The sequence below is a fragment of the Kitasatospora sp. NPDC023120 genome, assembly GCF_055560835.1.
In genome coordinates this window covers 1-54,543 of record NZ_JBVHHY010000039.1, presented here as the reverse complement: position 1 = coordinate 54,543, position 54,543 = coordinate 1, and the positions used below count along the sequence as shown (strand labels likewise).

General features: G+C 72.7%; 56 protein-coding genes and 2 pseudogenes (1 of these 58 only partly in view). 31 read left to right on the top strand and 27 right to left on the bottom strand.

What is annotated here, in order from left to right:
• Together ACZ3TI_RS36775 and ACZ3TI_RS36770 are read left to right on the top strand one after the other, a co-directional pair.
• Positions 1-371: part of a tyrosinase family protein coding region (locus ACZ3TI_RS36775; RefSeq protein ID WP_465734196.1), annotated on the top strand (this coding region is incomplete at its 5' end). The annotated region extends 389 nt beyond the left edge of the window; the window shows 371 of its 760 annotated nt.
• Between the two features lie 157 nt (positions 372-528).
• Positions 529-1,035 (top strand): allene oxide cyclase barrel-like domain-containing protein, encoded by a 507-nt coding sequence (locus tag ACZ3TI_RS36770; RefSeq protein ID WP_465734194.1) that lies wholly within the window; start codon positions 529-531, stop codon positions 1,033-1,035.
• Between the two features lie 151 nt (positions 1,036-1,186).
• Here ACZ3TI_RS36770 and ACZ3TI_RS36765 read toward each other — a convergent pair whose 3' ends face one another.
• Positions 1,187-1,606, bottom strand: coding sequence for a hypothetical protein (locus ACZ3TI_RS36765; RefSeq protein ID WP_465734192.1), 420 nt, complete (start codon positions 1,604-1,606; stop codon positions 1,187-1,189).
• 110 nt (positions 1,607-1,716) lie between these two features.
• Positions 1,717-2,577 carry a LysR family transcriptional regulator gene (locus ACZ3TI_RS36760; RefSeq protein WP_465734190.1) on the bottom strand — a complete coding sequence of 287 codons (861 nt, stop codon included), beginning with the start codon at positions 2,575-2,577 and terminating at the stop codon, positions 1,717-1,719.
• A gap of 81 nt (positions 2,578-2,658) precedes the next feature.
• Between ACZ3TI_RS36760 and ACZ3TI_RS36755 the strand changes: the two genes are divergently transcribed.
• From ACZ3TI_RS36755 to ACZ3TI_RS36745, 3 genes are all read left to right on the top strand, one after another.
• Entirely contained in the window at positions 2,659-3,153 is a 495-nt protein-coding gene (locus ACZ3TI_RS36755) for a cupin domain-containing protein (protein ID WP_465734188.1), read from the top strand.
• Between the two features lie 118 nt (positions 3,154-3,271).
• A complete protein-coding gene (locus ACZ3TI_RS36750) occupies positions 3,272-3,631 on the top strand; it encodes a DoxX family protein (protein WP_465734186.1) in 360 nt (119 codons plus the stop codon).
• Between the two features lie 202 nt (positions 3,632-3,833).
• Complete coding sequence (locus tag ACZ3TI_RS36745) at positions 3,834-5,357, top strand: S1 RNA-binding domain-containing protein (protein WP_465734184.1); 1,524 nt, start codon at positions 3,834-3,836, stop codon at positions 5,355-5,357.
• Positions 5,358-5,425: 68 nt separating this feature from the next.
• Here ACZ3TI_RS36745 and ACZ3TI_RS36740 read toward each other — a convergent pair whose 3' ends face one another.
• Positions 5,426-6,091, bottom strand: a complete 666-nt coding sequence (locus ACZ3TI_RS36740) for a TetR/AcrR family transcriptional regulator C-terminal domain-containing protein (protein ID WP_465734182.1) — start codon at positions 6,089-6,091, stop codon at positions 5,426-5,428.
• A gap of 111 nt (positions 6,092-6,202) precedes the next feature.
• On the opposite strand from ACZ3TI_RS36740, the gene ACZ3TI_RS36735 reads away from it, so the two are divergent.
• Positions 6,203-6,643 carry an ester cyclase gene (locus ACZ3TI_RS36735; RefSeq protein WP_465734180.1) on the top strand — a complete coding sequence of 147 codons (441 nt, stop codon included), beginning with the start codon at positions 6,203-6,205 and terminating at the stop codon, positions 6,641-6,643.
• Between the two features lie 373 nt (positions 6,644-7,016).
• Here the strand turns inward: ACZ3TI_RS36735 and ACZ3TI_RS36730 are convergent, their stop codons facing one another.
• Complete coding sequence (locus ACZ3TI_RS36730) at positions 7,017-7,685, bottom strand: hypothetical protein (RefSeq protein WP_465734178.1); 669 nt, start codon at positions 7,683-7,685, stop codon at positions 7,017-7,019.
• Positions 7,686-8,050: 365 nt separating this feature from the next.
• The gene (locus ACZ3TI_RS36725) at positions 8,051-11,401 is read right to left on the bottom strand and encodes a BTAD domain-containing putative transcriptional regulator (protein ID WP_465734176.1); all 3,351 of its coding nucleotides are present in this window, start codon (positions 11,399-11,401) and stop codon (positions 8,051-8,053) included.
• Between the two features lie 169 nt (positions 11,402-11,570).
• Here ACZ3TI_RS36725 and ACZ3TI_RS36720 point away from each other — a divergent pair, with 169 nt between their 5' ends.
• From ACZ3TI_RS36720 to ACZ3TI_RS36695, 6 genes are all read left to right on the top strand, one after another.
• Positions 11,571-12,236 (top strand): hemerythrin domain-containing protein, encoded by a 666-nt coding sequence (locus tag ACZ3TI_RS36720; RefSeq protein WP_465734174.1) that lies wholly within the window; start codon positions 11,571-11,573, stop codon positions 12,234-12,236.
• A 79-nt stretch (positions 12,237-12,315) separates the two neighbouring features.
• Positions 12,316-12,708 carry a DUF4267 domain-containing protein gene (locus tag ACZ3TI_RS36715; RefSeq protein WP_465734172.1) on the top strand — a complete coding sequence of 131 codons (393 nt, stop codon included), beginning with the start codon at positions 12,316-12,318 and terminating at the stop codon, positions 12,706-12,708.
• Between the two features lie 202 nt (positions 12,709-12,910).
• Positions 12,911-13,075 (top strand): hypothetical protein, encoded by a 165-nt coding sequence (locus tag ACZ3TI_RS36710; protein ID WP_465734170.1) that lies wholly within the window; start codon positions 12,911-12,913, stop codon positions 13,073-13,075.
• Between the two features lie 74 nt (positions 13,076-13,149).
• Complete coding sequence (locus ACZ3TI_RS36705; protein ID WP_465734168.1) at positions 13,150-13,407, top strand: hypothetical protein; 258 nt, start codon at positions 13,150-13,152, stop codon at positions 13,405-13,407.
• A gap of 33 nt (positions 13,408-13,440) precedes the next feature.
• Positions 13,441-13,740, top strand: coding sequence for a DUF4193 domain-containing protein (locus ACZ3TI_RS36700; RefSeq protein WP_465734166.1), 300 nt, complete (start codon positions 13,441-13,443; stop codon positions 13,738-13,740).
• Between the two features lie 514 nt (positions 13,741-14,254).
• Positions 14,255-14,449: a hypothetical protein gene (locus tag ACZ3TI_RS36695; RefSeq protein ID WP_465734164.1), complete on the top strand. Its 195-nt coding sequence runs from the start codon at positions 14,255-14,257 to the stop codon at positions 14,447-14,449.
• Between the two features lie 96 nt (positions 14,450-14,545).
• On the opposite strand, the gene ACZ3TI_RS36690 is transcribed toward ACZ3TI_RS36695, so the two are convergent.
• Complete coding sequence (locus tag ACZ3TI_RS36690; protein WP_465734162.1) at positions 14,546-14,926, bottom strand: hypothetical protein; 381 nt, start codon at positions 14,924-14,926, stop codon at positions 14,546-14,548.
• A gap of 189 nt (positions 14,927-15,115) precedes the next feature.
• On the opposite strand from ACZ3TI_RS36690, the gene ACZ3TI_RS36685 reads away from it, so the two are divergent.
• Both ACZ3TI_RS36685 and ACZ3TI_RS36680 read left to right on the top strand, forming a co-directional pair.
• Positions 15,116-15,640, top strand: coding sequence for a P-loop nucleotide/nucleoside kinase family protein (locus tag ACZ3TI_RS36685; protein ID WP_465734160.1), 525 nt, complete (start codon positions 15,116-15,118; stop codon positions 15,638-15,640).
• Positions 15,641-16,010: 370 nt separating this feature from the next.
• Positions 16,011-16,532 (top strand): hypothetical protein, encoded by a 522-nt coding sequence (locus ACZ3TI_RS36680; RefSeq protein WP_465734158.1) that lies wholly within the window; start codon positions 16,011-16,013, stop codon positions 16,530-16,532.
• 117 nt (positions 16,533-16,649) lie between these two features.
• Here ACZ3TI_RS36680 and ACZ3TI_RS36675 read toward each other — a convergent pair whose 3' ends face one another.
• Complete coding sequence (locus ACZ3TI_RS36675; RefSeq protein ID WP_465734200.1) at positions 16,650-17,639, bottom strand: helix-turn-helix transcriptional regulator; 990 nt, start codon at positions 17,637-17,639, stop codon at positions 16,650-16,652.
• A 105-nt stretch (positions 17,640-17,744) separates the two neighbouring features.
• On the opposite strand from ACZ3TI_RS36675, the gene ACZ3TI_RS36670 reads away from it, so the two are divergent.
• The 3 genes from ACZ3TI_RS36670 to ACZ3TI_RS36660 all read left to right on the top strand — a co-directional run bounded on the left by ACZ3TI_RS36670 (position 17,745) and on the right by ACZ3TI_RS36660 (position 19,755).
• A complete protein-coding gene (locus ACZ3TI_RS36670; RefSeq protein ID WP_465734156.1) occupies positions 17,745-18,143 on the top strand; it encodes a VOC family protein in 399 nt (132 codons plus the stop codon).
• Between the two features lie 302 nt (positions 18,144-18,445).
• The gene (locus ACZ3TI_RS36665; protein WP_465734154.1) at positions 18,446-19,624 is read left to right on the top strand and encodes a Cmx/CmrA family chloramphenicol efflux MFS transporter; all 1,179 of its coding nucleotides are present in this window, start codon (positions 18,446-18,448) and stop codon (positions 19,622-19,624) included.
• Positions 19,621-19,755: a hypothetical protein gene (locus ACZ3TI_RS36660; protein ID WP_465734152.1), complete on the top strand. Its 135-nt coding sequence runs from the start codon at positions 19,621-19,623 to the stop codon at positions 19,753-19,755. The genes ACZ3TI_RS36665 and ACZ3TI_RS36660 overlap by 4 nt, the downstream gene beginning before the upstream one ends.
• A gap of 673 nt (positions 19,756-20,428) precedes the next feature.
• Here the strand turns inward: ACZ3TI_RS36660 and ACZ3TI_RS36655 are convergent.
• Both ACZ3TI_RS36655 and ACZ3TI_RS36650 read right to left on the bottom strand, forming a co-directional pair.
• A complete protein-coding gene (locus ACZ3TI_RS36655; RefSeq protein WP_465734150.1) occupies positions 20,429-21,274 on the bottom strand; it encodes an NAD(P)H-binding protein in 846 nt (281 codons plus the stop codon).
• The gene (locus ACZ3TI_RS36650; protein ID WP_465734148.1) at positions 21,274-21,699 is read right to left on the bottom strand and encodes a nuclear transport factor 2 family protein; all 426 of its coding nucleotides are present in this window, start codon (positions 21,697-21,699) and stop codon (positions 21,274-21,276) included. Before ACZ3TI_RS36650 ends, ACZ3TI_RS36655 begins: the two co-directional genes overlap by 1 nt.
• A gap of 91 nt (positions 21,700-21,790) precedes the next feature.
• On the opposite strand from ACZ3TI_RS36650, the gene ACZ3TI_RS36645 reads away from it, so the two are divergent.
• Positions 21,791-22,441, top strand: coding sequence for a TetR/AcrR family transcriptional regulator (locus ACZ3TI_RS36645; RefSeq protein ID WP_465734146.1), 651 nt, complete (start codon positions 21,791-21,793; stop codon positions 22,439-22,441).
• A gap of 372 nt (positions 22,442-22,813) precedes the next feature.
• On the opposite strand, the gene ACZ3TI_RS36640 is transcribed toward ACZ3TI_RS36645, so the two are convergent.
• The 6 genes from ACZ3TI_RS36640 to ACZ3TI_RS36615 form a co-directional block, all read right to left on the bottom strand.
• On the bottom strand, positions 22,814-23,104 hold the full coding sequence (locus ACZ3TI_RS36640) for a hypothetical protein (protein WP_465734144.1): 291 nt from the start codon (positions 23,102-23,104) through the stop codon (positions 22,814-22,816).
• Positions 23,105-23,248: 144 nt separating this feature from the next.
• Complete coding sequence (locus tag ACZ3TI_RS36635; protein ID WP_465734142.1) at positions 23,249-24,226, bottom strand: antibiotic biosynthesis monooxygenase; 978 nt, start codon at positions 24,224-24,226, stop codon at positions 23,249-23,251.
• Positions 24,223-26,952, bottom strand: a complete 2,730-nt coding sequence (locus ACZ3TI_RS36630) for a molybdopterin-dependent oxidoreductase (RefSeq protein WP_465734140.1) — start codon at positions 26,950-26,952, stop codon at positions 24,223-24,225. The genes ACZ3TI_RS36635 and ACZ3TI_RS36630 overlap by 4 nt, the downstream gene beginning before the upstream one ends.
• Positions 26,949-27,776 (bottom strand): FAD binding domain-containing protein, encoded by an 828-nt coding sequence (locus tag ACZ3TI_RS36625; RefSeq protein ID WP_465734138.1) that lies wholly within the window; start codon positions 27,774-27,776, stop codon positions 26,949-26,951. Before ACZ3TI_RS36625 ends, ACZ3TI_RS36630 begins: the two co-directional genes overlap by 4 nt.
• Before the next feature lie 569 nt (positions 27,777-28,345).
• Complete coding sequence (locus ACZ3TI_RS36620) at positions 28,346-28,627, bottom strand: hypothetical protein (protein ID WP_465734136.1); 282 nt, start codon at positions 28,625-28,627, stop codon at positions 28,346-28,348.
• Complete coding sequence (locus ACZ3TI_RS36615) at positions 28,599-29,306, bottom strand: hypothetical protein (protein WP_465734134.1); 708 nt, start codon at positions 29,304-29,306, stop codon at positions 28,599-28,601. The genes ACZ3TI_RS36620 and ACZ3TI_RS36615 overlap by 29 nt, the downstream gene beginning before the upstream one ends.
• Before the next feature lie 113 nt (positions 29,307-29,419).
• Here ACZ3TI_RS36615 and ACZ3TI_RS36610 point away from each other — a divergent pair, with 113 nt between their 5' ends.
• The 3 genes from ACZ3TI_RS36610 (at position 29,420) to ACZ3TI_RS36600 (ending at position 31,058) form a co-directional block, all read left to right on the top strand.
• On the top strand, positions 29,420-29,854 hold the full coding sequence (locus ACZ3TI_RS36610; protein ID WP_465734132.1) for an Hsp20/alpha crystallin family protein: 435 nt from the start codon (positions 29,420-29,422) through the stop codon (positions 29,852-29,854).
• 271 nt (positions 29,855-30,125) lie between these two features.
• Positions 30,126-30,566, top strand: a complete 441-nt coding sequence (locus tag ACZ3TI_RS36605; protein WP_465734198.1) for a DUF2267 domain-containing protein — start codon at positions 30,126-30,128, stop codon at positions 30,564-30,566.
• A 93-nt stretch (positions 30,567-30,659) separates the two neighbouring features.
• On the top strand, positions 30,660-31,058 hold the full coding sequence (locus ACZ3TI_RS36600) for a DUF2267 domain-containing protein (RefSeq protein WP_465734130.1): 399 nt from the start codon (positions 30,660-30,662) through the stop codon (positions 31,056-31,058).
• A 352-nt stretch (positions 31,059-31,410) separates the two neighbouring features.
• On the opposite strand, the gene ACZ3TI_RS36595 is transcribed toward ACZ3TI_RS36600, so the two are convergent.
• From ACZ3TI_RS36595 to ACZ3TI_RS36585, 3 genes are all read right to left on the bottom strand, one after another.
• Positions 31,411-31,566, bottom strand: a complete 156-nt coding sequence (locus tag ACZ3TI_RS36595; RefSeq protein WP_253800145.1) for a DUF6131 family protein — start codon at positions 31,564-31,566, stop codon at positions 31,411-31,413.
• Between the two features lie 418 nt (positions 31,567-31,984).
• On the bottom strand, positions 31,985-32,500 hold the full coding sequence (locus ACZ3TI_RS36590) for a hypothetical protein (RefSeq protein WP_465734128.1): 516 nt from the start codon (positions 32,498-32,500) through the stop codon (positions 31,985-31,987).
• 327 nt (positions 32,501-32,827) lie between these two features.
• Positions 32,828-33,388 (bottom strand): hemerythrin domain-containing protein, encoded by a 561-nt coding sequence (locus ACZ3TI_RS36585; RefSeq protein ID WP_465734126.1) that lies wholly within the window; start codon positions 33,386-33,388, stop codon positions 32,828-32,830.
• A gap of 285 nt (positions 33,389-33,673) precedes the next feature.
• Here ACZ3TI_RS36585 and ACZ3TI_RS36580 point away from each other — a divergent pair, with 285 nt between their 5' ends.
• Positions 33,674-33,865, top strand: coding sequence for a DUF2071 domain-containing protein (locus ACZ3TI_RS36580; protein WP_465734124.1), 192 nt, complete (start codon positions 33,674-33,676; stop codon positions 33,863-33,865).
• A 3-nt stretch (positions 33,866-33,868) separates the two neighbouring features.
• A pseudogene (locus ACZ3TI_RS36575) lies at positions 33,869-34,079 on the top strand (Ppx/GppA family phosphatase); the annotation flags it as partial.
• Between the two features lie 10 nt (positions 34,080-34,089).
• Here ACZ3TI_RS36575 and ACZ3TI_RS36570 read toward each other — a convergent pair.
• Both ACZ3TI_RS36570 and ACZ3TI_RS36565 read right to left on the bottom strand, forming a co-directional pair.
• Positions 34,090-36,612, bottom strand: coding sequence for a DUF4132 domain-containing protein (locus ACZ3TI_RS36570; protein ID WP_465734122.1), 2,523 nt, complete (start codon positions 36,610-36,612; stop codon positions 34,090-34,092).
• Positions 36,612-37,004 (bottom strand): hypothetical protein, encoded by a 393-nt coding sequence (locus ACZ3TI_RS36565; protein ID WP_465734120.1) that lies wholly within the window; start codon positions 37,002-37,004, stop codon positions 36,612-36,614. Before ACZ3TI_RS36565 ends, ACZ3TI_RS36570 begins: the two co-directional genes overlap by 1 nt.
• Here ACZ3TI_RS36565 and ligD point away from each other — a divergent pair.
• The gene (gene ligD / locus ACZ3TI_RS36560) at positions 37,003-38,136 is read left to right on the top strand and encodes a non-homologous end-joining DNA ligase (RefSeq protein WP_465734118.1); all 1,134 of its coding nucleotides are present in this window, start codon (positions 37,003-37,005) and stop codon (positions 38,134-38,136) included. The two genes, ACZ3TI_RS36565 and ligD, sit on opposite strands and share 2 nt — an antisense overlap.
• Positions 38,137-39,575: 1,439 nt before the next feature.
• On the opposite strand, the gene ACZ3TI_RS36555 is transcribed toward ligD, so the two are convergent.
• Positions 39,576-40,544, bottom strand: a complete 969-nt coding sequence (locus ACZ3TI_RS36555; protein WP_465734116.1) for an LLM class F420-dependent oxidoreductase — start codon at positions 40,542-40,544, stop codon at positions 39,576-39,578.
• Between the two features lie 290 nt (positions 40,545-40,834).
• On the opposite strand from ACZ3TI_RS36555, the gene ACZ3TI_RS36550 reads away from it, so the two are divergent.
• The gene (locus ACZ3TI_RS36550; protein ID WP_465734114.1) at positions 40,835-41,548 is read left to right on the top strand and encodes a hypothetical protein; all 714 of its coding nucleotides are present in this window, start codon (positions 40,835-40,837) and stop codon (positions 41,546-41,548) included.
• Between the two features lie 105 nt (positions 41,549-41,653).
• Here the strand turns inward: ACZ3TI_RS36550 and ACZ3TI_RS36545 are convergent.
• Positions 41,654-41,911: pseudogene (locus ACZ3TI_RS36545) on the bottom strand (TetR family transcriptional regulator); the annotation flags it as partial.
• A gap of 595 nt (positions 41,912-42,506) precedes the next feature.
• Between ACZ3TI_RS36545 and ACZ3TI_RS36540 the strand changes: the two are divergent.
• The 3 genes from ACZ3TI_RS36540 (at position 42,507) to ACZ3TI_RS36530 (ending at position 48,146) form a co-directional block, all read left to right on the top strand.
• Complete coding sequence (locus ACZ3TI_RS36540) at positions 42,507-43,664, top strand: carboxylate-amine ligase (protein WP_465734112.1); 1,158 nt, start codon at positions 42,507-42,509, stop codon at positions 43,662-43,664.
• Between the two features lie 237 nt (positions 43,665-43,901).
• Entirely contained in the window at positions 43,902-46,880 is a 2,979-nt protein-coding gene (locus ACZ3TI_RS36535) for an AAA family ATPase (RefSeq protein WP_465734110.1), read from the top strand.
• 723 nt (positions 46,881-47,603) lie between these two features.
• Positions 47,604-48,146 (top strand): hypothetical protein, encoded by a 543-nt coding sequence (locus tag ACZ3TI_RS36530; protein WP_465734108.1) that lies wholly within the window; start codon positions 47,604-47,606, stop codon positions 48,144-48,146.
• A gap of 246 nt (positions 48,147-48,392) precedes the next feature.
• Here ACZ3TI_RS36530 and ACZ3TI_RS36525 read toward each other — a convergent pair whose 3' ends face one another.
• The 4 genes from ACZ3TI_RS36525 to ACZ3TI_RS36510 form a co-directional block, all read right to left on the bottom strand.
• Positions 48,393-48,887 carry a hypothetical protein gene (locus ACZ3TI_RS36525; protein WP_465734107.1) on the bottom strand — a complete coding sequence of 165 codons (495 nt, stop codon included), beginning with the start codon at positions 48,885-48,887 and terminating at the stop codon, positions 48,393-48,395.
• A 120-nt stretch (positions 48,888-49,007) separates the two neighbouring features.
• The gene (locus ACZ3TI_RS36520; protein ID WP_465734105.1) at positions 49,008-49,385 is read right to left on the bottom strand and encodes a hypothetical protein; all 378 of its coding nucleotides are present in this window, start codon (positions 49,383-49,385) and stop codon (positions 49,008-49,010) included.
• 220 nt (positions 49,386-49,605) lie between these two features.
• Positions 49,606-50,361, bottom strand: coding sequence for a methyltransferase domain-containing protein (locus ACZ3TI_RS36515; RefSeq protein ID WP_465734103.1), 756 nt, complete (start codon positions 50,359-50,361; stop codon positions 49,606-49,608).
• 62 nt (positions 50,362-50,423) lie between these two features.
• On the bottom strand, positions 50,424-50,633 hold the full coding sequence (locus tag ACZ3TI_RS36510; RefSeq protein WP_465734101.1) for a hypothetical protein: 210 nt from the start codon (positions 50,631-50,633) through the stop codon (positions 50,424-50,426).
• A gap of 265 nt (positions 50,634-50,898) precedes the next feature.
• On the opposite strand from ACZ3TI_RS36510, the gene ACZ3TI_RS36505 reads away from it, so the two are divergent.
• Positions 50,899-51,207, top strand: a complete 309-nt coding sequence (locus ACZ3TI_RS36505) for a hypothetical protein (RefSeq protein WP_465734099.1) — start codon at positions 50,899-50,901, stop codon at positions 51,205-51,207.
• A 110-nt stretch (positions 51,208-51,317) separates the two neighbouring features.
• On the opposite strand, the gene ACZ3TI_RS36500 is transcribed toward ACZ3TI_RS36505, so the two are convergent.
• Positions 51,318-52,289: a phosphotransferase family protein gene (locus ACZ3TI_RS36500; protein ID WP_465734097.1), complete on the bottom strand. Its 972-nt coding sequence runs from the start codon at positions 52,287-52,289 to the stop codon at positions 51,318-51,320.
• A gap of 517 nt (positions 52,290-52,806) precedes the next feature.
• Between ACZ3TI_RS36500 and ACZ3TI_RS36495 the strand changes: the two genes are divergently transcribed.
• Positions 52,807-53,259, top strand: coding sequence for a hypothetical protein (locus ACZ3TI_RS36495; protein WP_465734095.1), 453 nt, complete (start codon positions 52,807-52,809; stop codon positions 53,257-53,259).
• 988 nt (positions 53,260-54,247) lie between these two features.
• A complete protein-coding gene (locus ACZ3TI_RS36490) occupies positions 54,248-54,445 on the top strand; it encodes a hypothetical protein (protein ID WP_465734093.1) in 198 nt (65 codons plus the stop codon).
• Positions 54,446-54,543 lie beyond the last annotated feature (98 nt).

Below are 54,543 nucleotides of genomic sequence, written 5' to 3'. Positions count from 1 at the left end.
ACTGGGTCTGGCAGCCCCCGAACGTCACCCGCGGCGTCCCCGGCGCGCACGGCGGCTCGCTGCCGACCCAGACGGTGATCGACAGCCTGCTGCTGCGCCCGCTCTACACCCCGTTCACCAGCCACCTGGAGACGGACGCGCACAACGACGTGCACAACTGGTGCAACGGCACCATCAGCAACATCATGGCCTCCCCACACGACCCGATCTTCTGGCTCCTGCACGCCAACGTGGACCGCATCTGGGACCGCTGGCAGCTCAACCACACCGGCAAGCCGAGCCTCTCCGGCACGGACGCCGTCCTCGACCCCTGGACCAGCACCGCCACCGACGTGGCCAGCACCACCACCCTCGGCTACTCCTACGCCTGACCGCCGACGGTGCGTCCCGGGTTGGTCCGACCGGTCGGATCCTCCGGTGGGTCGTGCCGGGACGTTCCGGGCGTCGGCAGAGCCGAGGTTATGAATGCGTCACCGGAGCGCCGGAGCACCGGACCATCCCATGAGCAGCTACCTCAGGAGCCACACGATGCGCCCCATCAGAGCCGCCCGCCTCGGCGCGGCCACTGCGCTGGCCACCCTCCTCGCCTGCGCCCCTGCCGCGGCCGCCGCGACGGACACCGGTTCCGTCCAGGGCAACGGCAGGGACCGGGTCCTCACCCTCATCGGCCGACTCGCGCAGCAGACGCGCTTTCCCGTCAACCCCGGCGGCGCCCCCGCCCAGGGCGACCGGACCGTCTTCCACTCGGTCCTCTTCGACCGGGACGGCAACCAGGTCGGCGACACCGGCGGCAGCTGCACCACCACCTGGGTCGACAACGGCGGAGCGGAGGAGTGCACCGTGACCTACAACCTCCCGGACGGCCAGCTCTCCGTGCAGGGATTCGTCTTCGGCTTCCTCAACCCGGGCCCCCCGCCTTCGTTCGACAACGGGATCACCGGCGGCACCGGGATGTACGACCGGGCTCGTGGCTCGGTCCACGCCGAAACGATCGGTCCGGGCACGAGGCGTTTCACGATCGACCTCGACCGCTGACCGACCCTGCCCCCGCCCGGCCACTGACATGACGACCACGACCTACGGCTGGAGTGACCACCACTCCAGCCGTAGCCCGTGATCGCGCCGGTGCCGCGGGAGTTCCCACGAGCGCGCTCGTGCCGGACCCGGACGCCTCCGAACCGAGCCGCTAGTCGTCGGCCGGTTCGAACCGGGCGAGCGCAGTCCAGTCCAGCGGTCGCACGATCTCGGCCAGCCGGCTGAAGGGGTCCTCACCAGGCTGCTGGAACCACACCACGGACAGCTCGCTGTGGCCGGGATCAGTCACTCCCGCGGGGCGCCAGGACGCGCTCAGGCGGGCATGCACCCGGGCCCGTGGCAGCCAGGTGTCCACCCGCGCGGCCGCATCGGCCCGGATGCCGTCCAGGTCGTGGACGTACAGACCGGACGTACCGGCGAGCTGCTTCTCGAACTGCCCGATCCTGAACCGGCGGTGCAGGTAGGGCGTCCCCTCGAGCATCCCTTCGAGGTCGTCCCACATGCGCAGCTCGCGCAACTCCGCGCACACGTCCCGTACCTGAAACGTCCGCAGGTCAAGTTCCCAAGTCACGGCGCGCAGCCTAGCGACGGCCGCTGCTGCCGGCGAACGCGATTCCGTCGGGACGCCGGAGCGCGGCCTCGTCATCGCCGAACGCGAGTGGTCCGCCCGGCTCGCCGCCGTCATGGGCCTCGGTGGCGGTACGCGGCGGTCGCGATCTCGCTGAAGGACCGGATCAACGGGTTGGTGTCGCCCTCGTTCCACACCGCCACCACCCGGCTCGGCGGCATGTCGAGCAGCGGCACCACGGCCAGCTCCGCGGGCAGGTTGTGTCCGAGCGGGGCCAGGCCGACCGTGCCGTTCCACAGCACGGCCTGCAGGCATTCCTGGACGGCGCGCACCACCGGGCCCTCGCGCGGCGTGCCGCCGTTCCAGTACGACTGCCAGACGGGGTCGGTGTCCGGCGGGAACCGGAACCAGCGGCGGTCGTCCAGCTCGGCCAGGCGCAGCCGGTCGCGGCGGGCCAGCGGATCGTCGGCGCGCAGGACCACGCCGACCGGATCGGTCCGTAGCGTCCGTACCGTCAGGGCGGTCTCGTCGAACGGCGCCCGGGTCAGTGCGAGGTCGACCAGTCCGGCGCGCAGCCCGCAGGTCGGGTCGGTCAGGTCGGTGTCGCGGATGCGGATGTCGACGCCGGGGTGGCTCCGGCGGTAGGCGGCGGCCAGCCTGGCCGCTCCCGGGTCGGTGCCGTCGCCCAGGATGCCGATGGTGATGGTCGCGACGCCGGCCGCCGCGCTCACGCGCACCCGGACGCGGTCGGCACGGTCGAGCAGGGCCCGCGCCTCGTCGAGCAGCACCGATCCCGCCGCGGTGAGCGTGACCCCGGTGGGCGAGCGGGCGAACAGCAGGGCCCCGACATCGGCTTCCAACTGCTTGATCGCCCGGCTCAGCGGCGGCTGACTCATGTGCAGCCGGGTGGCGGCCCGGCCGAAATGGAGTTCCTCGGCGACCGCCACGAAGTAGCGCAAGGTCCGTAGCTCCACGCTGCAACGATACCCACGGGGTATCGGCGCCGCGGAACGGGTCTTGGACACCGGCAGGCCCACGGCGGTGCACTCGTGGGCATGACCGAAGAAGCGAAGACCAGCGAGCCGCGGACCGGCCCCGCCGTGTCGGTGGTGGGTCCCGGCGACGGCGAGACGATCGTCCTGGGCACCACGCACATGCGCGTCCTCGAGGACGGCAGCCACACCGGGCACCGCCTCGCGATCGCCGAGTCCGTCCTCGCCCCGCACACCCAGGGACCGCCGCAGCACCGCCACGCCCGGCACGACGAGGGCTTCTACATCCTCTCGGGCACCGTGCGGTTCACCGTCGGGGACGAGGACTACGACGCCGTCACGGGCACCCTCGTGATGGTTCCGCCCGGTACCCCGCACACCTTCGCCAACCCGACCGACCGGCCGGCCGTCATGCTCAGCACCTTCACCCCCGACCTGTACGTGCAGTACTTCCGGGACCTCCAGGAGGTGCTCGCCGCCGGCCGGCCGCTGACGCCGCAGGCCAACATCGACGCGATGGGCCGCTACGCGACCGAGCCCGCCACCGACCCCGCCTGAAGCCGGCGGTGCGGCACGGGCCCGGCCCGGCAATCGACGCGATCGACGCAACCGACGGGCCGCCGTGAACCGGCGGCCCATGAACGGGAACCACGAACGAGAACCACGAACGGGAACCATGAACCTCGCCTACTGGATCGTCGCGGGACTGCTCGCGCTCTTCTACTCCTACGACGGCACGCTGAAGGTGGTCCGCAGCCGCGATCGACTCCGACCGATGATGGCCTGGGTCGACCGCGTACCCCTGCCCGCCCTCAGGGCGCTGGGGGCGGTCGAGATACTCGGCGCGACCGGCCTGGTCCTGCCGCCGCTGACCGGCGTCGCCGTCCCGCTGGCGCCGGCCGCGGCCACCGGCTTCGTCCTCCTGCAGACCGGCGCGATCGCCGTCCACCTGACGGGCGAAGACCGCCGGATCGCACTCAACGCCGGGCTCATCGTCACCGCGGCCGTGACCGTCTGGCTGGCCACCGGGCTGTGATCGAGCACGGCCCCCGACCGGTGGACGGCGCGGCCCGGTGAGCGCCGCCCCGGGTCTGGTCCGATCCGTCGGTTCGGGCAGGATGGCCCGATGAGTTTCCACCGTCGATGTCACCGGTTCCTGCCGCACCCCGAGGGTGGCGCGAGCACTGTGGAGCGCGGACGGGCCGCGGCATCGTGCTCGACCGCCGTGGGGCAGTGACGTGCTGCCGTACGTGTACCAGATCACCAAGTACGACCCCGGGGACCGCGACGAGCGGGGTCGCTACACGGGGGCGGAGGAGACGGTCAGCGACCACGGGCCCGTCGAGGCCGCCTACCTCGCGGCGGTTGCCGCCTTCGCCGACGACAGCGGGGTGCGGCACCTGGCCATCCGCGAGCCCCAGGCCGCGCCCGGCTTCGTGCACTTCGGCTTGGAGCCGGCGGTTGAGGGCGGCGGTCTCGCAGGGCTCTTCCCGCCCGACCTGACCGGCTTCCACGACGGGGCGCAGGTGCCGGTCCCGCTCGGCCTGGAGTTGGTGCGGGCGATGCTGCGCGACAGCGGCGCCTGGTGTCGCCTGGAGGTCGAGGACACCTTCGCCGTCCACGTCGGCTGGGACCAGTACGTGTACGTGGGCAGCAGCGTGCCCTGCGAAGCGGCCTTGGCGCGCACCCGCGAACTGGGGCTCTTCCCCGAACCGCTGGATGCCTCCCCGTACGAGGCGGCGGCGGACTACGACGAGCCGGGGGAGCAGCGCCCGGCCGATGATGACTTCTGGGCGCGGGTGCGCTGGTGCGTGGCGACGCGTGAGGCGGCGCTCTTGGAGGAGACGCACGTCGGCAACGCCTCCCGCTGGCACCGGCTTGCCGACGGCACGCTCGATGCGGTGCGCGCCCGGCTGACCCCACGGGCCCGTCTGGCCGTCTGGCCGGACCTCTCCACCGATGTCGCCGCGGTCCTGGCCGGCCTCCCGGACGAGGGCCTGGTCGAGTTCGTGTGGGAGGACCGGGACGGCCGGATCACCGGCACGGTCACCGACGAGACCTGCTTCACGGCACTGGCCGCCCGGGTTTCCGGCGCACGTGCCGCTGCCGTCCTGCCGATGGACGTCGACGGGCGCAGGCCCCTGTTCACGGCCGTGCTTCCCGACGGGGACGGCGTCCTGCGCGCCCGCTGGCGCACGGAACCCACCCCGAGCGACCGGAACTGGGCCTTCCTGAAGACCCTCCGCCGCGGCCAGGCGGTGACCGGCACCGTCACCGAGATCGCGAGCTTCGGCGTCACGTTCGTCAACATCGGCGGCTTCACCGCGATGATCAACGTTCCCCAACTGTCCTGGCGCCCCATCGGTCACCCCTCCGAGGTCGTCGCGGTCGGCCGGCAGATCACGGCGGAGGTCCTCGACGTCGACCTGGTGCGGGAACGGGTACCGCTGTCCCTCAAGGGACTTCAGGAGGACCCGATGCTGCAGCTCGTGCGGCAGGTGGGCCGGATCGTCACCGGAGAGGTCACCAGGATCGTGCCGTTCGGTGTCTTCGTCCGCATCGAGGACCGGGCGGACGGCTTCGAGGGGCTGGTGCACAACACCGAACTCGCGCAACCGCCTGCAGGCCGGCCCGAGGAGACCGTCCGGGTCGGGGACAGGCTCACCGTGATGATCACCGACGTGGACCCCGCGCGGCGCCGGATCACGCTGTCGCACACGCAGGCCCGTGTGTCAGGCGCGGAGGAACACCGCCAGGTCTGACACACGGGGCAGGTGGTGCTCTCAGGGGCCGACCCGTTCCCCTCGTACGTGCCTCTGGCCGGCCCGCCTCAGTCCGAGCGCAGTGCGTCGAAGCCGAGCAGCAGGGCATCGAGCGCGAAGGCGAAGCGCTCGGCGTCGTCCGCGCCGACCCCCTCGATCGCGGCGCGGGTCAGCAGCGGGTACCGCTCCGCCTCGAGCGCGGCCAGCCAGTCGGCGCCACCGGCCTCCTCGGCTCCGACCACGATCCGGGCCTCCGCCGTCGCGTGGCCGATCACGAACACGGCAAGGGAGTTGAGCGCGTGCAAGGCGCGGCCGAGCGGGAAGCCGCCGGCGGTGAGCAGGCGCAGGAGAGCCTCGAGGTCGTCGAGGGTCGCCGGAGTGACGGCGGGCCGGGAGGTGGCGAGCGGGAGTACGGCCGGGTGCCGTAGCAGACCCTCGCGCAGGGCGGTGGCGTACGCGTGAAGGGCCGTGCGCCAGTCGGCCGGGCCGTCCATGGCGGGGGTCGCCGCCGTGAACACCTGCTCCACCAGGCCGTCCAGCAGGGCGTCCTTGTTGGGCACGTAGTGGTAGAGGGTCATCGCCTCCACGCCCAGCTCCTGGCCGAGCGAGCGCATCGTCAGGCCCTTGAGCCCGTCCCGGTCGACCAGGCCGAGCGCCGCGTCGAGGATCTGCTGCCTGCTCAGCCCGGCCCGCTCGCCCCGGCCGCGCCGGGGGGCCGCCTGATGCTCCGCCATCTCCGCTCCTCCGCCTCCCCGCACGGGCTTGACTTTCTTACAGCATAAGAGAACACTCGTCCCCAGCGAAACTTACCGCGTAAGAAACAAGCCGCCGCAGGGGGAACCACGATGTCGACCACCGCCAACAAGCAGGTCATCCGCGACTTCGTCGCCGCGCTCAACGACCGCTCCGGCGAGGGCTGGGTGCAGCTGCTCTCCCCGTCGGTCATCGACCACAACAAGATCATCTTCGGTGAGGAGGACGCCCCCGGCGCCGCCATCGAGGGCTTCCGCCTCCAGCTGGCCGCCTTCAGCACCGAGGCCGAGGGCGACGGCTTCCACATCGAGCAGCTCATCGCCGAGGACGACGAGGTCGTCGCCCGGCTGCGGGTGGCCGGTGTGCACACGGGCTACCACGCCCGCATGCCCGAGCCGACCAACCGCCGCTGCGACGTCGAGCAGATCTGGATCTTCACCGTCCGCGCCGGCCGGATCGCCGAGATCCGCGCCGTGAGCGACCGCCTCGGCATGTTCATCCAGCTCGGCTGGGACTGGCCGACCACGGACTGACCCGGCAGTGGACCGCCGGGCACTGGCCATCCGTCACCCCCGGCGGCGTGAAGGACATCGAAGGCGCCGGGAAAGCCGGACCGCCCTGCCGGATCCGCGACCTCGCCTCGGACGGGCAGGTGAGCGTCGGCCGGCAGGTCCGGAGACCGCATGGACCGAGGGCGTGACGGCGATGGCCCGGGCTCCTGCCCGGGCCATCGCCGAACAAGGTCTCCCTCGGTGGGCCGGCTCTCCCCAGCCCGCGTAGGCCCGCGTGACCCGGGGGCTCCTGGCACACGAGCTGGAGCTCGTCGCACGGCTGTGCCGCTGAGCGCGTGCCACGGCCCCCATCGACCTCGCGCTGTACGGCCTGGTCGCCCCGGAGGGACCTGCTTCAGCTGGTCTTCCAGGCGAGGGGCTTGTCGTCCTTGTCGAGCCACACGATGTACTGGAGGGGCTTGTCGGCCGGGGCGAGGTAGATGGCGCACTCGTGGTCGCTCTGGCCCTTGACGAAGTCCTTGCCACCGTGGGGGACGTCGCTCTCGCACTTCGGGAAGGCGCTGAGCAGGTCGACCTTGCGGGCTTGGGCGGTGTCGCTGACCATGGCGCGCAGCCGCAGGTTGAAGTAGGGCTCGTAGATCCCGTTGCCGCCGGTGTGGGTGTAGGTGACGTGCACGTAGTACGGCGTCTTGCCGGCCATGTCCTCCGGCTTGAGGAAGTTGGCGAGGTCGGCGATGTCGCCCTTGACCACGCTGGTGGGGCCGATGGTGAGGGAGATGTCGCCCTTCGCGCTGTCGGTGTAGGTGCCGTTCGCGGTCGAGGCGGGCGGGAGGGCGCCGGCGAAGCGGCTCGGGGCCGTCGGGGTGGCGGTGGGCGCCGCGGTGGTGATGGTGGGCAGCGCGCCGGCCGTCGTCGACGGCGAGGCGGTGCTCGGGCTCGCGGTGGCGGTGGGCGCCGCGCCGGCGGGGTTGTCGCTGTTGTCGGGGCCACAGGCGGTCAGCAGGAGGGCCAGTGCGGCGGCGGCCGGGATGGCGGCGGAACGGAGTACGGGTGTGGAGCGCAAAGGGAGTCCCCCGGGAGGATCACGGTCGGCCCGGCTGAGGCGGATGTCCCTCGTCGGTGCGGGCGAGCCTGACGGCGGCCGCGTCGTACGGCCCTCGGTGATCCTCCATCGGTCTGCCCGGGCGCCACATGAGTACGCGTACTCACATTCGGCCCCGTACCCAGCCCGCGGCGACGGGGACCGCGAACTCGGAGCACGGTCACCCGGACCGGGAACCGGCCGGCCTCGACCGCTGGGCGGAGTGATGCAGTGCGGCCTCCAGAGCAGCACCGGCGTCGTCTGTCGCTGGGCGGACGCTTCGACCGCGGGCAGCGTGATGGCGCCGGCTGTCAAGGACCTCCACCAGGCCGCGGCTTCGGCCCGGATCAGCCGCCGCCGCCGCGCCCCAGGGCGGTGCCCCACCGTTCGGCGATGGCGGCCGCGTGTGCGAAGTGCGCGGCGGCCTCGGCGTCGCGGCCGAGCAGGCGGGCGAGTTCGCCGAGGGTGTACGCGACCGGGCGGATCGCCAGGGTGAAGCCGGCGGAGGGCGGCGGCGCGTCACGGTGGGGGAGCAGGGTGCGGTACAGCTCGTCGGCCCGCTCCCGCTCGCCGAGCGCCACCGCGGCCATCGCACGGAAGGTCGCGAAGACCGTGAGGAGGTAGTCCGTGCGCAGCGGGCCGACCCGGGCGAGGACGGCGCGGGCCTCGTCCGGCTGCCCGTCGGCGCACAGGGCCGCCGCCAGGAGGTCGGCCATCACCGGGCCGTACTCCTCGGCCAGCTGCCGGGCCTGCGGGACGAACTCGCCGAGCCTGCCCTGGGCGGCCCGAATCGTCGCCGTCGCGACCCGCAGGAAGCCGTCGGCGTGCGGAGAGCCCTGCCTGGCCATCCCGGTGGTGGCCTCGGTGTACAGCTCTTCGGCGTCCTCACCGCGCCCTTCGATCAGTGCTCGCGTCGCCAGTGCGGTCTGACCGACCACGACGGGCCCTGGCATCCGGTAGGCCCGGGCCAGTTCCACGCACGTGTCGATGTGGCCGTAAGCACCGGCGACATCGCCCTCGGCAGCGGCGGCGGTCGACAGGCTGAACACGCCGAACCAGCGGAAGGCGGGCAGGTCGTGCTCGGTGGCGAGCCGGACGAGCTCCTCGCTCCGCCGCGTCTGCTCGCGCGCCTCGCGCTCGATGTCGAGCTCGCGGAGCAGCGCCGCGAGCGACCTCGCGCGAAGTCCCGGGTCCCCCAGGGCCGTTGCGAGCTCGACGGCCTCCTCGGCGGCGGCCCGCACCCGCGGGTCCCGCACGTCGGACAGTTCGGCGCAGTAGGCGAGCAGCAGCCCGCACCGAGCGGCGGGGGCGAGGTCCGGGCGGTCCAGCGACCGGCGGAGCAGCGCGACGACGGGTTCGTCGACCGCGCCGTACGGCCGGGTCTGCCACGGCGTCGGCTCGGACCACGCGGTGAGCGCGCGGATCACCAGCTCCTGCCGCCCGGTGCCGACCGCGTACTCGATCGCCTGCTGCCGGGTCGCGCGGGCGGTCATGACCGCGCCGGCGCGCACCTGGGCGCGCAGCAGCCTGCCCAGCAGGTCGACGCGTTCCGCCTCCCGGTCCCCGGACGGGCCGGCCGGGGTCCGGTCGAAGCAGTCCAGGGCCGCGGCGAGGAGATCGGCTGCCGCGTCGTGGGCGTAGCGGGCGGCCGCCAGGTCGGCCGCGCGCAGGCAGTAGTGAACGCCTTTGGCGGCCGTCGCCGAGGCCGCCGCCCGCGCGAAGTGGTGGGCCAGTGCGGACACATCACTCGAACCGAGCCGCTCCAGGCCGGCCGCGATCCGCCCGTGCATGCGCCTGGCCCGCAGGCCGCTCAGATCGGCGAGCAGGGTGTCGCGTACCAGCGCGTGCGTGAACCGGACGCGGCCCGGGGCGGGCTCGGTCAGCAGTCCGGCGACCAGTCCGGCGTCGAGCGCGCCCAGGACTCCGTCCTCGTCGGTGTCCGCGGCGCCGACCAGCAGCTCGACGTCCGCTTCACGCCCGACGACCGCGGCCAGCCGCAGTACCGCCACCACCGTCTCGGGCAGGCGCCCGAGCCTGCGGCGCACCACGTCCCGGACGCCCTCCGGCACCTCGGACAGGGCCACCAGCACGCCTTCGCTGCCGAGCAGTCGGGCGCTCTCCCAGAGGTAGAAGGGGTTTCCGCCGGTGCGTTCGGCGAGCGCGGCGACCGTCCCGGCGTCCACCGGTCCGGCGCCCGCCGCTCTGACCACCTCGGCGACGGCCGACGCGGGCAGGCCCGGCAGCGGCAGCCGCAGCGGCGACCGCCCGGCGAGCACGGCGAGCTGGTCCGTGAGCGGGCCCTCGATCTCGTTCGGACGGTAGGCGGCGACGACCAGGACCGGTGTCCCCACGGGTAGGTCGGTCAGGCCGGTCAGCAGGGCGAGCGTCTCGGCGTCCGCCCAGTGCAGATCGTCCAGCAGCACGGCCACCGGCCGCTCGCGGGCGACTGCCGCGAGCCACTGCGCCACCGCGCGGTTCAGACGGAACCGGCCGGCGGCCACGTCCTCGTCGGGGCCCCGGCCGGATGCGCGGTCGGCGAGCAGCGGGGCCAGGGCCTCGGCCGACTCGGCCGGCGGCGGCACGGCGGCGGCGATCGTCCGCAATGCCGCCACCCAGGGCCACGCGGGTGGAGCGCCCTCGTCGTCGGTGGCCTGGCCGACCGCGACCAGCCAGCCGTCGCCACGGAGCCGCTCGCCGAGCCGCTCCAGCAGCTCCGACTTGCCCAGGCCCGCCTCGCCGGTGACCAGCGCGACCCCGGGCCCGGCGCCGGCCGCCCGGTCGGCGGCCTCGACCAGCCGGGCGAGTTCGGCCTCGCGGCCGACGAACAGACGTGTGTCGGTGGCGGGTCGGCGCGGTGGTGCGGGGATGTTCCGGTCCTCGGGCGGGGTCGGCGGCCGGTGCCGCGGGACCTCCGTCGCGGCCCGCAGCAGCGCGGTGCGACCGCCCAGGATGGCCGCTTCGAGCTCGTTCAGCGCGGGCCCCGGGTCGAGACCCACCTCGGCCGCCAGGACCGCACGGGCCCGGCGCAGCGTCGCCAGCGCGTCGGCCTGCCGGCCCGCCGCCCACAGCGCCAGCGCGTGCAGACGCCAGCCTTCCTCCCGCAACGGCTCGTCGAGCGTGAGCAGTTCGGCCTCGGGAACGGTCACGGCGGCCTGTGCCGACCTCAGTCCGGCGACCACGTTCAGCTCGCGCGCGACCAGCCGCAGCTCGTCCAGACGGGCGACCTCGGCGCGGGCCCAGGACTCGTCGACGAACTCGGCGTACGCCGTGCCCCGCCACAGCGAGAGCGCCTCGGCGAGCAGGCGTCGCACGGTCTGCGGCTGCCACTGCGGGACTTCGCGCGCCTCGCGCAGCAACCGCTCGAACCGCCAGGCGTCGACGGCGCCGTCGGGCAGGCGCAGCGCATACCCGGGTGGTGCGCTCACCAGCAGGGAGGCCGGAGTGCGCGGTGCCCTGCCGGGCTCCAGCAGCCGCCGCAGGTTCGACACGTACGCCTGCAGTGACGTCACCACCCGTGCGGGCGGGGCCCCTTGCCAGATCTCCTCGACCATCCGGTCGACCGAGACGACCGCGCCGCGCGCCACCGCCAGCCGGGCCAGGACCGCGCGCTGGCGCCGGCCGCCGAGCGGGAGGGGCCCGCCGTTCCACTCGGCCGCGAAGGAGCCGAGCACCCGTATGGAGACCATCACCAGGCCCATCTTGACATCCTCTCCGTCCTCTAGGGATTGGGACGTGGGCTCGAAGCGGCCGATGCGGTGGGTTCGACGGCGAGGACGACCACGTGCGTCCGCTCGTGCACTACCCGCCCAAGGTGTTCTCCAAGTCGCTTCCAAATGCCCTCCAGGAGCCCCCGGCGAGGCTTCTCGCATGGACACCACGAACGCACCGCTGCAGACCCGTCCGAACACCCGGGAGATGGTGGTCATCCACCGCGGAATGCGCCGCGAGTCGCGACTGCTCATCGAGCTGATCGCCGCCGTGGCTCCCGGAGACACCGCCCGCGCCCGTGTTCTGGCGGACCACTTCCGCGACTACCGGCTCGGATTGAGCAACCACCACCACGGCGAGGACGCGTTCCTGTGGCCGCCGCTGCTGGCCAGGGTCGACCTCGAAGCCGACCTCGTGCTGCGGATGGAGACCCAGCACGAACGCGTCGCCGCCACCCTTGCGGCCGCCGAAGCCGCCCTGCCCGCTTGGGAGTCGGGGGCAGCGGAGGCGGACCGCGACGCGCTCACGGCCGCCCTGGCCGAGCACCGCGCGGTCCTCGTCGAGCACCTCGACGAGGAGGAGACCTCACTTCTCCCGCTCGCGGCACAGCACTTGTGGCTGCACGAGTGGAACGCGATGGGCGAGCACTTCCTGGCCAACACGCCCAAAGCCAAGCTGCTGTTCTTCCTCGGCATGGTCCTCGAGGAGGCCGATCCCGCCGAACGCTCGCCGATCCTCGGCAACCTGCCGCTCCCCGCCCGACTGCTCTGGTACGCCGTCGGCCGCGCGCAGTACGCCCGCGTCACCCGCCGTGTCCGGGCCTGACCGCTCCGATCGCCTCCGTCCGGGCCACCCCCCGGGCCACCCCTTCTCCCCGAACTCGCTCCGAAAGACAGGAAAAGCCATGAAGCGCTTCACCACCGTCCTCTCCGTCCTGAGCGGCCTGTTCCTGCTGTACATCGGGCTCCTCTTCCTGCTGGATCCGCAGGGGTCCGCGGCCGGATTCGGCCTGCCGAGCTGGCCCCGGCACGAGGGCACGGGCTTCCTCACCGTCAAGGGCGGGCGCGACATCGCGATCTGCCTGGGCGTCTTCGCACTCCTGCTGACCGGCCACCGCAAGGCCCTCGGCTGGGTGCTGCTGGGCCTCACCTTCGCGCCCGTCACGGACATGCTGACGGTCCTGGGCAACCACGGGTCGGTCGGCACCGCATTCGGCGTCCACGGCCTGGCCGCCGCGCTGGTCGCCCTGAACGCCGCCCTCCTCCTGCGCGAACGCCCCACCCCGGCCACCGCCTGAGCGCCGAACACGTCGGTGCAGCGCGCCACCAGGTCCGTGCAGAAGCGCTGGTCGCGAAGATCGCCGCCGACGGATGCTGCTCATCGGTGTCAGGGCCCACCCGGCTGGACGGCACGGCGGTTCACGGGGGCGATTCTGGCTCCCGTGAAGCCCGTCCGCGCGGTGGGCTACGGCATGCGGGTGTTCTGCCCGGCAAGTCCGCGTGGGCGTCCTCGGACTGCTCGCCGAGATCAACCCCCTGGTCCTCACCACCATGGGCGCAGCCGCCCTCGCCCACGGCGCCACCGCGCTGTGGGACGTGGCCCCCGCCCCGGCCGCCGGCCGACGAGATGCCGCGCCTGCGGATTGCCGCCGCGCCGTCGGGTAGACGCGCGGGTATGTCCGGTGGCCCGGCCCGGCCGGCCGGTGCCCACGCAGGGCGCAGGGAAGGAACGTCGGATCATGAGCGAGGAGACCGGTCACATCACCGGGACGAAGGACAAGGACTACGACCTGCTCTGGTACGTCGAGGCGTGCCTGAGCAACGCGCTGCGCCTGGAGACCTACGTGGGGGACGCCGAGCGGGCGGGGGACGGCGAGGTTGCGGAGCTGTTCCGCAAAGCGCAGGCTGACAGCCGCAAAGGCGCGGAGATGGGCAAGCGACTGCTCGCAGCGCGTCTGAGCGCTACCGGCACTGCCGAAGAGAAAGCAACAGCCTGAAGAGAGAACAACGACCCGGGAGAAGGTGCCGCCTTGGCAACCGACTACGACGCCCCGCGCGACGCCGGCGACGAGAGCAGTGACGACAGCATCGAGGCGCTGAAGAGCCGGAACGAGGAGCGGAAGGACTCCGCGATCGACCTCGACCCCGAGGCGCTCGAAGGCCTCGAACTGCCGGGCGCCGACCTGTCCGGCGAGGAACTCGCCGTCCGGGTCCTGCCCCTTCAGCAGGACGAGTTCACCTGTATGACCTGCTTCCTGGTCCACCACCGCGCCCAGCTCGCCGGTGAGGACCGGAACGGCCAACCGATCTGCCTCGACTGCGTGGCCTGACCCGAACGGTGGCCTCGAACGGGCCCGTCCGACGAACACGTGAGGCCGGGCTCGCTCTCCACGCCTGCGTGGATCAAGTGGGTCCCGCGTCCCCGAGGTCGACGAGCTCGCCGACGCGGAGAACGCGGTGCGCCGCCTGCACACCGCCCTCACCGGCGATCCGGACACGGTGCCCGCGCCGGCGCGCCTCGCGCCCTGACCGGCTCGTCCGGGCTCCTTCGGACGGACACCCGTGTCCGTCAGCTCGCCGGCGCCGGCCCGCACAGCCGCTGTCCTGGCGGCCGGCGGAGAGCGGAGCGCACGTGGAGCCGGGCTGACGGGCGTCGCCGCCCTGCTGGGCCCACTCGGAGGCCACACGGCGACGCCCTACGAAGCTCCTGGCCGGTGGGTGCCGGCCCAAACCCCGCTGGTGGCACCGGCAGCCACCCGTGCGCGGGCGGCGGTGGCGTCCCTTCCGGCTCGGCTGGTGCCGCAGTAGCCTGAAAGGTTCATCCGTGCACGAAGGGGTGTCGTTTTGGTACGTTCGAACTGGGATCCGGAGTCGGTCGGCGAGATCCTCGAACCAGCGGGTGCCGCGCCGGAAGCGCTGCGGCGCCGGGCGCGCAGGGCGATAGCCGCTCACGCGCTCGACCGGGAGGACTGCCGGCGGCTCCTGGAAGCGCTGGGCCTGGAGCAGGAGGAGACTTCGGCCGCGTCGTCATATGAGTGACCCACGACCTGCTCGCCGTCGGGTCGTGCCCACCGGGGCCGTCCGGGCCCGCCGCTTCCACGCCCTGCCCGGGTCACCCGGGCGGGGCTGTCCGAGTCAGCCGCCGGGTTCGGACCGGTCCGGCTCCTGCGGGCCGACGCCCGTGCGGGCCTTCTGGGAATAGCTGCCGGACGGACGGCCGGACGGGCCCTTGGCTCCGTGGTCGCGCCGGTGTTCCGAGGGGCCCTGCTCCTCGCCGCGCGGGCCCACGCTCTCCACGGTCTGCCCGGGAACCCCCTGCTCCTCCTCCTTCGAGGGCTCGCGCCCCGGGCCGGGCCCCGGCGCGTACTTCTCGGGATGGAACGAGCGGTGCGCACTGTCGTTGGGCCGCTGTTCCTCCGCGTCGATGTCGCCGGACCAGCCGTGCTGCTCACCCTTGAAGCGGCTGGCCCGGCCTTCGTCCATGGACTTGTGCCCGGCAGATTGCCTGGAAGTCATCACCGACCTCCTTCAGATGCGGCTACGTCTGTTCGGAGCCTGTCCAGCTTTCGGCTCACGACACACCGGTCCCGGCGCGGCGTGCGGTTTCCGGCGCTGTCACCGTGGCCTCCGTCCGCCGGTGGTTCAGGCCGTGATCGGGCAGAAAAGCGGTGGTCGTCCGATCGGTCTCCCTGTCACGATCCGGGTGTGACCACGTTGTTCCTGATGGTCGGCCTGCCAGGGGCCGGAAAGACCACGCGGGCCCGGCAGCTCGCCGCGGAGCACGGCGCGCTGCGCCTGACGCCCGACGACTGGATGATTCCCCTGTTCGGCGCGGCGGAGGCGGACGGGAAGCGCGACGTGCTGGAGGGGCGCATGCTCTGGCTCGCCTTGGAGGCGGTCAAACTGCGTACCAACGTCGTCGTGGACTACGGCTGCTGGTCACGGGACGAACGGTCTGCGATCCGCTGGCTGGTGGAGGCCGAAGAGGCGTGCTTCCGCATGGTCTACCTGCCGGTGGACGACGAGACCCAACGCGCCCGTATCGCCCATCGCTGGGCGACCACCCCCGAGGAGACGCTGCCGATGTCCGAGGCCGACATCCTGCACGGGCGGGCGCATTTCGAGGAGCCCGACGCGGCCGAGCTGGAGGGCCGCGGGGTCGCCGGCCCGCCGCCCGGCTGGGTGGGCTGGCGGGAGTGGGCAGCCGACCGGTGGCCGTCGTTCGCGTGACTGCGACAACGCAGCCATACCGGCGTGCCCGTAGCAGCCAGAAATCCTGTCTCCGGACAGGCCCTGGACGTCGGTCCGTGGTCGCCCCGGTCCGGCTCCACATAGGCCGGGGACGGCGGGAGTCGACGACCTCCCCGGAGCGCCGACTCCGGCAGCTACCACCGCCAGCCCGGCTGGGCCGCCCTGTGGCAGCACAGCACCGCCTGGCACGCCGACGTCCGGTCCGGCTGCCATCATGCCGAGGTGGCCCACGACATCGTGTTCTTCCTCGCTCCCGACGACGAGACTGCCGCTGCGACGCGACTGAGGGGGGACGCTGCGATCACGGCGTGGCCGGTGCGGGTGGCGCCGGTGGCTCGTTGAAGGGGGTGTGAACGACGAGGCGGGCAGCAACAGCCATGACCGGGCTCCGACGGTGTGGGCGCTGGCAGTGCGTGAGGTGGCTGAGGGGCCGCCGCTCGCGGAGCTGATCGTGGAGGTCGGTGCGGACCTCTACACGGATCTGGTGGAGGCAGCGGTCGACAGCGGCTTCACGCTCGCGGCGGGTGAGCCTCCGGACACGAGCGGGGCCGTCGAGGTCGGCGACGGCCGTGTGAAGCGCCTGGTGCTCGTCGGCGGGCGCCAGAGGTGGGAGCCGGACACGCGCGTCGAGGTGTCACCCGGCTGGTTGGCCGCAGCCGAGGGCCGGGGTACCGCCGTAGTGATCATCGTGCCGCCGGACACCTGGCCGCCCGGCCTGCTCGAGCTGGAACCGGAGGCACGCCTGCAAACATTCACCCGGCGATTCGGACAGGAGCACAGGGCGGGCCGCATCCTGCACGGGACCGTACCGGTGTGGCTGGGAAGCCCTCCGGGCACAGGGGACGGTGACGTCCTGCGACCGCCGTCCTGACCGCGTGCCATCCCGTCCCGCAGCTACCGGTGACAACGCTTGCAGAGATCCGATCCCTGTTGGGTGAACCCCTATTCAACTGGTCGGATGCGGCGCCATGGATCGAAGAGAGCGACCTCAGGCTCGGCCGGCAGAGGCTGTGAGTCGGTCGGCGAACGCCAGGACGAGGCCTCGGAGTTCGTCCGGTCGCTCGATGACGAACGGCCGGTCGAGCGAGGCGAGGACGGGAGGCAACCAGTCGAGCCGCTCCGCTCTCAGTTCGACGCGGAACCAACGCTCGGGGTGCGGATCCGCGCCGTCCGCGGGGGCGGGCTCCTCCACGGTCGCGATGCCGGCGGGAAGCCGGGCGCGGATCTGTTCGACCGTCCCGTGGATCCGCAGGGTCACTTCGTGCCGGTACGCGGCCTTGGCGAGCCCTGACAGGACGCGCTGCGCCGGATCGAGCCCGGCGGGCGGCTCGAACGAGCCCGGCAGCGTCCTCGCGTCCGCGATGCGATCGAGCCGGAACGTCCGGTCCTGGCCGATCCCGGGATCGGTGCCCGTGACGTACCACCGGCCCCCATGGGTGACGATCCCGTACGGATGCAGCGCGCGTTCGCTTCGCCGGCCGTCCCGGGCGGTGTACCTGATCGAGATCGGGCGGCGATGGCGTACCGCATCGGCGATGGCGAGCAGGACCCCGGTCTCCGGGGTGGCCCACTCGCCGGGCACAGCCGTGAAGGCGAGGGATTCCATGACGGCGTCGAGCCGACGGGCCAGGCGCTCGGGCAGCGCCCGGCGGATCTTGGCCGCTGCCGTCTCGCCCGCGGTTTCGGTCGCCGTCAGCAACCCCGTCCTGCGGCCGGCGACGAGGCCGAGCAGCACGGCGAGCGCCTCGTCGTCGTTGAGCATCAGCGGAGGCAGGCGGTATCCGGGGGCGAGCCGGTACCCGCCGTAGCGACCGCGGACCGCCTCGACGGGGATGTCGAGGTCGATCAGGTGGTCCACGTATCGCCGCACGGTGCGCCCGTCGACGCCGAGCCGGTCGGCGAGTTCGGCCGCCGTTCTGATGCCGCCCGACTGCAGGAGTTCGAGGAGGGTGAGCACGCGGCCGGTAGGTCGAGCCATGTCCACGAGCCTAGCGTCCATACCGGACCGGTTCTGTCCGCTATTTGCTCTAGCGTCCAGGTGCAACGGCTTCACCCACTCCTTCACCAACTCGAGGAGAGCACCATGGACTTCGTTTCGATCCGGATCATCACCGCCGACGTCGCGCGCCTCGTCGACTTCTACGAGCGAGCCACCGGAGTGCGGGCGGACTGGTCCACCGAGGACTTCGCCGAACTGCGGACCGCGAGCGCGACCCTCGCGATCGGCAGCACCCGCACCGTGGCGCTGTTCGCGCCCGGCTCGGCCCGTCCGGCCGACAACAGCACCGTGATCATCGAGTTCCTCGTCGCCGACGTGGACGGCGTGTACCGGAACCTGGCCGATTCCGTCGTCGACTTCGTGACCGAGCCCACCACGATGCCCTGGGGAAACCGGTCGCTCCTGCTCCGCGACCCCGACGGCAACCTCGTCAACTTCTTCACCCCCGTCACGCCCGCGGCCATCGAGAAGTTCGCTCGCTGAGAGCGCGGAGGCCGGCGCGGCGGCCGCGACGTGGAAGGCGGTGCGGGACGTGACGTCGGTTTCACGGGCCGATGCCCGTGAAACCAAGATGCTTCGACAGGCATGGGTCGGGTAGCGTGCGGACCATGTCGAGTCCTGAGTCAGACAAGGTGGGGGCTTTCGGTCACGCCGTCAGCCCCCTGAACCACTGAGCTCGTAGCCCTGCCGTCGCGCCGCTTCTTGCGGCGGGACGAGTGTGCGCTTGGGACTGGCCGCGGTGACGAGATGACCTTCTCGTGCCTCTCTCACCTCGGAGCCACTCGATGCCTCTGCCGCTGTATCTGCTTGCCATGGCGGTCTTCGCCATGGGGACCTCGGAGTTCATGCTCGCCGGCCTCCTGCCGGACATCGCCTCGGATCTCGACGTCGCCGTCGGGACAGCAGGCGTCCTCACCTCGGCCTACGCGATCGGCATGATCGTCGGCGCCCCTCTGGTGGCCGCGCTTGCCCGTAACCGGCCCAGGCGCGCCGGCCTTCTCGGGTTCGTGCTCGTCTTCGCGGCAGCTCACGCCGTGGGCGCCGTCACCACGAGCTTCCCCGTCCTGTTCGCCACCCGGGTTGTCGCCGCGCTCGCGAACGCGGGGTTCCTCGCCGTCGCTCTGACGGCTGCCGCCACGCTGGTCCCGCCCGACAGGAAAGGACGCGCGCTGGCCGTGCTGCTGTCGGGCACGACGGTGGCCACCATCGCCGGTGTCCCCGGGGGATCGGCGCTCGGCACGGTGCTCGGCTGGCGGGCCACATTCTGGGCCGTCGCCGCTCTCTGTCTGCCTGCGGCTCTCGGCATCCTGAAGGGAATCCCGGCAGGACGTGATGAGGACGAGGCGACCGGCAGGCCGGCCTTGCGAGCGGAACTCGCCCAGCTCACCAGGCCGCGGTTGGTCCTGGTGATGCTGCTCGGCGCGCTGGTGAACGCGGCAACGTTCGGAAGCCTCACCTTCCTCGCCCCCGTGGTGACCGGCAGCGCCGGGCTGGGCGAGATGTGGATCCCTTTCGCTCTGGTGCTCTTCGGTGCCGGTTCCTTCGTGGGCGTCACCGTCGCCGGACGGCTGTCCGACCGGCGTCCCGGCCTGGTCATCGCGGTCGGCGGTCCGTTGCTGCTCATCGGCTGGGCGGCCCTGGCGGTGCTGGCCGACGAGCCGGTCGCCCTGTTCGTCCTCGTGTTCGCGCAGGGGGCGCTGTCGTTCGCGCTGGGCAGCACGCTGATCACGCGGGTCCTCTACGAGGCCGCCGGAGCCCCCACCATGGCCGGCTCGTACGCGACTGCGGCCCTCAACGTGGGCGCCGCGGTCGGCCCCGTCATCGCTGCGGCCACCCTCGGCACCGAAGCCGGGACCCTCGGACCGCTCTGGGCGAGCGGACTCCTCGTCGCGGTGGCGCTGCTCATCGCCTTCCCCCTCCTCCCCGCCGTCACGGCCGGCCGGAGCACCGAGGTGCTCCGATGACACCTGCGAACGCCCCCTTGAACACCGAGGGACGCCGAAGGCTCGTGGAGTGCGCGGCCACCGCGCGGTCGTGGCGGCAGCCGGGGGAGGCGGTCGGCGTGCTCGGCCCGCAGGAGCGTCAGGGCGAGTGAACGGCCCGCGAACGCGGACGAGGCCCGGCACCCGAGTGGGCACCGGACCTCGTCCGACTGTGGAGCGCCAGGCCCGGGTCGCACGGACTCTCCCTACTGAAAGTAGGGCGTGCTCTGGTAGCACCGCTGACGCCTGGCGAGGGGTCATCTCCCTCGCGACGACAGGAATACTAGCAGGTCAGCGGCCCGCCATCGAAGCCGGTCACGGCCAGTCCGGTGAACGTCCCGGGCCGGCCCGCGGTCGGCTCCTCGGGCCCCGGCGTACGGGTCCACCCGGCCGTGCCCCCGGACCTCCGTGTCGGCGGCTTGCCGAAAGCCGGCCCGCCCCGGCGAGGAGGGAGACCGGGAGGATTCCGATGACATCACCCTGAGGGACGACCACTGCCGCAGCTCCGTCGGCAGCTCCAGACCCCTGCGCAACTCGGCCCGGCGGATGGCCTCCGGGCTCCCCGGCCCGCCGAGAGCGGCGAGGCCTCGGGGTCGTTCCGCTCGAGCCAGGCGGTCACCCGGGCCCACGCCTGCCGAACGTCTCCCGCCTCGTTCATGGGAGCTCCCTTCGTGGGCGACCACGGTCGATCGTGGATGGGAGAACCGTGGGCTCGGCCACTGACAGGAGCGGGCCCGGAGGTCCTGGCCCCGCGCCGGCCGGTCGGTGGCCCGGGGAGTCGGTGCGTCAGCGGCGGTGTAGTTCTCGTTCGGCGACCTGTCGGAAGCTGTGGGGCGGGCGGCCGGTGATGTGGTGGACGGTGTCGGTGGTCCGGTCCTCGGCGCCCTCGGCGATGGCGCGGTCCATGTCTGCCAGGAGGCCGGCGAACTCGGCGGGCATCAGGGCGGCCAGGCGGTCGCGCAGCTCGTGGTGCGTCAGGTGGCGGTGGATTACCGGGCGGCCGGTGACCTCCGAGACGATCGCGGCGATCTCGTCGTGGGTGAGTGCGGCCGGGCCGGTCAGGATCAGGTCGCGGTCGGGTGCGGGGTCGTCGGTGAGGGCGTGCACGGCGACGGCGGCGATGTCGTCGGCGTCGACGAAGCCGATCCGGCCGGCTCCGGCCGCGGTGAGGATCGTGCCGTCCTCGCGGATGCCGCGGGCGTGCAGGTGATCGCCGGTGAAGTTCTGCATGAACCAGGAGGGCCGCAGGACCGCCCACTCGTCGAAGAGCCCCGGCAGGGCCCGGTGCACCGCGCCCACGGCCGGTCCGCCCTCGGGCACGGCCGAGGAGCTGAGGAGCACCGCGCGGCGCACCCCGGCGGCGCGGGCGCGGCGCAGGAACGGCAGCATGACCGCGGCGGGGTCGGGTGCGCCGACGGGCGGGACGAGGTACGCGCGGTCCGTCCCGGCCAGGGCGTCGTCGAAGGTGGTGGGGTCGTACCAGTCGAAGCGCACCGGATCCGCGCCGGTGGCCGGTGCGGTGGCGCGCCGGCTTGCGGCCCGGACGCGGTGTCCGGCGGCGAGCAGCCGCGCGACGGTTCGGCTGCCGGTCGTTCCGGTGGCGCCGGTGACCAGGATGGCGGCGTCGGTCATCAGGCGGCGCTCCCGGCGAAGTCGAGGCCCGGCTGCTGGACGGCGAGGGGGTTCCAGTAGTCGCGGTAGGAGGTGAACCGTCCGTTCCGGGCGGTCACGACGGCGATGTAGGTCATGTCGAAGGGGTCTCCGGTCCGGACGAGCCGGCCGACCCCGCGCATCTCCACGACGACGGTCTCGGGGTCGGTGGTCCGGTGGATCCGAAGGTCGGGGAAGTCGTGGAGCTCGATGTGGTCGGGGTAGTCGCGCATGTAGGCGGCGACGGCCTCTCGTCCGTCCAGTCGCCGCGGCCAGCCGGGCGGGGCGAACGGGAACTCCATGACGCCGTCCTCGGCCCACAGGCCGACCCACGCGGTTATGTCCCCGGCCAGGAGCAGCCGGAGGCCGTGGCGGAACAGCGCCGTGGGTGAGGGGTTCTCGGGCATGCGTGTCTCCGTCCAGTACGATACGGACCAGCGGTCCGTTTCCATGAAGATACGGACCGCCGGTCCGCATCGCAACTGGAGGCAACCCCCCATGCCCACACCCGCACCCGAGCCCGAACCCGATCCCGCTGCATCCGAGCTCGCGGACGTGCCCGACGCCCCGGTGGAACGGAAGCCCCGGAAGGACGCGGTCCGCAACCGGGTGGCCGTCCTCGCGGCCGCGGACACGCTCTTCGCCGCCTCCCGCAACCCCGAGGACGTCACCATGTCCGACATCGCCGCGGCGGCCGGCGTCGGAAAAGGCACGCTCTTCCGCGCCTTCGGTGACCGCACCGGCCTGATCCGCGCCCTCTACGGGACGCGCCTGGCGCCCCTCATGGACGCCGTCGAACAGGGCCCGCCGCCGCTGGGGCCCGTCACCCCTCCCCTCGAGCGGATCCCTGCCCTGCTCGACGCCTTGCTGTGCTTCAAGTTCGACAACCGCCACCTCGCGCTGGCGCTGGAGGGGACCGGGGCCGACAGCCCGTACCGGACCGAGCACTACGACCGGTGGCACGCGATGCTCCGGGGCCTGCTGGAGCGGACCCCGGCCGCGGCCGGGAGCGACTTCACCGCCCACGCCCTCCTGGCGGCCACCCGGGCCGACCTGGTCGAGCACCTGGCCGGTGAGAAGCACACCCCCCGTGAGGAACTCCGGTCCCGGCTCGCGGACTTCACCGGCCGGGTGCTCGGCACCGGCTGACCGTCCGGCGGCACGCCGGAAGGACGGCGATACGCCGCCGGGGCGGCGTCGCCACACAACTGACGGAGTCCGGGCGGACAAGCGGAGAGCCTCCGGCCGCTGATCCTTCCCGGACCGACCGGGGTGAGCCGGTCGGCACAATCGTGGACCACGCCGGCCGACCGGGCTGCCCGAGGCGGGGGAGGAGTCGGCGGGCGGCACCGGGGACGACCGGATCGTGGAACCGGTCCGCGAGGCCCGCGCCGAGGATCCGGCGCGGGCCCGCGTGGTCCTCACCGCCGACCGCGAACTACCCACCGGGTGGGAGCGTTTGGGTACGGCCGTCACCGGCCCCCGGAGCGTCCGGGGCTGAGCCCGGGGCCCGGGACCGGGTCAGTGGGCAGGACGGATCTGGAGGGCGTTGATGCCCCAGTGGATCGACGGGTCCGAGGTGTGCACGGTGAACTGGAAGTCCCGGCCGGGACGGGCGGGGATGTCCACCGAGCCGACGCCGACGGAGTCCACCGGGCACTGCACCGTGAAGTCGGCCGGAGCCAGACCACCGACGTGCACCTGCACCGAACCGCCGCCCTGACAGCCGACGGTGACGGCGATCGGCAGCGTCTCGACCACCGAGGCCGTCACCGCGCCGCCGTTCCCGATCCAGTCGGGGATCGAGAACATGGTGTCCTCGTCCGGGGTCGGCGGCAGGATCCCCCCGCCGGGGACGTGGCGGACTGGTCGAGCCGGCTGGAGGAGATCGCCGTCGGGGTCAGGCAGGCGCCCCGGTCGCTCTCGTTGGGGCTGTGCCGAGCGGTTGGTCGGCGGTCAGGGCAGTGTCCAGAACTGGGTCGTGATGAGGTAGAAGGCGGCGACCCAGAACGCGGTCACCGCGGCGACGATGCCGAGTCCGATGCCGTTGGTCTTGGCCGGCGGTTCGCCCGGTGCGGGCCGGAGCCAGCGCTTGAGCAGCGGGTTCACGTAGTAGGGCATCGTCACGAAGCTCATGATGAAGCTCGACAGGAAGTTGCCGACCAGCAGTCCGATCCAGAGTGGCATGTTCGCCGGCGACAGGGCGAGTGTCAGCAGCACGACGGTCGGGTACAGGCCGACCCAGACCGCGATGGCGGTTTTGGTTTCCGACGGCGGTGGTGCCTGTTTGCCGTTCTCCCCGAAGGCGAACCAGCTGCCGAACGAGTTGTCGATCGTCCGGAGTTCGAAGTCGCTGAACTTCCTGCCCTCGGCGAGGATCTTCCGTCGCGTGCCCGACGTCAGCCAGGCGTCGAGGTGCTCCGCGCTGTCGAACCGGTACAGCGTGGTCCACTCGTCCTGGAGCCCCTCGATCGGGCGGAAGAGCTCGGTGCCGCGGAAGCCCTCGAATCGCTGTTCCTCCTGGCTCATGCGCTGCTGCCAGTCGAGGAACTCGTCGACGTGGTCGGGGTGGACGCGGTGGGCGACCACGACGGTCACGAGCGGATCCGGTGTCCGCGCGCCGCCTCTGACGACCTGCTGGGTTCCCGGACCGTCGAAGTACCTGCTGCCGGCGTCGAGCAGGTTCTGCCTGGTCTCGCTGTTGATCCAGGCCTGCAGGTGGGCTATCGAGTCGAACCGGTAGACGACGACCCACTCGGGCTGCCGGGACGTCGGCGGGGAGACCTCCACACCGAGGTGGCCGGCGTAGTCGGCGGCGGCGGCGTTGACCTCCTTCTGCCACGTCTCGTACTCGCGCTCCAGCCCCGGCCGGACCTTCAGACCGATGATGGCCGTTGCCGCAGTTTGCCCGTCCCGGGGCGTCACGGAGGTCATTTCGGTCCGGCCGCCGTCGACACCGGCCTGGCTTCGTTCAGCCGGCCGTAGATCCGTTCCGGGGTCAGCGGCAGCGCGCGGTAGCGGACGCCCGTGGCGTCGTGGAGCGCGTTCGCCAGGGCGGCGGACACCGGGTTGATGCAGCATTCCGCCATGCCCTTGGAGTGCATCGGCCCGACCGAGTCGGAGGACGGCACCAGGAGCACGTCGGTTCGGGGGATGTCGGCGTAGGTGGGGATGCGGTAGTTGCGCAGGTTCGGGTTCACCATGGCACCGTTCGCGTCGATCCGGTGGTTCTCGGTCAGTGCGAAGCCGATGCCCTGGGCGACGCCGCCGTCCACCTGTCCCCGGACCTGTTCGGGGTTGATGACGTTGCCGGCGTCGGTGGCCTGCACGCTGTAGAGGATGCGGATCTCGCCCGTCACCCGGTGGACGGCGATCCGGAATCCCTGCGTGTTGGAGGTGACGCTTCGCGGCGAGCCGTAGCCCTTGCGGGCGGCGGTGAAGCGGATTCCGCGCCCGCGGGCCAGGGCGACGAGGTCCGCCAGCGAAACGCTCTGCCCGCCGCAGACGACGCTGTCGTCGTTCATCGAGCACATCACGACGTGGACGCCGGTGTGGGCGGCGGCGAACTCCAGGATCCGGTCCCGCACCGCGTCGGCCGCACGGAGGACGGCGTTGCCCGACACGAAGAGTCCCGCGCTCGCGAAGGCGCCGGTGTCGAATCCCGTGCGGTCGGTGTCGGACTGCACCAGGCGGATCCGCTCCGGCGTCGTGCCCAACTGGTTGGCCGCGATCTGGACATGGGCGGTCGAGGTGCCCTCGCCGAACTCGACCGTCCCGACGGCCAGCTCGTACACCAGGTCGTCCCCGAGTGTGACCCAGGCCTCCGAGATGTGCTCGGTCGGGGGCGCGGTCTCGTGCAGGGAACTCGCCACGCCCTCCCCGACGAGCCAGTCGGGCCCCGGTGACGGCTCGTGAGCGGTTCGGGCCATCGCGGCGTCCACCAGGTCGATGCACTGGGCGAGTCCGTCCTCGGTGAACATCACGTCGTCGGGTCCGTCGTGCAGGGCCACGAGGGAGTCGCCCGGCCGGACGATGTTGCGGCGCCGCAGTTCGAGCGGGTCGAGGTGCAGGGCGCGGGCCAGTTCGTCCATCGCCGATTCCACGGCGAACGCCGGCTGGGTCATCCCGTATCCGCGCAGTGCCCCGCTGGGAACGGTGTTCGTGTAGACGGCGTAGGCGTCGTACTTCTTGTTGGGACAGCGGTAGATCATGACGGCCGCGCCGCCCGCGTACAGGGTTTCGCCGCCGTGGTTGCCGTAGGCGCCGGTGTTCGACACGTTGCGGACCTGGAAGGCCGTGAGCGTCCCGTCCGCTTTCGCGCCGAGCTTGACCGTCAGCGTCATCGGATGCCGGGGCGAGGCCGTGGTGAACTCCTCCTCGCGGGTGTACTCGAAGCAGACCGGCCGCCCGGTGTCCAGCGTGGCGAGCGCGACCAGGTCCTCGGAGATCACTTCCTGTTTGCCGCCGAAGCCGCCGCCGACCCGCTTGCAGAACACCCGCAGCTGGTCCGGCCGCAGGGCGAACAGGTAGGCGAGTTTGACCTTGGCGATGGAGGGTGACTGCGAACTGGTCCGCACGTTCAGGCGGCCGTCCTCCATCCAGGCGATCGAGCCGTGGGTCTCCAGGTGCGCGTGCTGCACGCGCGGGGAGGAGTAGGTGCCCTCGTGGATCACGTCGGCGTCGGCGAATCCGGCATCGACGTCACCGATGTGCGAATGGATCTCCAGCAGGATGTTGCGGACCGGATCGCGGACGAAGGGGTCGTCCGTGCCGTGCAGTTGCGGCGCCCCCTCGGCCATCGCCTCCTCGGGGTCGAAGACGGCCGGCAGGACGTCGTAGTCGACGACGACCCTGCGGCAGCCCTCCTCCGCCGCCGCGACGGTGTCGGCCACGACGGCTACGACGCGCTGGCCGACGAAGCGCACCGTGTCGTCGAGGATGAAGGTGTCGTCCGGATCGACGAGGTGGTCGGTGTGGATCGCCGTGGTGAAGCGCTTGCGCGGCACGTCCTCCCAGGTGTAGACCCGGCGCACGCCGGGGACCGCGAGTGCGGCGGTCTTGTCGATCGAGACGATCCGGGCGTGCGCGTGCGGCGAGTGCAGCACCTTGAGGTGCAGCATGCCCTCGACATGGGTGTCCATGGTGAACTCGGCGCGGCCGGTCACCACCTCGTCGGCGGCCGGCGCGCCGACGCTCGTCCCCACGGCCCTGCCCGGGGCCGCCGTCTCCACGGCGGTGACACCCCGCACGGCGTCCTCGATCGCCCGGTAGCCGGTGCAGCGGCAGAGGTTGCCCTTCAACGCCCGTGGCAGGTCGTCCTTCTGAGCCTCGGTGAGCGCCGCCGACGTCATGATCATCCCGGCCGTGCAGAAACCGCACTGGAATCCCGGGGCGTCACGGAACTGCCGTTGCACCGGATGCAGGTCACCCGGTGATCCGAGCCCCTCGATCGTCGTCACCTCGTGACCGTCCGCACGGAAGGCGGGGGTGATGCAGCTGTGCACCGGATCGCCGTCCAGCCACACCGTGCACGCGCCGCAATCACCCGCGTCGCACCCCTTCTTGACGCCGAAGTGACCGAGCGAGCGGAGGAAGGTGCGCAGGCACTGGCCGGGTTCCGGCTGTTCGTCGAAGCTCCTGCCGTTCACGATGAAGGTCATGCCGGGCTCCCGGCCACGAGCTCGTGACGAATTTCTTCGGTGAAGTGCTTGGTCAGGTGGCGCCGGTGGTCGGGGGTCCCGTTCGGATCGGCGAACCAGACGTCGGCAGGGATGACATCGATGCTGTGCTGAAGAGTCGGTGCGTCGGGCATGGTGTCGAAGGCGATCCGCACCGGCCGCGTGGTACCGGCGGTGACGGTGAGCAGCAGGTCGTTCGTCCCGGGCGTCTGGGTGCCGATGAGGAAGACCGTCGAACGGCCGAGGCGGGTCAGCGTGAAGCGGCGGTGCACGGCGCGTTTGCGCAGGGCGGCCGCCGGAATCGTGATGCGGCGCAGCAGTTCGCCGGGGGCGAGGATGTTGCGGTTGTTGCCGGTCACGAAGTCGAGGGCGTCGACGACGCGGGTCGACCCGTCGGGAGCCCACAGCTCGTACCCGGCCTCGAGGGCGACCGTCAGTGTGATCATCGGGCCAGCCGGCAGTGACAGGCAGATGTTGCCGCCGACGGTCGCCGAGTTCCACACCTTGAACGAGGACAGGAACGCCTCGCAGGCCGTGGCGAAGAGGGTGCCGGCGGTCCAGTCACGCGGCGGCTCGAAGGCGTACAGGTCGCGGATGGTGCAGGTCGCACCGATGTCCAGGCCGGTGGCGCTCGGCACGAGCGGATCCCACCCCAGGGCCGTCAGGTCGATCAGGCGGCGCAGGCTCGGCTGCTCGGCGGAGAACAGGAACGTGCCGCCCGCGAGCCAGGCATCGCCTTCGTGCCACTCCGGGCCGGGCCGGTCGGGCGGGCGCCGGACGACTTCGGTGATGGTGTTGAGGTCCATGGGAACGTGCTCCCTCACGAGGACCACCGTGCGACGGACCGCCCACCGAATCAGCGTCGGGCCGTAGCGGTCGGATCGCCGGAAAGAGGAACATCGCGGGCGCTGGGATTCCCATCCAGCGTATAGCCGGACGAGTCGGGCCCGCCAAGTCAGGACTCGGCACCGCTCTCGGCGACGGCTTGGTCCACCTCACCTGGCCCGCCCACCCGGGCGTCCAAGAACTCCAGCGCGTCGGCCGCCCGGTCGGCTGGACCGAGGAGTACGACGTCCAGCGCGGCACGTGGACCGCCCTGATCGACAGCGGCATCGCCACCACCGCCGCCAGCGGCGAGCCCCTGCGCTGCCCGACGTCTCGCGGGGTACGCAGCCCTCGCCCTGCCGTGCCGCGCTCTCGGGGAGCACCTGACCCGCTGGTAGAACCCGTACGTCCGCACCCCGCACCGCACCGCATCCGGCCGACCGCTGGCAAGCTCACCACGTGCATGGATTCTCAACGAACCTGATGCTTCCTCATCCCCCATGCAGCAGTCCGCGCGGCCATGTCGGTGGCAGGTGGGACTCATCGGCGGTCAGGCCTGCTTGGTGGCTACCGACGGCACCCGGTCCGGCGGATTGTTCGGCGGCGTGGCCCGGGGGCTGCTCGGATCGGGGGAGGGCAGCGGCCAGGTGCCTTGGGCGAGGTGGTGGCGCAGGGCGTCGAGCCGGGCGAGGTGGGTGTCGAGGGCGGCGTTGACGGTGCTCGTGGTGGCGGCGACTCGTGCTTCGAGGTCGTGGATCCGGTCCAGGAGGTCCCGCCGGCGCTTCTCGGCGGCGGTGACGGGGTCAGGCGCGGCGTCGGTCGCTGTCGTCACGGAGCTGGGTGGTGTGGTGGGTGAGGGCGTCGAGGCGGGTGGCGAGGTCATGCTGGCCGGTGCCGAGGTGGGGGCGGACGGCGGCGAGGGGCTCTATGAGGTCGGCGGGGTCGGCGGTGCCGAGGGCGGCGGTGAGCGCGGCCTGGGCGGGGCGGGCGTCGGCTGCCAGATCGGTCACGGCGGTGATCTGGGCGGCGAGGACGCGCAGTTCGGCGGCGTTGTCACGGGCCCAGGCGGCCACGGTGCGGTCGGCGGCGCGGCGGTCGCGGACGGCCTTGACGCGTTCCGCGCCGGTCCCGACGGTCCGATGGGTGGTTCCGGCGGGGCGCAGGCGCAGGTAGCGGTTCTCGGCGGCCTGGCGGCTGGCGACGCCCATGGGGTGGGCGAGGTCGGCCCAGGTGGCGCCGGCGTCGCGGGCGTTCTCCACCAGGCCGGCTTCCCAGCCGGCGAGCTGGGTGCGCAGTTCGCGCAGCAGGACCAGGGCGGCCAGTGCCTGTCCGGGGCCGGCTTCCTCGGGCCCGTGGGGCCCGGTGCTTGGGGCGGGCGGGGTGTTGTCCGGGGCTTGGGCGGTGCGGACGGCGTCGTCGATGGCGGCCAGGGCCGCGGCGGCGGCGAGGAAGGAGACGGGCTCGGCAGCTCCGGCGGGGCGGGTGGCGGACTTCGGGGGCTTCTCACTCATGTTGTCACTCTATCGATGACGAGAAGGGTTTGTCATCGGATGGATGACGTGTTAGAACGGTGTCAGGTGAAAGCGCACTGGCACCCTTTGATCCCACTTGGAGGTGTTTCGCGATGCTGTTGCGCACCGACCCGTTCCGCGAGCTGGACCGTCTGACCCAGCAGTTCCTCGGTACGACTGGTACGTGGTCGCGTCCCACGCCGATGCCGCTGGACGCGTACCGCGCGGGCGAGGAGTACGTGATCTGCTTCGACCTGCCCGGGGTGGACCCGGAGGCGATCGACATCGACGTCGAGCGGAACATGGTGACCGTCAAGGCCGAGCGCCGTCCACGCCACCAGGGCGAGGACGTGAAGTGGGAGCTGTCCGAGCGCCCGCTCGGTGTCTTCTCGCGCCAGGTCATGCTCTCCGACACCCTGGACCCCGAGGGCATCACCGCCGACTACGACGCGGGCGTGCTGACGCTGAAGATCCCGGTCGCGGAGAAGGCCAAGCCCCGCAAGGTCGCGATCAGCCACAGCGGCGACCGCAAGCAGATCCAGGCCTGACCCGGCCCCGATGTCGTCCCGCGCCGCCCCGAACATCCCCCCGACGGGGCGGCGCGGGACCCCCGCCACCGTCAATCCCCGAGCCCGCCCGCCCGCGCGCCGGCCGGCCGGACAGCGAGCAGCCCCATGCAAGACCAGGGCCCGGTCGTGTTCACGGTGCGGGCGCGTGGTGCTCGACCTGTCGGAGATGACGTTCATGGACTGCGCGGGCCCGGGCGCCCTCGTCCATGCCCGCAACCTGGCCGACCGACCTGCGCGCGCCTGGTCCTGCATGGTGTCGCCCGCCCCATCGGAAGGAGGACCCGCGGTGACACTTCGATGGGAGGCGTTCTTGGACCAGGTCCGAGAGCGCGGCGAATACGACACCCCCGAGGAGGCCGACCGCGCGGCCCGCGTCGTGCTGGCCCTGCTCGGCGCCCACCTCGTGGGCCAGGTCCGCGCGGACCTGGCGGCCCGCCTGCCCGAGACCATGGCCCTGATCCTGCTCAATCCCCTCGAGGCCGCCGAACCCCTCGATCCCGAGCGGTTCGTGCGCGCCACCGCGGCCTGGATCGAAGGCGCCACCGAGACCACCGCCCTGTGGGACATCGGCGCCGTCCTGTCCACCGTCGCCGACGCCGCGGGCGACGAACTCATGGACCGCGTCCTGCTCCAGCTCCCGCCCGGCTACGACCTCCTCTTCGGCCGCCCCCGGGCCGGCCACCGCCCCTGACCCGCCCCGCCGTCCCCTTCCCCGGCTGCACCCGCCCGCCCGCTTCGCGACGCCGCGCCGAAGGCGCGGCCCCACCCCGGAAGGCCGCCCGCCATGGCCCGCTACCGCCATCTCCTCCAGCAGGTCCGCACCAGCGGCCGCTACCCCACCGACGAGGAAGCCGAACGCGTCCTCACCGCCGTCCTGGCACTCCTCGGCTCCCAGCTCACCGGCGAGGAACGCTGCGACCTCGCCGCGGTCCTGCCCGAACGGGCCCGAGCCGTCTTCGCCGCCCAGATCCCCCTGCCCCACCCCGTCACCGCCCCCGCCTTCGTCGAAACCCTCGCCCACACCCTGGGCACCAGCCTCACCGCCGCCCGCTGGGACGCCTCCTCCGTCCTGACCGCCCTCACCACCCTCACCGACGACAACCTCACCGACCGCCTCCTCGCCCACCTCCCTCGCGGCTACGCCCTGCTGTTCGGCCGCGCCGACCTGGCCGCCGTCGCCTGAAGCGGGATCCGGCCGCGAGCGCGGGACGAATGCCGGGCCGGGGCCTCGCTGCCGGCGACGTGGACCACTGGACGAGGCCACGACCCGGGACAGGATCGCTTACGGACACCTTTCCCGGCCGGAAGGGAGGGCTCGAGCGCGCTCTCACTGCTACGTCCCGGACCTTGGTGATCGGCACGTGCTCGGAGAGGCGGATGTGCGCTGCCCGCCCGCCTTCCGGGGAGGGAGGCGGGCGGCGGGCGCCGTCGTGACCGGTCCGCGGCAGGCTGCCGGGGAGAGCCCGGTCACGCTGGGGTTCCGGTTTCCGGCAGAGCCGTCGCGCCCTGGGCGGCGGCCCGTGGTGGGCAGGGGGTCAGTAGTAGTGGCGGCGCCCGCCGACGGCGTGGCCGAGGAGACCGGCGACCCACAGGATGAGGCCGATGACGGCCAGCACGATGCCGATGGTCCACAGGATCGAGATCCCGGTGACAAAGCCGATGATGAGCAGTATGACTCCGAGGATGATCATTGGGTCTTCCCGAATTGCGATGGACGATGGGCAAAGGCGCCAGAGCCGCGGCTCGCGGACGGGCGGCTCAGCGGGCCGTCGGTGGCCATCTGCGCGTATACCGCCGGCCGGTCGAGGCAAACCGGCCGGACCCAACCCTGGACGAGGAGAAGGTCGCCCTGGACGAGGAGAAGGTCGCCCACTTCGGCGAGCCGTCCCCGCTCGGCCGGGCCTGGCCGCCCCGAGAACAGGTGCGTTCACGAGCCGTCGCTCGACTCGTCACACCGCCCCCGCTCCCAACCCGCGGCCGGGTACCTGCTGTGGGTACGGCCTGCCGACGGCGTACGGCCGCCGCGCATCCGGGTGACGCCCACCGGGACTACCGGGCCCGGGGTTCCCGCAGATGTCGGCCCCGGGCCGTTCTGCGGCGTCCGGGTGCCTACAGCGGAACGCCCTCGGTGTCCAGGAGGTCCGTCAGCTGGGTGCGGTGCAGGGCGGCGACGGGTTCGAGCAGGTCGGGGTGGCGCAGCAGCGCGCCGGCTTCGCTGTCGCGGGCCCGGGGGACGGTGAGTCGTCGCGGGTCGCCGTGGTCCGCCTGGTTCTCGGAGCCGCTTCGGTGGTGGGCGCGGGCTGCGAGGGCGGGGTCGGCGAGCAGGCAGGCGGCCCAGCTGACGACGGTCTCGTCCACCCAGGTGCGCCAGTCGGCGTGCCCTGGGGGGTCGGCGTCGGGGTCGCGGCCGGCGAGCCGGTCGAGCCGGTCGGAGCCGCTGGGGGCGAGCAGGTGGAGCAGCTCGACGTCGAGGGCGGTGGGGTAGCGCAGTGTGGCGGCGAGGGCGGCGGCCTGCTGGGCCTGGGCCTCGGCAAGCGCTCGGTTCAGCGCGCCGGCGGGTGGCGGGTAGGCGGTGAGCAGCCAGCGGGCACAGGCGGCTATGACGGGTGTCAGGTCGGTGGACACGTCGGTCGGTCCCTCGGGGCGGGCTCGCCTGGGTCCGATCGTCGAGCGGGTGCGAGCGCATGGGAGAGCGGGGCCGCGCTGCCTCGCTTCGTGGCCGTCCAGCTTAGGTGCGTGTTGCGGATGGCGGCATGACCCGGGTCACTTCTGTGGGGGCCGAGGGCGTCTCGTTCTCGTGGGCGGGTAGCCGAGCCGGGCTCATCGGGTTGCCTGGGCGGGCTCGCCTGCGCCAGATCCCAGGCATGGCAGCCCGGCCCCGGCCCGCGCACGGCCGGAGGCCGACGCCGGGCCGGGGCTGCCCGGTGCCGGCCGCCCCGGGCCACGGGCAGGTCAGGACTTGCCGCGGCCGGAGACGAAGTCGCGGGCCCGGTCGACCAGGCCCGCCCCGGGCGCGAGGATCTTGCTCGCGGTGGGGCTGCTCGGCGCGGCGGGATGCGGCCGGGTGGGGGCCATGGACTTCGCGCGGCGGATCTTGTCGCCGAGGTCGTCCAGCATCTGCGGCGTACAGGCCGTGCTGAACACGGGGAAGAGGGTGGTCTCCTCGTCCTGGATGTGGGCCGTGACCTCGTCCATGAGCTGCCGCAGCATCGGCATCATCTCCGGGTCGTCGGTGCTCATCTTCTCCAGCTGCTTGAGGAGCTTCTCCACTTCCTCGTGGTCCTTGAGCTCCTTGTCGGCGAGCTGGTCGCCGCCCTCGACGTGCTCGCGCACCGCGGGGTAGAGGTACTGCTCCTCGGCGACCGAGTGCCGCACCAGCTCGATCGTGACCTCGTCCACGAGGTCGCGCAGCTGCTGTCCGCCGCCGCCCATGCCCTGGATCCGGCCGAAGATCTTTTTGACCTCCCGGTGATCGGTCATCAGCTCGTTGATGACGTTGCCGCCGTGTCCCATCGTGTATCCGCCTCTCCTGTGCTTCGAGTGCCGGCTTCGTCCCGGCCCAGCAGGCACTGATTCCCGGGCGGGACCTCCGAGTCGGCCGAGGACGAATTCCTCATCCGATCGGCGGCCCACGAGCGGCACCCTGATGGCGCTCTTCGGAACCGGCCCGCCCGTGCGTGACCAGGCCGACCCCCTGCTCGCCTGCCCAGACGCCGCCAGGGCATGCGAACTTGCCCGCCCGGTTCCGAACACGCCGGACACTGCCGGCAGCAAGGGATCACCCGTGGCCGCTGCGGCGTGCGGCGGACCTCCCGCTGGCGCGCCTACACCCGCCACCTCGGTGTGCTCTGGGAGACACCGGTGGAGCACGAGCCGTGGCCGCTGCGGAGCACGACAGACGTCACCGTCGTCCAGGACCTCACCGCGGCCGCGGACCTGCCCGAGCCGGCGAACCCGCCGCTCGTCCACTTCTCGGACGGCGTCCACTGAGAGGTGCGCCGCCGCGCACGCCACCAGCTGCGGGACGTCGCTGACCGGATCCGCTGGGAGAGGCCGCAGTCCACCGTCGTCACCTCTCGTACCTTCCAGCGGCCGGCCAGGCTCTGCGCGCGCCGCGCAGAGCCTGGCCGGAGCGGTGGTCGGCCACAGCGCCATGAGACTCATGGATCTGCGCCCGGTCACGGTCTGCCCGTGGGCCGTCCGGGTGCGAGCGGTCAGCGCGAGGCGAGTTGGCCGGTGATGCCCGGGTCGGTGATCGCGCTGTCGCGGGCCAGCAGCAGCGCCTTACTGAGGATGACCGCCAGCATGTGGTCGCCCTCGAACGGCAGGTACGCCGTCCCGTCGGTGGGGCTCTCGGAGCCGGGCAGGACGCACAGGTGCCGGTCGTCGGGCGCCATCAGGACGTTGGCCGAGCCCAGGTGGATCCGGTACGTGCGCAGGTCGCCGCGGACCTCCAGGAAGCGGCCGTCCACGGTGCAGCGGTCCCCGACCGCCAGTCGGGGCAGCAGCCGGGCCAGCAACTCGCCGCGCTCGCGGGCGCTCTGCGACAACTCTCCGAAGCTGTAGGACTGCCAGTAGTCGCGGTGGCGCCCCTCCGGCCCGCCGTCCGACCAGGTCGGGTCGTTGCCGATGCTGGTCACGCCGACGAACAGGTCGACGTCGCGCAGCACTTCGCTCAGCACCAGCGGTGGCACCTCCGCGAGCGGCACCGGCTCGCACGGTTGCAGTCCGGGCACCATGACCGGACCGTACCGGCCGCTGCCCGCCTGGGTGAGGTTCTCCGGCGCGTCGATCGGGTAGAACCGCACCTGGTCGGTGCCCAGGTGGGTGAACGGCTCCCCCCAGTCCGCGTCCGCGCCGTTCACCCAGTACTCGGCCCGCAGGCCCCACTCGGGCAGCAGCCGCTTCGGGGCGGCGAAGCAGTCGTCCACGGCGAGCTGGAGTCGGCTGTGCCAGCCCCGGGCAGCGGCCAGGGCGTGGAAACGGTGCTGGCGCAGGACGTGCGCGGCGAAGCGGTTGGAGTACACCCGGGTGCGCTCCTCGGCGGCGGTGAGCAGGTACACCTCCCGGTGCGCCTGCTTGAACGGCTGGACGACTCCGTGACGTTCCAGCGCGGCGCGCCAGGCGAGCACGCTCTCGGGCGGGCAGCCGACCGGGTGCCACAGTTCCACCGGGGCGTCCTCGGCGGGCGCGAGTCCCTCACCGGTCACGGTGCGCAGGGCACCGTCCAGCCAGGAGCAGGCGGTGCCGTCCACCGTCCAGATCAGCCGGCGGGCCAGGGTGCCGACCAGCGGGTGGTCCAGCAGGCGCTGCCGCCAGGGGCCGTACCGCCACGTGCGCTGCGCCAGGAACTGCCGGTCCAACCGTTCGGACTGCGCGGTCAGCATCTTCTCGAGGTCCTTGACCGAGGCCTTGAACTCCTTGAGCGCCCCGGCGTGGTCACGGCGCACCGAGGCCGGCGGGGTCTTCACCGTACGGCCGGCCCCGTCGTACCACGTCCGGCGCACCCGGCAGCCTTCCACCAGCAGCTCCACCCGGGCCTCGCCGAACCGTTCGACGCGGACACCGATCCCGGTCAACCCGTAGGACGGAACGGCGAGTTCCTCGATGTCGGCTCGGCTCAGGCCGAGTGCGGCGGCGCGCTCGCGGAGCGCCTTGTCGAGCTCATTGACGGTGCCCTTGTACGTCACCCGGGTGCTGAGGACGGCCAGCTGGGCGAGCCCGTCCGCGCCGTCCAGGCGCGCCAGGCAGTGCACGGCGGCGTTGGCGACCTTGGGCGCCTGGGGGCCTGTCTCCGGCACCCTGCGCAGTGCGGATTCGACGAGCCGGGCCAGTACCCGGGCGCTGTCGGGGTGAGCCGGGGCCAGAGTCAGCAGCAGGGCGAGTCCGCGCAGCGCGTCGAGGTTGTGCGGGTCGAGCTGGCCGGCTCCCCCTGGGTTCGGGCCCGCGACCAGTTCGAGGGTGCGCGGGAGGCCGACCAGCGAGAGCCACTCGGTGATCCGCTCGCGGGCGCGCTCAGGGCCGACCGCGTCGAGCAGGGCTCGCCCGGTCCGCTCCCAACGGGCGTTCGGCCTGGGGGACTTGACCTGGACGGCGTGCTTGACCAGGTCCAGCCACGGCCTTTCGGAGCCGCCGGGCGGATCGAGCTCGTCGAGGTCGGCCACGAGCCGGTCGGCCCAGGCCTCGCCGGGGCTGAGCAGCGGCTCGGGCAGCGCGGCCGCGAGGTCGACGACGAGGCTGTGGTGCGGCCGGACGGACAGTGCCGACCGCCGGACGGCGGCGACCACCGCGCCGTCGACCGGGCGGCCAGCCCGGAGCTCCTCGCTGATCAGCTGCTCGGCCGTGTGGAGTTCGGCGAAGTACCACTGGCGGCCCAGCAGATGCATCCAGTCCTCGCGCAGCTCGCGAGCCGGACCCTGCGGAAAGCCCTGCGAGACCATCGACGCCAGCCGGACCAGCGCACGGCGCTGCCGCGTCAGCCGCTCGATCTCCACCGGACGCCAGAGCATCAGCTTCCACTGCACCAGGTCCGCCACCAGCCTGGCCCGGGTCTTGCCGTCCAGCTCCAGCACGCGGTCGCGGGCGGACACCACGCGCTCGTCGGACCAGTCGCCCCCGACTGCGGTGTCGACCTCCATCAGAGCCGCGCACACCTCATCCAGGTGCTCCGCGTCGAGCACGTCGAGCGCGTCGAGCAGTCGCTCGACGGCCAGGTCGAGAGGATCGGTCGTAGTCATCAGCCACCCACCAACGGAACCAGTTTCAGGAAGCACACCTCGGTGTCGGTGCGCAGGTCCAGCTCGGCGTCCAGCTCCTCGACCTGCCGGTCGCCGACCAGCACCAGGAACCCGTTGCGGCCGAACGCCTCGACGGCGCTCAGGAACTGCCGCTCGGGGTCGATCCCCGGGCCTGCGGCCCGCCGCTCCCCGTTCAGGGCCCGTTCCACGGCGGTCGGCTGCACCAGGCCGCGGAACCGCGTGGAGCGGCCCGCGTCGTGCTCGGCCACCTCCTGGAACACCCGGCGGCGGATCAGCTCGCGCAGCGTCAACCGCTCCTCCCGGACGGCCAGCCCGCAGGCCTCCCGTCGCAGTCCCGAGGTCGTCTCGTCGACGAAGATCACTGTCGCCATGCCCGCAGACCCTAGCGACCGGCACCGACAGTGGACCTCGCCGGGATACATCCCTCCCGAGCGCGGGTGGGACGACCGGTCGTCCCACCCGCGCCCTTCGCGTCACGACCGGGGAGGCCGGTGTCGGCCGGCCGGACGCATGCGCCGTCGCCGCGGGTCCGGGTGGCCGCACTCTGGAGGTATGGGTGCGCGAGGGTCGGCCCGGGTGAGGCTGCCGCACGTCGAGCCGATGCTGGCGACGGCCGGCCGGCTTCCGTCCGGGTCCGGGTGGGTGGGGGAGGTGAAATGGGACGGGGTGCGGTGCGTGGCGTACGTGCCCGAGGCCGCGCCGGTGCGGCTGGTGGGCCGCCGGGGCAGCGACTTCACCGACCGGTTCCCCGAGGTGGCCGAGGCACTCACCGAGGTCCGCGGACCCGTGATCCTGGACGGCGAGCTGGTGGTGATGCGCGAGGGGACGCCGTCGTTCGCGGCGCTGCAGGGCCGCGTTCACCGCACCCGCCCCGCGGCGGTGCAGGCCGCCGTGACGGCCGCACCCGCCCTGTTCATCGCGTTCGACCTCCTGCACGCCCATGGTCGGTCGCTGCTCGCCGAGCCGTACGCGCGGCGGCGGGAACGGCTCGAGGTCCTGGACCTGGAGCGGCCCCGCGTGCGCGTGCCGCCGGCCTGGGACGACGTCGCCGAGGCCTACGGATGGACGCGTGAACACCGGCTCGAGGGGGTCATCGCCAAGCGCAGCGATTCCCTCTACACCCCGGGCACACGCTCCCGGGACTGGATCAAGCTCAAACACCTGCGGACGGCGGACGTCGTGATCGGCGGCTGGCTCCCCGGCGGACAGGGCGAGGCCTCGGTGCGCGCCGTCCTCGTGGGCGTCCGCGCAGAGGCCGGCGGCCCGCTGCTGTTCGCAGGCTCCGTCGGCACCGGCTTCGCCGCACCCGAACGGCGCGCCCTGGCCGCCGTCCTGCGCCGCCTGGCCTCCCCGGTGTCCCCGTTCACCGTGGGTGCCGGGCTGGGGCTGCTGCGCGGCACCGTGGTCCGGTTCGTCCGCCCCGAGCTGCAGGCCGAGGTCGAATACCTCGAACTCACCGACGCCGGCCGGCTCCGCCAACCCGTGTGGCGCGGCCTGCGCTGAACCGGCCGGGGCCTCTTTCTCGGCCCCGCCCGTGAAGGCGGCTACCCCGGCAGGGGCGGGGCCGCGACGTGCCGCCGCCGCCGACACGGGCACCCGGGGCACCTGACAGGTCAGACTGCCTGCAGCCAGACGGCATCTCATTCGCTGAACCTGGGAGCGTGATGTCGGAGCCGTTCGCCCGACAGCTGCTGGGCGGGTCCGGTAGCCCCCGAGCAGTGCCCTGCGCCTTGATCAGCAACCCACGCCGCATATCTATACGAAAAATGGCAAACTGGTCATAAGTGATAGTGCTCTACAGAGGAAAATCACCCATGACCCATGGAGCCCACCCCCACGCTCCTACCGTCCGCGCGAACATCGACAGGGCCCGAGGCTGCGAAGAATGCCGCAGCTGGGGCACCGTGATCACACCCGAGGGCCGCCATGAGCTGTGCCCCCGGTGCCAGCACCCGGAGTGAGCGTCCCTGGCCGGCGACCTCCGGGCCATCTTCGACGAATTCGGCCAGCAGCCGACCCCGCCCCTCAAACCCCCGGCCCAGGAACCCCGCTCAGGCTCCCGGCCACCGGGCGCCCCTCGGTCAGGACGGTGTCGGGCGCCTTACCCCCGCCGTGGGCGGCCGGGCTGTGTACGGGTCCGGCCGCCCGAGGGCTTCACCGTGCGGCGCCCGGCCGTGGGGTGTGCATGCCGGGCGGTGTGGCCGCGCGCCCCGGTCGGGGCGCTCAGCGGGTCCGACGAGCGGCGGCCGGTTTGGCGTCGGCACTGGAGCTCGGCACCGGTCACCCCATCAGTGGCGCAGCGACCGCCTCCGGCAAGGGCAGGGTTTCCGCCCGGTGCGGGCGGGCTTGTCCGCTCACGCCGGATTCCGGGCGCGCCCGGCGCGCGCCGCCTTCGCCAGCGCGAACACCGCCGCCGGAAGGGCGCCCGCGGCCAGCGGGCGACGCCAGGCGTGTGTGCCTCCGGTCGTGCTCCTGGCCCGGGGACGGCCGGCGAACCTCCGCCACAGGCGCCACGCCACCCATCCGGCCGGCCCGCCGGCCCATGGGCCCGCCACCAGCCGGAACGGCTTGCCCATCACCCTGGCCGCGTACATCTGGGCCTCCCTGGAACCGCCGTCGCCGTTCACCGCCGTCGCTGCGGCGCGTGCCCGGTCGCCGAAGGGGCAAACCGTCGCACGGCGACCGCCGCCGCCGGTCGCCGAGCGTGGCGGCGGTCGTACCCCGCCGCGGGCCGGACCGGTCGTACGTGGCCGGGGGGCGGCCCCGCCTGAGACCGGCGCCGACGCCTGGCGGATCTACTGGACCCGGGGCCCGGCCGTCGTCGGGCCGCCCCGAGGACGACGGCCAGGACGACGCGGTGCTCACCATGCTGCTGATCGGCTCTCACCGCTGACACCCGCTTCGGCGCCCTCGCCCGCGGCGCCCAAGCCCGGTGGGCCGCGTCAGAAGGCGGTGTGCAGCGCGGGGAGGAGGGTGTCCCGGGCCCAGTCGAGGAAGGCGGGTTGGCTGTCGCCGCCGACCTGGACGAGCGCGATCTCGTCGAATCCGGCGTCGACGTAGGGGCGCACGGCCTCGACGAAGTCCTCGACGCGGTCGCCACAGGCGATGGCCCCGGCGACGTCCTCGGGACGGACGAAGCGGCTGGCCCCCGCGAAGCCCGCGGTCCCCGGCAGCTCCGCGTTGACCTTCCAGCCGCCGCCGAACCAGCGGAACTGCTCGTGGGCCCGGCGGACGGCGGTGTCCCGGTCCGGGTCCCAACACACGGGCAGCTGGCCCACCGCGGGCTTTCCCGCACCCCCGTGGCCGACGAACGAGGAGATGAGCGCGGCGTCCGGTTGGACGGCGATGACCAGGTCGGCGAGCCGGCCGGCCAGGGCGCAGGACGCCGGGCCGGACACGGCCACGCCGATCGGCGGGGGCTGCTCGGGGAGGTCCCACAGCCGGGCCCCGGCCACGTCGAAGTGCGTGCCGTGCCGGGTCACGTAGCCGCCCTCGAAGAGCGCCCGGATGATCTCCACAGCCTCGGCGAGCATCTCCTGACGCACCGACACCGATGGCCAGCCCAGGCCCACCACGTGCTCGTTGAGGTTCTCCCCGCTGCCCAGGCCGAGCCGGAACCGGCCCTCGGACAGCAACTGCACCGTCGCGGCCTTCTGTGCCACCACCACGGGGTGGTAGCGGAAGGTCGGGCAGGTCACGTAGGTCATCAGCGGGATCCGGGAGGTGGCCTGCGCGGCGGCGCCGAGCACCGCCCAGGCGTAGGGGGAGTGGCCCTGCTCGTCCAGCCAGGGGAAGTAGTGGTCCGAGATCACCGAGAAGTCGAACCCCGCCCGTTCGGCGAGCACCACGTCGGAGACGAGGTCCCGGGGGCCACGCTGCTCCGTCATCATCGTGTATCCGATCTGCACCATGACCGGACGCCTGCCCCATCGGATGCGGTCCTCACCGCACGGTCCCGTGCTTCACCCGAAGGCACCAGCTCGCCCGTCGTGACCCGTTCCGGGCCCGCGCGGGTGGGCGGCCGCCCCGCCGTGCCGCCTGCCGCCCGGCACCTGCCACGGCCGGCATTGCCGCCCGGCACCTGCCGCGGCCGGCACCGTCCGACATCCGGCGGGTTCGGGGGAGGAGCACCCTCGGGGCGGCGGCGCGAAAACGGGTCGCCCGGCCGGGTGCGGTCGGGGCATGATCCACTCCTGTGACGATGTCGAACCACTCCCTGGTCCAGGCAGCCGCCCGCAACAACGCCGAATGGTGCGCGGTGATGAGCCGATCGCACGGCTCGGCGGGCGCCTTCGAGGAAGAGGCGTGGGTCGCCGCGAGCCGCACGCCCCTCTACTACCCCGACGCGGTGACGCTGCTGCCCGGGGCGGACGCGGCCGCGCTGGTCGCCCGGATCGACACCGCGGCCCCCGGGGCGTCGGTCAAGGACAGCTTCGCCGACCTCGATCTGACCGGGGCCGGCTTCCGGGTGCTGTTCGACGCGCAGTGGGTGCATCGCCCGGCGGGCGCGCCCGCCACCGCGTCGGACCTCGCCTGGGAGGTGGTGGACAGCGCCGACGCCCTGCGTGCCTGGGCGCTCGCCTGGGACGACGGAGCCGGAGACGCGCACCTCTTCCGGCCCGAACTGCTCGACGACCCGGCCACCTTCGTGATCGCCGGACGGTCTCCCGACGGCCGGGTGGTGGCCGGTGCGGTGGCGAGCCGCGGCGACCGGGTGGTCGGGATCTCCAATGTCTTCGCCCTGGACGGGGGCGTCGACGCGGCCTGGCCGGTCGTGCTGGAGGCGGTCCACCGGCTGTTCCCCGCCCTGCCCCTGGTCGGTTACGAGGGCGACGACGATCTGGTGGCCGCCCTGCGGCACGGCTTCGAGGCGGTCGGTCCGCTGCGGGTCTGGATCGATCCGGGCCGCGCCTGACCGCCGGGCCCCGGGCCCGCCAGACCCCTGTCCCTCGGTGCGGACCCGCCGTCGCACGGTCTTTCCTCGGGAGGTCTGACCGGCGCGAGGGCTCCTGACGCGCGATCAGGCGTGCGGAGCGCCCCTGTCCGCTGCCAGGCGGGTGAGCCACTCGCGCAGCAGGTGCTGCTCGGCGTCGCTCAGGACATCGGCATCGTCGGGGAGAGCGGCGCGCAGCGCGCGGGCCGCCGCGGCGGGGCCGGCCTCAGCGGCGGGGACCGTCGGTTCGGCGCGGGTGACGGCGGCGACCATGGCCTCGCGGAGAGTGGGCAGCAGCGCCGGATTGCGGCGTTCTGCCGGGGTGGAGTGCCAGGTGGTGACCGCGCTCGAGGGGGCCGAGCAGGAGATCCCGAGGGGCGCGCAGAAGGCGCGGGCCCGCAAGGACGCACCCGGTGTCAGCCCGCCGGCGACGCCCGGCTCGATCCCCACCGGCGTTGCCCGCAGCGCCCAGCCGGCCGGGCCGGAGGATGGCTGCCTTCCCACGGAACGCCCCCTCGTCCCTCAAGCCCCTGCCGGGCTACGCCCCGTTCCGCCCGCGGCGCCCGGGCCGAGGGCGCCGGTCATCCGGTCCTGAAGTGGCGGTGGAGGTTGCGGCCACGGACACCGGGGCCGCCGAAGCCGACGATGTCCACGCGTCCGCCGCCGGTGATGTCGGCGGGGGTGGCCGGCCGAGGGGGCGGGAAGACCGCCTCCAGTAGGCGAAGTCGAGGGGTGGCGTTCGTGCCGAAGCGGAAAGACGTACCGACGACGGGTCCGAGAACCGCGGCCGAACCTGCCGTGCACCCCGTTTCCGGGCCGAAGCGCCGAGGAGGCTGTGATGAGCGAGGTCGCGTCGGAGGCCATCGCCCACTTCCTTCGGCAGGGCGGCCGGGCTGCGCCTGTGCCGGTTGGCCATCAGAGGGGCGGGTAACCCGCAGTTATGGGCACTGGCACCGACACGACAGGCGGTGACGGCCGGCTCACCCTGGATGCGGGCGGCCGTCCGACCGTCGGCGTCGAGGAAGAGTACCTGCTGCTCGACCCGGACAGCGGTCTGCCGCTGCCGCACGTCGACGCGGTGCAGGAGGCGGCCGGGCTGCACCCCGCCGTGCACCACACCGAGCTGCAGAACGAGCTGCTCCAGGCGCAGGTGGAGGTGGCCACCCCGGTCTGCCGGGACCTCGCCGAGGTCGGCGGCCACCTGCTGCGCCTGCGGCACGCGCTCGCGGCCGCCGCCGAGACGGCCGACTGCCGGCTCGCCGCGTGCGCCACCGCCCCGTACGCCCCCTCCACGCCCCCGGCGATCGTCGACGCCCCGCGTTACCGTTCCATCAGGCGGAACATGTCGCGGCTGGCGGACGAGGCGCTCATCAACGGCATGCACGTGCACGTGGCCGTGCCCGACCCGCAGACGGGTGTCGAGGTGCTGAACCGCCTCCGGCCCTGGCTGCCGGTGCTGACCGCGCTGTCGGCCAACTCGCCACTGTGGTACGGCTCCGACACCGGCTACGCGAGTTGGCGCACGGTGGTCTTCAGCCGCTGGCCGATCAGCGGGATCCCGCCGTACTTCACGGACGCGGAGGACTACGAGCGCCGCATCGACCACCTACTGGAGGCCCAGTTGATCCGCGACCGGGGACAGCTGTACTGGCAGGCCCGGCTCTCGGCGAAGTTCCCGACCATCGAGCTGCGCGCGATGGACGTCCAGCTGCGCGCCGACGAGGCGGTGATGCTGGCCGGGCTGGTGCGCGCGCTGGTCGTCACGGCGATGCGGGACGCGGCTGCCGGGCGTCCCGCGCCGGAGCGGACGCCGGAGAGCCTGGACGGCGCGGGGTGGCACGCCGCCCGGTACGGAATGAACGGCACCCTGCACGATCCGGCGACGGGACTGTCCCGGCCGGCCGACGAACTCGTCGGCTCCATGCTGGCCGCACTCGGTCCGGTCATGGACGAACTGGGTGACACCCGTGCGGTGGTCCCGTTGGTCGGCCGCCTGCTGGAGGAGGGCAACGGCGCCGAACGCCAGCGTCGGCACCTGGCGGAACACGGGCGCTCCGGACTGATCGCGATGATCGCGGCGGAGAGCGCGGCGGCCTGAGCGGGTGCCTCCGCCGCTGGTCCGCCGCCGTCCTGACAACGTTCGGGCCGCGGGGTGGACCGGGCGACCGGTGAAGTTCACCACCTGCCCTGGGTGGTTCCGATGCGGGGCCAGTCTTCGAACTCCCGTCCCCCGCTCTGTCCCTGATCTGCCGACCGACACCGCAGGTCGGCGGAGTCCGGGCCCTGACATACGATCACGTCTCGGATCATCGTGGGCCGGGGCAATGGGGTGTGGATGTTCAATCTGCTGGTGTCGCCGACGGAGCCGAGGGCGTACCGGACGCTGAGCGATGCGTTGCAGGCAGCCCCGGCCGGGGCGGTCAACATCGCGATCACGCCCGGTCACTACCGGACCGAGGCGTACCGGTTCTGGGGCACGGCGACGATCACCGCGCTCGGCCCGCGCGGGTCCGTCGTGATCGACTGCTCCGACGAGCACAACCTCCAGATCGAGGGCCACACGACGCTCCACCGCCTGGTCCTGCGTAACTGGCACCCGGACGGGCTGGCGCTGAGCGTCGTCGGCGGCACCGCGGTGGTGGAGGACTGCGAGTTCATGAGCCGGTCGGCCACCAGTGTGTGGGCCCGCGGCGGCGCGGAGCTGTTCCTGCGCGGGAGCACCGCCCGCGACGCCGGCATCGCCTACCGGGACGCCGTCGGCGTGATCGAGGGCACCGAGGTGATCGGCGCCGCGGCGTGCGGGATCGCGCTGCGTGACGGCGCCCGGGTGAGCGTGCGCAACTGCCGTGTCAACGGGGCCCGGGAGCACGGGATCTGGGTCACCGCGGGGGCCAACCCGCTGATCGAGCTGTGCGAGATCGACGGCCCGGACCAGGCCGGGATCATGGTCGACGCCCACGCCAGGGCCGCGATCCGCGGCGGCTCCGTCTCCGGCTCCAAGCTGTGCGGGCTCGTGGTCCGGGACGACGCCCACGCCACCGTGGAGGGGCTTCGGATCACCGCGGCCGCGATGGACGGCGTCTGGTGCACCACCCGCGGTGTCCTGAACGCCGACAGGGTCACCGTGCAGGACGCCCGCCGCCACGGGGCCGTCGTGGACGACGGTGCCGCGGCCACGCTCACCGACTGCGTCATCGAGGGGTCGGCGGAGCTCGGGCTCGCGGCCGGCGGCGGGGGCGGCAGCCGAACCGAGGTGACTGGCGGCCGGATCGGGCGGAACAAGGTCGGCGTCGGCTTCGGCGACGACGGCGCGCTCACCATGACCGGGGTCGAGCTGACCCGCAACGCCGACTCCGGCCTGGTGCTCATGCCCGGCGGGCCCGCCCGGTTGCGCAACGTCACCGTCACCGGGACCGAGGGCCCCGGGCTCATCGTGTTCCGGGGCGCCGACGCCGACATCAAGGCACTGGTCTCGACGGGCAACCAGAAGGACGACCTGCGGGACTTCCAGCCGGCGCCGGACTCCACCACAGCTCCTGCCGCCACCCCCGCCCCGCCGCCGCCGCCGGCGCCGCCCCGCCCGTCCGTCCCGTCCGCCGACCGGCCGACCGGCAGTACGGCGCCGGCCGCCGCCCCGAACGCGTCCCTGGACGCGCTGCTCGCCGAGCTGGACGCCATGATCGGCCTGCGCGAGGTCAAGGAGGAGATCGGCAAGCTCGTCAAGTTCCTGCGGGTGGCTGAGCAGCGCCGCCGCGCGGGGGTGGCCCAAGGGCCGCCGATCGGGCGGCACATGGTGTTCTCCGGCTCCGCGGGCACCGGCAAGACCACCGTCGCCCGGGTGTACGGGAGGCTACTGGCCGCCCTGGGCGTGGTCTCCGACGGCCACGTCACCGAGGTCTCCCGAGCCGACCTGGTCGGGAAGGTGCTCGGCGAGACGACCCAGAAGACCACCGCCGTCTTCCACAACGCCCGCGGGGGCGTCCTGTTCATCGACGAGGCCTACGCCCTCTCCCGCCGCTTCGGCGTGGGCACGGACTTCGGCCAGGAGGCGATCGACACCCTGGTGAAGCTGATGGAGGACCACCGGGACGAGGTCGTCGTCGTGTTCGCCGGCTACTCGGCCGAGATGCGCGAGTTCCTCTCCGCCAACCCCGGCCTCCAGTCGCGGGTCTCCCGCACCATCGAGTTCGAGGACTACACCCCGGACGAACTCGTCGCCATCGTCGAGGGGCTGACCGCGCAGTTCGACTTCGTCCTCGCCGACGGCACCCGCGAGGCCCTGAAGGCCCACTTTCAGCAGGCCCGGCGCACCGCGACGTTCGGCAACGGGCGCGAGGCCCGGCGCATCTTCGAGGCCGCCATACAGCAGCAGGCGCTGCGGCTGGCCGACCACGACGACCCCTCGCCCGAGGAACTGGTGCAGCTCCTGCCCGAGGACCTGAACGGCGTGGTCGACCGCGGCCTGGGCACACGCTTCGGCGAGGCCAGGGACACCGACCAGCTGGACGCCATCCTGGGCGAACTCTCCGCCATGGTGGGCCTGGAGAGCATCAAGCAGCAGATCCGGGACCTGATGGACCTGATCGTGATGGCCCGGCGCCGCCGCGCGGCCGGCCTGCCCGCCGACCCGCTGCCCAGCCACCTGGTCTTCTCCGGCCCACCCGGGACGGGCAAGACCACCGTCGCCCGGCTGTACGGCTCGCTGCTCGCGGCGTTGGGCGTCCTCGCCCGCGGGCAGGTCGTCGAGGTCTCCCGCGCGGGCCTGGTCGGCGCGTTCACCGGGCAGACCGCCGCCCTGACTGCCGAGGCCTTCGAACGGGCCCGCGGCGGCCTGCTGTTCATCGACGAGGCGTACGCCCTGGTCCGCCCGGCCGGCTCGGGGCCCGACTACGGGCAGGAGGCGATCGACACCCTGGTGAAGCTGATGGAGGACCACCGCGACGAGGTCGTCGTCATCGTGGCCGGCTACACCGACGAGATGCAGTCCTTCCTCGCCGCCAACCCCGGCCTCGCCTCCCGCTTCTCCGCCACCGTCGAGTTCCCCGCATATGGCCTCGACGAACTCGTCGAGATCCTGGTCCGGATGGCCGAAACCGCCGGCTACACCCTCCCCGCCGAGACCCTGGCCGCCGTGCGCTCCCACCTCAGCACCCACGCCCCCGACTACGCCCTCGGCAACGCCCGTGAGGTCCGCAAACTCCTTGCGGCCGTCCAGACCGCCCAGGCCCGCCGCCTCCGCGAACGCGAACGCACGGGTCTGGAGACCACCGTCGACGACCTCCGCCTCTTCCACCCGGAGGACATAGGCGCCTAGGGTCCGGCCGGCCGATCATGTGACTGTCGCCTGGTCGGATCGTTGTCCCACGCGCGGGGCGGGGCGGGGCTGGGATCCGGGATCGGGTTGCGCTGGTGTCCACCGGTGTGGGCCCCGGTCGGCCTGTCCGTCCAGACATGCGGAGCCCGTGTACGTGAGTGGTTCGCCGCGGTGACGCCCGACCGGGTACAGCGGCCCACGAGGGGCACCGTTGACACGCAAAGCGATGACCCGCCGGGCCCGGCCCGGACATCGGCGCCGGGCCGCGGGCGACGACTCGGGTCAGGGCGGACGTGCGATCGACGATCCTTCGCCGCCCGCCCGGCGTCGCTGACGGTGACTATTGCCGGCAGGGGTGGCCGGGAGTCACGACGACGGACCTCGACAACGGCGGACCCGACGAACGCACCGGCATACGGCATCTGTCACGCCACGCCGATCCGGGCGGTGTCGGGACCCTCTCGCGACTGATACGGCGCCGATTCCGGGAGAGTTGTCATGATTTTCGAGTGGAGCGACCGTCCCGGGCACGGGCCGGTTATCCGCCGTGCGGGGAGGCCGTCGGCTGAACTAAGGTGGAAATAAAGGGGCCCCCGGCATGAGTGCCGGTCAACACGGCTGGTGGCAGGCGGGAGGAAACCGCCAGTCGCTCCGCAGTGGTGAGACACCGCTGGTCAACGGTTGAACTCGACACCAACTCCGATGTTCGAAGGAGACGGAGTCATGGTGAGCATCACCAAGCGCCGCAGCGCCACAGCCCTCGCAACTGCTCTGCTGGCCGTGGGAACCATTGCCGGCCCGACCGCAGCGCAGGCGGCCTCCACGCCGTCGGCGGCCGCGGTGGCCGTCCTGCCGACGCAGGTCGTCATCAACCACAACGTGACCTTCGGCGGAGGCGTTCCGGTCGGCGGCTGGTACTCGCTGAGCGTCTTCCCCGACGGGTCGTACAACTACTCCGGCCACATGCACGATTCGGGCGCGCCGAGCTACAACTACGCCGGCGTCTGCGCCGTGCGCTTCGCCAACGGCACAGCCTTCGTGTTCGAGACGGCCGGCCGGATGCACGGGACCTTCGAGTCGGGATCCCGGGACTACAACTGGAACAGCAGCGGCTCACGTCAGGCCATCCGTGACGCCTGGCAGGCCTCGGGCGGCGGCTGGAGTGCCCGCTGCGACAACAGGGTCAACGTCGACCTGGGTGCTCTGGCCAACTCCACGCTCCAGGCGGTCGGATACGCCGGTCAGGTCATCGCGATCTTCGCCTGACGGGCGACCGGTTCGGGCCGCTCGGCCGCGATTCGCCCGCCACCTCTGGCACGAGGTGGACCCGGACCACGACACCGCCCTCCAGGACGCGACGCGAGCTGGAACCACGGCGATCTCTTGATCCTTCCGATGGACGCTGACGTGCGGGTAGCGCTCCACCCCGGCTGAGCGCCCGCCCCGCGCACGGCCGCGCCGCGGTCCGCCCCCCCCTCGACGGCCCGCAGCACAGCGGCTCTTCGGATGGTGTCAGGGCGCCCCGGTCGCACCGGTTGCCACAAGGCCGGGACGAGCGAGGGTTCCCCGCCGAACTGGGCCGTGTGGCCCTGGACGCTGCCTGGCCTGATGGGCGGCCTCGCGAGCGCATGCGACGACATCCCGGCGGTGGCGCTCTCCCCCGATCATCAGCGAGGTGCCCAGGTGGCCCGTGTTGATCACCTCGAAGCCGGTGAGGAATCCGAGCACGAGGAGCAGCGCGGCGAGCCCGGTGACGACCCGGCAGGCGCGGAGGACCGCCTTCTCCCCGCCGTCCCCCAGGGAGATGGTCCTGGCTGCGAGGTAGAACGCCAACGCCGTCGCCAGGGCGCCGAACGCCGCGACGCCGGCGGGCAGGTAGAGCGCGGTCTCGCTGTCCACCAGCACCTCTCGGGTGGCGAAGCCGAGTGTCGAACTGTCGACGCCGAAGTAGTCGTAGTAGGCGCTGGTGTGGACGTAGCCGAAGAAGAACAGCAGGGCGGTGATCAAGGTGGTCGGGGCGATCCACGTGGCGATCTGCGCGATCCCGGCACTGGGTGGGCGAGGGGGCGTCGGCCCGCCGGGTGCACGCTCCGACTCGGCGGGCCCGCTCGCACCCCCCCGGCGCGCTCAAGGAGTCCCACCACCCGAGCTCGGAGTCCCTCCAGGGCCACTGCCGGGACCGGCGCTCTGGTCGCGCTTGCTGGCGCCGTCGATCGTCAGCGTGTAGCAGATCGTGCGGTCGCCCGCTCCGGACAGCGGCGGGATGCTGAACGTCACGGGCGGGCTCTCACCGTTCGTCAGCGTCACGTCCTGGCTGGCCGGTGAGGCAATGCCCGCGCTGCCCTTGCAGTCGGAGACGTCGCTGACGGTCGCCACGACCCGGGCCTGCGCCGAAGGGCTCTCCGAGGGCATCCCCGACGTGCTCTCGGGACGCTGCACGCCGCCCTCGCCCAGCACCCGGGCCACTCCGACCGCGCCCCGGATGAGGACGACGACCGGGAGCACGGACTGCTCGGCGGCGTCCGCAGCCGGGTCTGGTTCCCTGGACTTCGACCTTGGGCGCCTCGAGTCCGACGCCGCCCTGATCGCCGATCCTGGCGACGATGACAGACGATGAGCGCCGCCTGAGGCCCAGGGCAGTCGGTTCCACAGTCTCTCCTGGCCGCACCGGAACGGCGCGCCCTGGCCGCCGTGCTGCGCCGCCGGGCCTCCCGGGTGTCCCCGTTCACTGCGGGTGCCGGGCTGGGGCTGCCGCGCTTCGTGGCGACGCCTCTGTGGCAGCGGCGGTGGGCTTGCGGGCCCGGGTGAGCAGGGAGACGCCCGGCAGGCCCTTGACCGGCAGGTAGCGCTCGGCGGCGATCACCGTGCTGAGCGCCTTGTTGGTGAGGGCCGGCACCTCGTCCAGGTCGCTGCCCGTGCTCTTCTTCCGGTGCCAGGCGGCCGCCGGGCGCAGGAGCACGTTCCAGCTCTGCAGGGTCTCCAAGGTGAAGCCGTTGCGGACGATCACCGAGCGGAGGGTGTCACGGCTGTAGCGGCGGACGTGGCCGACCGCGACGTCGTGCGCCGACCAGAGCCGCATGTCGCTCGGCACTGCGATGAGTGCCACCCCGCCCGGGCGCAGCACCCGGTAGATCTCGGCCATCGCCGCGTGGTCCTCCTCGATGTGCTCCAGCACGTCGAAGGCGATCACCAGGTCGACCGTGCCGTCGGCGACCGGGAGCCGGCGGGCGTCGGCCCGCATCACGGTGATCCCGCGGTCCCGGGCCACCTGGGCGCCTTCCGCCCCGTACTCGACCGCGACCGCCTGCCAGCCGTGCGCCCGCAGCACCCGGGTGTTGCCCCCACCCGCGGCCCCGATGTCCAGCGCGGTGCCCGACGTGCCGAACTTGGCGAGCTCCCGACCCAGCAGTACTCGCCGCTCCTTGTACCACCAGTGCCGGTCTTCGAGCTCGGCGAGCTTGCGTATCTCGTGGCCTTCCACGGAGCCTCCCGGACTTCTTGGGTTACCTGGCCGTCGCGGAAGCTCATCCGATCGACAGGGACTCAGACGGACACGGTGGTCCGGTCGGGCTGGACCATGCGGGCGTCGTGCTGGTCGGACCAGGTCTGCAGGGCGTTCATGCGGGCGTGATCGAGGTGGCGCAGCCCGGCCAGGTCGAGTTCGACGGGCCGGTGCGTGAGCAGTCGTTCCAGGGTGTGGAGGACGTGGGGCAGGCGAAGGAAAGTGGCGTTGCCGAGGGTCCGCACCCGCACCGGGCCCTCGCCCTGATCCTTGCCCTCGGGCCGTGATGGCCTCCTTCGCCGTGCCGGTCCCGCCGCCGTTCGTAGGGGCGGGTATGGCCAGCGTCGCCGCCGAGCCCGTGTGTTCGCACGCGGTGTTGGGCCGACGGGCGTCGCCGCCCTGCTGAGCCGCGCTCGGAGGCGACACGCCGACGCGCTACGGGGCGCCGGCGCAGCAGCCGCCCGCCCGAACCCCGCAGCGTCGGGCCGAGCTCCGCAGTCAGCCGACCCGGCCGCCGTGGCCACCGTGGCCGCCGTCTTCCAGCTGCCGCAGCCGCTCGGCCGCCTTCCGGACGGCCTCGCGGGCGTGGGCGCTCTGCCTGCCGGCGGAACCGACGGCTTCCTGCCCGGCCCGCACCCGGCCACCGGCCCGCGTGCGGGCGTCCCGCGTTCGGTCGTTGCGCTCCTAGGCCTGGACGAGCGCGGCGGACAGCGTCCGGTCCAGGTCTTCGACCGCGTCGGCGCCGAGCGGGTGACCCGCCGTGCCGGCGTCTCGTCGGGCCTGCCCGGTCAGCGCCCCGTACCAGCTGACGGCGCCGGTCGGTGAGGGCGCGCAGCTGCTGCCCGAACTTCCCGAGGGTCTGCCCGATTCCCCACTTGGTTGAGCGGTAAACGATGAGGTCGGCGCCGGGCCGCGCCCGGACCGCCTGCCTTGGCTCAGCCCAGCGCGTCCATCAGGGAGGTGACATAGGCATCCAGCCGCTCCTCCACGGCTCGTGTCGTCAGCTCGGTCCGTCCTGCCTCCCGCCACGGCTGCGCCACCCACTGCACTTCCTCCGAGAACGCCAGTGGCTCCCGCACCTGCCAGTACAGCCGCTCGTCCGCGGTCGCGGCCAGCATGCCGCCGGCCTCCTGGTACGCCTCGGTGAAGCGCAGGCCCCACGTCGGGCCGTGCAGCAGCGCGAGATTGGTGGAGCAGTGCGCCACGTCGAGGTCCGCCGGGCCCCAGGAGGCCGCCGCCCAGTCGACGACGCCGGTGATCCGGGCACCGGCGGCACCGGCCGGGTCCCCGGGCGGCGGGTCGAACAGCACGTTGCCCGGCTGGAAGTCCCGGTGCAGGAACCGCCCTTCGTAGCGCGGCGCGGGCTTGCGGATCACGTCGATCGCGGCGGCCCAGACCGCGGCGTCGGCGCCCTCGGGGGTCACGACCGTGTCGGCGGTCGTCAGCGCCACGTACTCCCGGGGCCGGACGGCCGGCCGCACCGCGTGGACCGCCACGAGTTGACGCGCCAGCAGGGGCAGGCGCGTCTCCAGCCCCTCGTCGTCGAGGACCGTCCGGCCCGGCAGGTGGGTCATGAGGAGCGAGGGGTACTCGCAGTGCGCGGCGGTCGGATCGACGGCGACGAGTCCGGGAGCCGGCACGCCGGTTCCGGGGAGCGCGGTCAGGGCGTCGGCCTCCCTGTGCAGGAGGTCCTCGGCGGGCCCCTGCCGGGTCGGGTCGACGAAGGAGCGCAGCACCAGGTGCCGGGTGCTTCCGTCCCGCCTGCCGATGGTCAGCCTCCGCATGTCGGCGGTGGCGCCGCCGTGCAGCGCCTCGGCTCCGACGATCCGCTCGTCGGCCTCCAGGTGCCGGCGCACCCAGGCCAGCGTCAACGGTCGGACACTCGCCGCCTCATCGTGATTGGTCACCGTGCCACCTCATCATCCGGACGGCGGCATGCGCGAAACCCTCTCGGGCCTGTCCGCACGTCAGCGTGCCGGTGGCGGGTGGAGAAGTCGGGCGAGCCGGTCTGTCCGCCCCCATGGCGAGGGGTGGGGAACGTCAAGGTTCTGACCGCGATTCCGTGAAGGTCACTGTCAGGTAAACGGCTCCGACATCACCCATTCAAGTTCAGTAGCCCAGGTGGGGAGATCCCGGGTATGGGTACGGGTCGGACTCTCGCCATGCGTCCGGACTGTGCGGATTGCTCATACGGGCCCTTCGGGTGCATTTTGGCGTGTATGCGTCGGCTTGTGCGGATTCATCCGCCTGGGCTGCGTCGATTTTCACACGGGAATTCCTCTGGGTCCCACGAGGCGGAGGGGCTGAGGGCGCCTGAGGTGCCGGATTCCGGCGTGCGTGGCGTCCTTGGAGGTCGGACTGGTGATTCGTCAATCACTGCCCGGGGGAAACCGTGGTAGATCACTCTCCGTCTACGATTTTTCCGTGGTGGCCACGTACCGCCACAATGGCGCGGTCGTCCGCGACTTGAAATCAAATCCCGCTGAAATAGCCTTGCCGCGCAGGGGAATCCTGCGCATGCTGGAAGGAACGGAACCTCAGGAGGGACCCACCATGACTCGATCACTGCGTGTCATATATCGGGACCAGCAGGGGACGCTTCGTAAGAATTTCAACTGGGCGCCCATCAATCTCGACTCCCCGGTGATTGTCACGGCTTCAGAATTCACTCCAATACTAGGTGGCGTCCCCGGCTCGAAGACTCCTGGTCGACCGCTTCTCGGCGCGGCGAACGTCTACGTCACCAATGTTGGCGCGCACGGCCCCGAAGGTGGAACGGGCGGTGTGGAGTTCTTGCTTCACGTCGACTGGGAAAGTCCTCTCAATGTTGCTGTGACCATCTCTGTCCTCGACGACATCGAAGAGGTCATCGCATAGTCGAGCCCGGGTACGGCCCGGACTCGGCACCGGGCGGCCCGATATCGCCAGGACCGCTGGGCCTCAAGACCCGAAGCCAAGGCGGACGCCCGCCGTATGGGCGGGCGCCCACGACGCCTGACCACGCACCACGCACACTCCCCGTCCCGCCCCACTGAATGCGGCGCAGATCACATCACCCGGGAAAACCGGGGCCCTCGCTTCCTGTCAGACCAGGGCGTGAGACGTTCACCGGCCTCGTCGACCGAGGCACAGCCGGCCTGACCTCCGCCGTCCTGGGCGCCGCCGCCACCGCCCGTACGCTCGCCGGCCCGGACGAGGAGCTGGAACGCGGCACGCCCGCCCCCTTGGCAGCTGATCCGCGCCCTTCACCTGCTCCTGCTCGGCGGCCTCCTCCTCGGCCTGCTCGCCGCGGCCCAGCTGACCGCCGGTCAGCACTCCCACGCCCTGCCCGTCGCCGGCCTCGCCCAGGCCGTCGCGGCGCTCACCGCGCTGACCGCCCTCGCCGCGGTCCTCTTCGGCGCCCACGCGGCCTGGGTTCCCTCCACCGGCTGGGCCCTGTTGATGCTGGCGACGGGGCCCCGGGCCTCGGTCGGCGGACAGGCCCTGACCTGGATGGTCCAGCACCCGCCACCGCCACCTCCGCGACGACCGCCACGCTCCTCACCGCGGCGGGCGCCGCCGCCTACACCCGCCGCGGAAGCCGCCCCTGACCGGCCCGCGCCCACCCGCCGCCGGACCGAGTCCGCACCGCCGGCCCGCCGCGGCCGTCGCCACCGCCGTCGTCCTTCGTGTCGGACGCACCACGGCCCCCGCGGCCGCGCTCGTCCTGGCCGCCGGTGGGCCGCAGGGACCCGCAACGCGCCGACCGGGCCGGGCTCGCGCCTGGGCCGCCTCCTCGGGGGTTGCCGCGGCCCGCCGGCCAGTGCTTCGCTGCCCCGTATCAACTCCCGTCAGTGGGGCGGGAAGTGAACGGGGGAGGTGCCGCATGCCGGACTTCGGCGGTGGGCTCGCGAAGATGGCCATCACGAGCGCCGTGGTGGCGAGCGCCGCGTTCGGTCTCGCGACGCCGTCGCACGCTGCCGAGCCCGGCGCGTCCGTGTCCGCTCCCCACGACGTCGGTGAGGCGGCCGACACCGCCACGCTGATGCACCCGGTGGGGGACAGGCAGAACCAAGGGCATTAGATGCAATACCGGTGACTTTGGTGGGCTTTGGTCGTTGGACGGGTTGTGCCAAGGCCCGGTCAGGTGAAGTCGTCGGTGGGTGAGCGGTTCTCGGATCG

Bases quoted from the DNA above. Each gene is read 5' to 3' on its own strand.
- ACZ3TI_RS36750 (WP_465734186.1), top strand. From the start codon at position 3,272: ATGAACCTCGCCTACTGGATCGTCGCGGGACTGCTCGCGCTCTTCTAC.
- ACZ3TI_RS36735 (WP_465734180.1), top strand. From the start codon at position 6,203: ATGTCGACCACCGCCAACAAGCAGGTCATCCGCGACTTCGTCGCCGCG.
- ACZ3TI_RS36630 (WP_465734140.1), bottom strand. From the start codon at position 26,952: ATGACCTTCATCGTGAACGGCAGGAGCTTCGACGAACAGCCGGAACCC.
- ACZ3TI_RS36530 (WP_465734108.1), top strand. From the start codon at position 47,604: ATGGTGAGCATCACCAAGCGCCGCAGCGCCACAGCCCTCGCAACTGCT.
- ACZ3TI_RS36665 (WP_465734154.1), top strand. From the start codon at position 18,446: ATGCCTCTGCCGCTGTATCTGCTTGCCATGGCGGTCTTCGCCATGGGG.
- ACZ3TI_RS36690 (WP_465734162.1), bottom strand. From the start codon at position 14,926: ATGACTTCCAGGCAATCTGCCGGGCACAAGTCCATGGACGAAGGCCGG.
- ACZ3TI_RS36720 (WP_465734174.1), top strand. From the start codon at position 11,571: ATGGACACCACGAACGCACCGCTGCAGACCCGTCCGAACACCCGGGAG.
- ACZ3TI_RS36725 (WP_465734176.1), bottom strand. From the start codon at position 11,401: ATGGGCCTGGTGATGGTCTCCATACGGGTGCTCGGCTCCTTCGCGGCC.
- ACZ3TI_RS36770 (WP_465734194.1), top strand. From the start codon at position 529: ATGCGCCCCATCAGAGCCGCCCGCCTCGGCGCGGCCACTGCGCTGGCC.
- ACZ3TI_RS36670 (WP_465734156.1), top strand. From the start codon at position 17,745: ATGGACTTCGTTTCGATCCGGATCATCACCGCCGACGTCGCGCGCCTC.
- ACZ3TI_RS36605 (WP_465734198.1), top strand. From the start codon at position 30,126: ATGGTGTCGCCCGCCCCATCGGAAGGAGGACCCGCGGTGACACTTCGA.
- ACZ3TI_RS36705 (WP_465734168.1), top strand. From the start codon at position 13,150: ATGAGCGAGGAGACCGGTCACATCACCGGGACGAAGGACAAGGACTAC.
- ACZ3TI_RS36540 (WP_465734112.1), top strand. From the start codon at position 42,507: ATGGGCACTGGCACCGACACGACAGGCGGTGACGGCCGGCTCACCCTG.
- ACZ3TI_RS36490 (WP_465734093.1), top strand. From the start codon at position 54,248: ATGCCGGACTTCGGCGGTGGGCTCGCGAAGATGGCCATCACGAGCGCC.
- ACZ3TI_RS36645 (WP_465734146.1), top strand. From the start codon at position 21,791: ATGCCCACACCCGCACCCGAGCCCGAACCCGATCCCGCTGCATCCGAG.
- ACZ3TI_RS36675 (WP_465734200.1), bottom strand. From the start codon at position 17,639: ATGGCTCGACCTACCGGCCGCGTGCTCACCCTCCTCGAACTCCTGCAG.
- ACZ3TI_RS36650 (WP_465734148.1), bottom strand. From the start codon at position 21,699: ATGCCCGAGAACCCCTCACCCACGGCGCTGTTCCGCCACGGCCTCCGG.
- ACZ3TI_RS36615 (WP_465734134.1), bottom strand. From the start codon at position 29,306: ATGAGTGAGAAGCCCCCGAAGTCCGCCACCCGCCCCGCCGGAGCTGCC.
- ACZ3TI_RS36625 (WP_465734138.1), bottom strand. From the start codon at position 27,776: ATGGACCTCAACACCATCACCGAAGTCGTCCGGCGCCCGCCCGACCGG.
- ACZ3TI_RS36610 (WP_465734132.1), top strand. From the start codon at position 29,420: ATGCTGTTGCGCACCGACCCGTTCCGCGAGCTGGACCGTCTGACCCAG.
- ACZ3TI_RS36550 (WP_465734114.1), top strand. From the start codon at position 40,835: ATGTCGAACCACTCCCTGGTCCAGGCAGCCGCCCGCAACAACGCCGAA.
- ACZ3TI_RS36755 (WP_465734188.1), top strand. From the start codon at position 2,659: ATGACCGAAGAAGCGAAGACCAGCGAGCCGCGGACCGGCCCCGCCGTG.
- ACZ3TI_RS36655 (WP_465734150.1), bottom strand. From the start codon at position 21,274: ATGACCGACGCCGCCATCCTGGTCACCGGCGCCACCGGAACGACCGGC.
- ACZ3TI_RS36600 (WP_465734130.1), top strand. From the start codon at position 30,660: ATGGCCCGCTACCGCCATCTCCTCCAGCAGGTCCGCACCAGCGGCCGC.
- ACZ3TI_RS36635 (WP_465734142.1), bottom strand. From the start codon at position 24,226: ATGACCTCCGTGACGCCCCGGGACGGGCAAACTGCGGCAACGGCCATC.
- ACZ3TI_RS36595 (WP_253800145.1), bottom strand. From the start codon at position 31,566: ATGATCATCCTCGGAGTCATACTGCTCATCATCGGCTTTGTCACCGGG.
- ACZ3TI_RS36585 (WP_465734126.1), bottom strand. From the start codon at position 33,388: ATGGGACACGGCGGCAACGTCATCAACGAGCTGATGACCGATCACCGG.
- ACZ3TI_RS36535 (WP_465734110.1), top strand. From the start codon at position 43,902: ATGTTCAATCTGCTGGTGTCGCCGACGGAGCCGAGGGCGTACCGGACG.
- ACZ3TI_RS36570 (WP_465734122.1), bottom strand. From the start codon at position 36,612: ATGACTACGACCGATCCTCTCGACCTGGCCGTCGAGCGACTGCTCGAC.
- ACZ3TI_RS36660 (WP_465734152.1), top strand. From the start codon at position 19,621: ATGACACCTGCGAACGCCCCCTTGAACACCGAGGGACGCCGAAGGCTC.
- ACZ3TI_RS36555 (WP_465734116.1), bottom strand. From the start codon at position 40,544: ATGGTGCAGATCGGATACACGATGATGACGGAGCAGCGTGGCCCCCGG.
- ACZ3TI_RS36640 (WP_465734144.1), bottom strand. From the start codon at position 23,104: ATGTTCTCGATCCCCGACTGGATCGGGAACGGCGGCGCGGTGACGGCC.
- ACZ3TI_RS36740 (WP_465734182.1), bottom strand. From the start codon at position 6,091: ATGGCGGAGCATCAGGCGGCCCCCCGGCGCGGCCGGGGCGAGCGGGCC.
- ACZ3TI_RS36565 (WP_465734120.1), bottom strand. From the start codon at position 37,004: ATGGCGACAGTGATCTTCGTCGACGAGACGACCTCGGGACTGCGACGG.
- ligD (WP_465734118.1), top strand. From the start codon at position 37,003: ATGCCCGCAGACCCTAGCGACCGGCACCGACAGTGGACCTCGCCGGGA.
- ACZ3TI_RS36715 (WP_465734172.1), top strand. From the start codon at position 12,316: ATGAAGCGCTTCACCACCGTCCTCTCCGTCCTGAGCGGCCTGTTCCTG.